Consider the following 56,914-nt stretch of genomic DNA (forward strand, 5'->3'; position numbering starts at 1 on the left):
GCCGACCACGCGAGCGTGCGGGGGAGCGGCTCGGCGATGTCGGCGATCCGTGCGAGCACCGTCTGCAGTGAATCGGGGTCGAGCCGCAGCGAGCAGTACGTGAAGTCGTCGTCGTTGACCAGGATCAGCTTGCCGCGCGACACCCCGCGCAGGCCGGGCACCTCCGTCGCCGCACCCTCGACGTCGAGCTCCTCGCGGTGCACCCGCACCAACTTGCCCGACGCGTCGTCGTCGTAGATGCCGACGGCCAGCCGGTGCACCCGGGTCTCGCCGGCCCCGGGCTTCGCACCGCCCTGCTCGATCGCGAACCGGGTGAAGGTGCCGTCGCCGTCGACGTCGAAGTCGGGACGAAGCGTGTTCAGCCCGGTGGTCTTGAGCCACTGCCGGCCCCAGCCCGACAGGTCGCGACCCGACGACTTCTCCAGCGCGCCAAGCAGATCGCCGAACGTCGCATTGCCGAAGGCGTGGTCGCGGAAGTAGTCGCGCAGACCCGCGAGAAACGCGTCGAGGCCCACATACGCCACCAGCTGCTTGAGCACGCTGGCGCCCTTGGCGTAGGTGATGCCGTCGAAGTTCACCTCCACGGCGTGCAGGTCGGGGATGTCGGCGGCCACCGGGTGGGTCGAGGGCAACTGATCCTGCCGGTAGGCCCACGACTTCTCCACGTTGGCGAACGTCGTCCACGCCTGGGTGTACTCGGTGGCCTCGGCCTGGCACAGCACCGATGCGAAGGTCGCGAAGGACTCGTTGAGCCACAGGTCATCCCACCACTGCATGGTGACCAGGTCGCCGAACCACATGTGGGCCATCTCGTGCAGCACCGTCTCTGCGCGGCGCTCGTAGGAGTACCGGGTGACCTTCGACCGGAACACATAGTCCTCCAGGAACGTCACCGCCCCCGCGTTCTCCATCGCGCCCGCGTTGAACTCCGGAACGAACAGCTGGTCGTACTTGCCGAACGCATACGGCGTGCCGAAGTTGTTGTGGTAGAACGAGAATCCCTGCTTGGTCTCGATGAACAGCCGCTCGGCGTCCATGAAATCGGCCAGGGACTTGCGGCAGAAGATGCCCAGCGGGATGTCGCCGTGGTCGTCGGAGTAGACGTCGTCCCAGCGGGCGTACGGCCCGGCGATCAGCGCCACCAGGTAGGTGCTCATCCGCGGGGTCGCCTTGAAGACGTGCTGCTTGGCCTTGCCGTCCCACGTGACGTCCGCCGTGGCGCCGTTGGAGATCACCTCCCAGTGCCCGGGCGCGGTGACCGTGACGTCGAAGGCCGCCTTCAGGTCGGGCTGGTCGAAGCAGGCGAACATCCGCTTGGCGTCGGCGGTCTCGAACTGGGAGTACAGGTACACCTCGTCGTCGACCGGGTCGACGAAGCGGTGCAGTCCCTCACCGGTGTTGGAGTAGCGGCAGTCCGCGTCGACGACCACCACGTTGTGCTTGGCCAGCCCGGTCAGCGGGATCCCGGTGGACTCGTCGTAGCCCGACACGTCGATGGCCACGCCGTTGAGCGTCGCGCTGCGGATCGCGTCGGCGGCGAGGTCGAGATAGGTGTCAGCGCCGGCCAGCGCGTCGAACTCGACGGTCGTCACCGACCGGAACGTCTTGTCGCTCGGCGCACCGTCGCCGTCGGTCAGATCGAGGGCGACGCGGTAGCTGTCGACGGTGATCAGGGCGGCGCGTTCGGCGGCTTGGTCGCGCGTCAGATTAGGAAGGGCCACGCCCGTCAACATTAGTCTCAACCCGGGAAGACAGAACGGGCCTGGATGGTTGAGCCCAGTTAGTACCGACTCGATGAGGAGATTCCATGACGGAGAAGTCCCGCGCCGATTTCTGGTTCGACCCGCTGTGCCCGTGGTGCTGGATCACCTCGCGCTGGATCCTCGAAGTGGAGAAGGTCCGCGACATCGAGGTCAACTTCCACGTGATGAGCCTCGCGGTGCTCAACGAGGGCAGGGACCTGCCCGAGGAGTACCTGGAGATGATGAAGAAGGCGTGGGGCCCGGTGCGGGTCGCCATCGCCGCCGAGCAGGCCAAGGGCGCCGAGGTGCTCGCCCCGCTGTACACGGCGATGGGTACGCGCATCCACAACAAGGACATCAAGGACTTTGCCGAGGTGATCAAGGAGTCGCTCGCCGAGGCCGGTCTGCCCGCCGAGCTCGCCGACGCGGCCGAATCCGACGCGTACGACGAGGCGCTGCGCAAGAGCCACCACGCCGGCATGGACGCCGTCGGCGACGACGTCGGCACCCCCACCATTCACGTCAACGGTGTGGCCTTCTTCGGGCCCGTGCTGTCGAAGATCCCCCGCGGCGAAGAGGCAGGCAAGCTGTGGGACGCGTCGGTGATCTTCGCGTCCTACCCGCACTTCTGGGAACTGAAGCGCTCCCGCACCGAGCCGCCGACGTTCGACTGACGTCGTTTGTTTCGGCCACGTTGCCTCCGGTTGCGCGTTGACCGCAGCGCCCCCACCGTAGATCGGTGACAGGCACCGAACGCAGCACCGACGGCACCTACCGGGACCGCGTCGTCGCGGTGGAACCAGGCGGCAACGAATACATCGCCGAAGCAGACCGGCACGGCAGACCCAGCCAGCTGTTCTGGACGTGGACGTCGCCCAACCTCGAGTTCGCGACGATCTTCGTCGGCATGCTCGCGGTCCTCGCGTTCGGGATGACGTTCTGGCAGGCGGTCGCCGGCGTGGTTATCGGCACCGGGCTCGGCGCGATCGCCCACTACGTCCTGTCCGCCCGCGGTCCGCTGCACGGCGTGCCGCAGATGGTGCTGGCGCGCTTGGCTTTCGGGTTCAAGGGCAACGCCGTGCCTGCAGTGCTGATGTCGGTCACGGCGGGCGTCGGATGGTTCGCCACCAACAGCGTCAGCGGAGCGTTCGCGCTCTCGACGCTGTTCGGCTTCGGGCCGCTGGCCGGTCTGGTGATCATCGTGGCGGCGCAGACGTTCCTGGCGTTCTTCGGGCACAACCTGGTGCAGGCGTTCGAGAAGTACTCGTTCCCGGTGCTCGCGGTGATCTTCGTCGCGGCGTCGGTGGCGATCTTCGCCCATGCCGACCTCGGTAACGCCGCCCCGGCCGCCGAGGGCGTCGGAGGTCTCGGCGGGTTCCTGCTGACGGTCGGCACGTCGTTCGGCTATGCCGCGGGCTGGACCCCGTACGCCGCCGACTTCACCCGTTATCTGCCGAAGACCGTGTCGCCGGCGCGCACCGGATTCTTCGCCGCCGCAGGGCTGTTCACCGCGTGCGTCGTCCTCGAGGTGGTGGGCGCGGCGTCGGTGACGACGGGCCAGGCCTCACTCGCCGACCCGACGGGGTCGTTCACCGCCGAGTTGGCGTCGCCGCTGGCCAAGGCGACCCTGCTCGCCATCGCGGTCGGCGCGATCGCGGCCAACTCGATCAACGTCTACTCCGGGGCGATGGCGTTCGTCACCATCGGCATCAAGCTGCCCGCGCACGTCGCCCGCGCGCTGGTGACGGTGTTCTTCGGCATCGCCGGATTCCTGGTCGCGTGGTGGGCGCTGCCCGACGCCGCCCACAGTTACGAGGCTTTCCTGCTGATCATCGCCTACTGGGTGGGGCCCTGGCTCGGGGTGATGTTCGCCGATCAGTACCTGCGCCGCGGCAGGCCCGTCGCGCATCTGCTCTACGACCGCTCCTACACGAACTGGGGTGGGTTGGCCGCGTTCGCGATCGGGCTTGTGGTGTCGGTGCTGCTGTTCGCCAACCAGGAGAAGTTCGTCGGCTACGTCGCGGCCGCGGTGCCCGAGCTCGGCGACATCACGTTCTTCGTCGGTTTCGTGTTGGCGGGGGCCGCATACTGGGTGATGTGCCGCCCCGCGATCGCGACGCAGAGTCGATGACCTCACCGCAGTCCATGCTCGACGTCGCTGTCGACGAAGCCCGAAAAGGCCTCGAGGAAGGCGGTATTCCGATCGGCGCGGCGCTGTTCTCCGCCGACGGCACGCTGTTGGGCAGCGGGCACAACCAGCGGGTGCAGCGCGACGACCCGTCGATCCACGCCGAGACCGACGCGTTCCGCAACGCGGGGCGTCAGCGCGGCTACCGGTCGACGGTCATGGTGACCACGCTGTCGCCGTGCTGGTACTGCAGTGGCCTGGTGCGCCAGTTCAACATCGGGGCGGTGGTGATCGGGGAGAGCACGACGTTCACCGGCGGGCACGAGTGGCTGGCCGAGCACGGGGTCGCGGTCACCGTCCTCGACGACGAGCGCTGCGTGGCGATGATGACCGACTTCATCGCCACGCATCCGGATCTGTGGGCGGAGGACATCGGCGAATGAGTGTGATTGCCAGCGTGGATCTTTCGCGGTGGCGCGACGGTGGGGCCGCCGCCGACGCCGTCGCGGCCGACGTGGACGCCGGGCTGCAGCGCGCCGGCTTCATCCTGGTGACAGGACACGGTGTCGACCCCGCGCTCGCGCGCGACGTGCGGGTCGCCGCCCGGGAGTTCTTCGCGCTGCCCGGGTCGGTCAAGGACAGGTATGCGGTGCCGGTCGGCGGCCACGGGTGGATCGGGCCCGGCGCCGAGGCCAACGGATACGCCGAGGGCACCGAGACACCGCCGGATCTGAAGGAGAGCTTCAGCCTGGGCGCCGAAACCGCCACTGGTGACCCCGATGTCGACCGCGTCTGGTTCGCGCCGAACGTGTGGCCGGCCGAGGTGCCCGCGCTGCAGCGGATGGTCGACCGGTACACCGCGCAGATGCGTCGCGTCGCCGACGATCTGCTGGCTCTGTTCGCTCACGCGCTGCACCTGCCGGCGAATCCGTTCGCGGCGCTGGCGAGCCGGCCGACGTGGACGATGAACATCAACCACTATCCGCCCGTCAGCGTCGTCGGCGACCCCGAGCCCGGCCAGTTCCGCATCGGTCCGCACACCGACTTCGGCACGGTGACGATCCTCGACCGCGAACCGGGCGCCGGCGGCCTGCAGGTGTACTCCGACGCCGCGGGCTGGGAGGACGCCCCGTACGACCCGGAGGCGCTGACGGTCAACATCGGCGACCTGCTGGAGTACTGGAGCGGCCGGCGCTGGCCGTCGGGCCGGCACCGGGTGCTGCCGCCGCAACCGCACGCCCCCGAAGAGGATCTGGTCTCCCTCATCTACTTCTACGAAGCCAACCACGACGCGGTGGTGACGCCGCTGCAGCCGCCGGTCGGCAGGGTGGCCGGACTGGCGCCGGTGACGTCCTCGGAGTTCATCAAGGAACGCCTGGACGCGATCGCCGTCGCGTGACCCGCCGTCCGCCCAAACCGACGTTCGGGTGCGCAATGGCGGCGTTTTGACGCCCAAACCGACGGTTGGGCGAAAGGAAGTAAGGTGTCGGCCATGCGCGTCTACCTCGGGGCCGACCACGCCGGATACGAGCTCAAGCAGGCTGTCATCGAGCACCTGACGGCGTCCGGGCACGAGCCCGTCGACTGCGGGGCGTTCGGCTACGACGCCGAGGACGACTACCCGGCGTTCTGCATCGCGGCGGCCGAGCGCACGGTCGCCGACCCGGGCAGCCTGGGGATCGTGCTGGGCGGATCCGGCAACGGCGAGCAGATCGCCGCCAACAAGGTGCCCGGCGCCCGGTGTGCACTCGCGTGGAGCACCGAGACCGCGGCGCTGGCCCGCGAACACAACAACGCCCAGCTGATCGGCATCGGCGGACGGATGCACACCACCGAAGAGGCGCTCGCGATCGTCGACGCGTTCCTGTCCACCGCGTGGTCGCAGGCGCCGCGCCACCAGCGCCGCATCGACATCCTGTCCGACTTCGAGAAGACGCACATCGCCCCACCGGTGCCCGGCGCCTAGGGATGCCCGAGGGCCACACGCTGCACCGGTTGGCGCGGCAGCATCAGCGGATGTTCCGGGGCCAGCGTGTCGCCGTGAGCAGTCCGCAGGGCCGGTTCATCGACGGTGCCGATGCGGTCAACGGCCACGTCTTCGAGAAGGCAAGCGCCTACGGTAAGCACCTGTTCCACCACTACAGCGGTGCCCGCATCGTCCACGTACATCTGGGGCTCTACGGCAAGTTCACCGACTTCACCGTCGACGCGGGCGTGCCCGACCCCGTCGGCCAGGTGCGCATGCGCATCATCGGCACCGAACGCGGCACCGATCTGCGCGGCCCGACCGCGTGCGAGATCGTCACCGAGGCGGAGGTGTCGGAGATCCTCGCCCGGCTGGGCCCCGACCCACTGCGCAAGGACGCCGATCCGAGCACGGCGTGGACGCGGATCAGCAAGTCGCGCCGCGTGATCGGGGCGCTGCTGATGGATCAGAGCGTGATCGCCGGGGTCGGCAACGTCTACCGCAACGAGTTGCTCTACCGGCACCGCATCGACCCGCACCGGCCCGGAACGCAGATGGCCCACGGCGAGTTCGGGGACGCGTGGACCGATCTGGTCGAGCTGATGCACGTCGGCGTGCGCAAGGGCCGCATCGTCACGATCCGGCCCGAAGACGACCACGGCATGCCGTCCTACGGGCGACGGCGCCCGCGCACCTACGTCTACCGCCGCGCCGGCGACCCGTGCCGGGTCTGCGACACCCCCATCAGGACCGAGGTGCTCGAAGGGCGCAACCTGTTCTGGTGTCCCACCTGCCAGAGCTGAGTCCAGCGGGCGATCCGGCGGCGCAGCCGGGAGAATCGCCGGGTGGAACTGATCCTGGTCGTCGTCGGAGCGATCGTCGTCACCGCGGTGGCGCACCGGCGCGGACTCGAGCCTGCCCTGATCATCGTGGTCGTCGGTATCGCGGTGTCCTTCCTGCCGGGCTTCGAGGCGCCTGAGCTCGACTCGCACGTCCTGCTGTCGGTGGTGCTGCCGCCGCTGCTGTACTCCGCAGCGTTGGACTTCTCGTTCCCGACGTTCCTGCGCAACATCAAACCGATCCTCGGGCTGGGCGTCGCTCTGGTGGTGGTCACCGCGTTCACCGTCGCGCTGGTGTCCTCGTGGCTGGCCGTGGTGCCGTTGACCTTCGGCACCGCGCTGGTGCTCGGGGCGATCGTGGCGCCGCCCGATGCGGTGACCGCCGTCGCGGTCGGGCGCAAGCTGGGCCTGCCCAAGCGGGTGATGTCGATCCTGACCGGCGAGAGTCTGATCAACGACGCCGCCGCGCTGGCGCTGTTCTCCGCCGCCGTCGCGCAGGTCGCGGGCACCCACACCTTCATCGAGAACCCGGTGCTGCTGTTCGGCTACAGCGCGGTGCTGGGCCCGTTGATCGGTGCCGCGCTCGGCTATGTGACGCTGTGGATCCGGCGCCGACTGGCCAGTCCGGCGCTGGAGACAGTGCAGGGACTGATGGTGCCGTTCGCGGCGTTCCTCATCGCCGAGGAGGTGCACGCCTCGGGTGTGCTGGCCGTCGTGGTCGCCGGATTCGTCGTCGGCAGCGGCACGGTCGACGCGGGATATCAGACCCGCCTGCAGGAACGGTACGTGTGGAACTCGGTCGACGTGCTGCTCGAGGCGTTCGTGTTCGCCTATATCGGTCTGCACCTGCGCTTCGTGCTCGAGGATCTGCGCGAGGCGCACGAATCGCTGGTCGAGGTGGCGGTGGCGTCGGCCGTCGTGCTGGTGATCGTGCTCGCCATCCGGCCGCTGTCGGTGTTCGCGATGTTCGGCAGGGGAGTGCTGTCCCGTCAGGTCGAGAAACGGCTCAGCGTACCGATTCCCGATCAGGGCGGCCGCGGTGCGCTGGGCACGCGACGGCGCGCCGCCGTTCCGCCGCGGTGGCGTTCCCGCATCGACATCCGCGCGTTGAGTTGGCAGGAGAACGTCGTGGTGTCGTGGACCGGCATGCGCGGGGTGGTGACTTTGGCTGCGGCCGCCGCGATCCCGGCGACGACGTCGGTGGGGGAGCCGTTCCCCGAACGGGCGACGATTCAGGCGATCGCGTTCGTGGTGAGTGTGGGAACGCTTCTGCTGCAAGGGGCGACGCTGCCGCTGCTGATCCGCCGGCTGGATCTGTCCTCGGACGACGAGCAGGCCTATACCGTCGCCGAAACCGAGAAGGCCGAGCGCGTGGTGCATGCCGCCGCAGACGAGGTACTCGCCGCGTTCCGGGCGAATCCTCCTGCGGGACTGGACCCGCGGGTGCTCGCCGAGATCCGCGGCATCGTCGCGCGGCACTCCCAGGACGCCGACGAGATGCCCGACCCGGACGCGCACACGCCGCGCGCCGAGGTCTTCGCCCAGCTGTACCGCGACGTGTTGTCGGCCCAGCGGGCCGCCCTCATCGCCGAGCGCGACGAGGGCAGCATCGACGACGAGGCGGTGCGGGCGATGCTGGAGCGCCTCGATCTGCAGGAGGCCGGGGTATCAGCCCGGCTGGAGAGCCGGTTCTAAAAGTCGAAGCCGCCGCCGAAGTCGCCGCCGCCCCAGTCTCCTCCGCCGCCGTCCCAGCCGCCGCCACCACCGTCCCAGCCGCCGCCTGCGTCTCCGCCGCCGTCGAGCTGGCCCTGGTCGAATCCGTCGGAGAAGCCGTCACCGTAGCCGTTCTCGAAAGCCTGTGCGTCGTAACCGACTCCTGCCATCCCGGTGAACAACGTGCTGAACAAGAGTGCCGAACCGACGCCCCACGCGCCCGCCACCAGTGCCGGTTTCCACCAGGGCTCGGAATACCATCCGGCCGGAACCGGCCGTCCGGCGACGCGGCCGCCCGGGTAGTAGTTCGGGGTGCGCGGCGAGGGCGTGGGCGATGCCTCGATCTGCCGACCGTCGAATTCGACCCTGCGGTCCTCGGTCACAGCGCCGGCCGTGCGCTGCCCGGCCAGCGACTCCAGCTCAGGTCCCGGATCCATGCCCAGCGCGGTGCGGGCGGCGCGCACGTAGTACAGCCCTTCGATCGCACTCTCCTTGGCCAGCGCGGCCTGGCGCACGGTCGTCGCCTGCTCGATCTGTGACGACGCCGCGGTGTAGCGCTCCGAGGCGTCGGCCAGCGCCTGCTTGGACGCGTCGTCGGATCCGCTCAACGCGAACACCTGACCGCCGAGTCGTTCGATGAGCCGGCGCGCGTCGGCCTTCGCGTCGGCCAGCGACGCGGCGTTGCGTTGACCGGACGCCTTCGACGACGCGTACACGGCGATGCCGATGGCCGCTACGACGATCACGATGAGGACGAGAAGTACGCCTTCCATGGCTCACAGCGTACCGACAGCGACCGGCTGCTCCCGGTTGCTTTCGAGGGAGGGGTCGCTGACGCCGCGACGCCTGCCCGCCGCCGTCGCGGCGGGCAGGCGTGCAGTCAGAGCGTGACGGTCTGGCCGCGCTCGATCTCGACGACCCGGTCGCCGAGACCACGCTCGCTCATCGCCTTCGTGAAATCGGCCAGCGGCGACGCGAAGACGCCGTAATCGTCGAAATGCACCGGAACGACTCGCGGCAGACCGAGTCGACGGGCGGCCTCCGCGCCCTGGGCGCCGTCCATGGTGACCGTCACGCCGAACGGTAGCTTGGGTCCCGCAGGCAGCCGGGTGCCACCGAGATGCAGGATGCCCGCGTCGATGGAGTCGAAATGCACCGGGATCTCGGCGAGTTCGTCGATGAGCAGGGTGTCCCCGGAGATGTAGAGCCGGCACTGCTGGGTGCCGTCGGTGCTGCTGAACTCCAGCATAGAGCCCATCACCGGGGGCAGCAGACGGCGCATCGGGGTGGGTGCGTGCCGACCGGGGAGCGCCGTCACCGTCAACCGGTCACCGCCTTGCTGGATCGCCGAGGTGCGCCAGGTGTCCAGCCCGTGTGCAGCGTGAAAACCTTTGCTGTGCAAACGCTTTGCGGCGGCGTGCGTGGTCACGATGGGCAGGTCGTGGTCCAGGCCCTTCTCGGCGACGCGGTCCCAGTGATCACCGTGCATGTGGGACAGGACGACGGCGTGCAGCGGCGGAAGCTCGTCGACGGTCAGCGCCGGGGGGTGCCTCCGCTTGGACCACAGTCCGTACCCCAGATAGGCGCGCTGTCCCTGATGCAGAAAGTTCGGGTCCGTCAGCACCGTGATGTTCCCGCACCGGATGAGGGTCGTGGCGTTGCCTATGAAGGTGACGTGGATGTCCATCGTCGTCACCCCGCCGCCAGATGGGGCCGCTGGGTGATGCGGCCGGGGCGTCGTGCGCCGTGCATGCGTGTGGCGAGCGGTTCGGACTCGCGGATCATGATGGTGTCCCTTCCGACGGCGATCCAGCCCCGAGACGCGAAGTCGCACAGCACCTTGTTCACCGACTCCCGGGAGGAGCCCACCAGGTGGGCGAATTGCTCCTGGGTCAGGTCCATCGGCACCCGCATCGCGCCGTCGTCCTGCACGCCGAAGCGCTGCGCCAACCCGAGCAGGTGCTTGGCCACCCTGGCGGCGACGTCGGCGTAGACGGTGTCGGTGATGTTGCTCGACGTGGAGCGGATCCGGCGCGCCATGATCCGCAGGAAGCGCTGCGCCATCTCCGGCCGGGCGGTCAACAGCGGTATCAAGCCGGCGCGTTGGAGGCAGACCGCGTCGACGTCGGTCATCGCGATCGCGCACGAACTGCGCGGTCCGGGATCGAAGACCGACTCTTCGCCGAACATCTCGCCCGGGCCCAGCACCGTGAACAGGCACTCCCGGTCGGTGCCGTTGTGCCGGCCGACGCGCACTCTGCCCTTCTCGATGACGTACAGGCAGGTGTCGCGGTCGCCCTCGGCGAAGATCGCATCACCCGCCACGCACCGCACTCGATCGACGTGTCCGGACGACAGCAGTTCCGGCATCGCTGCCTCCAGTAACTGCGGCCCGCCTGCGCTGTCCACCATGAACCCTCCTGGTTGCGTGGTCTTCGTTGCAGCGCCTGCTACCCGGTAGGCGGCCGTCTACGCATCCCGCGGGGAACCGATCGTCAGGCTCGCGCCCATCGAACGATGACGGTGCCGTCGTCTCCGGTGAGAATGCCCCGCCGCACCATGGGCACCGGCGTGTGGCTCTCGGAGGCCGCGATGCGGCGCGCCGGGCCCACCACCATCATCGGACTGGTGGTCAGGCACAGTTCGTCGATCTCTCCGTCTGCGACAAGCCGCGAGAACAGCGTCGGACCGCCCTCGACCAGCACTCGCAACAGTCCCATCTCGCCCAGTGCAGCGCGGATCGCGGCAGAACCCACCTGTGGCCCTGTTAGTTCGACGACGCGGGCCGCCGACTGCCGGAGTGCCTCTCGGGCGTCGCGGGCCGCTTCGGCGGCGAGCAGCACGATCGGCGGCACGGTCGCGTGGAGCAGGGCCGGTGGCACCACGGCGCGACTGGACACGACCGCGACGGGTTGCACCGGTTCCAGGCCGTGGGCCAGGCGCCAGGCCTGGGCCTCGATGCTCATGCTCATGTCGACGTATGGCGCCGACGTGGCTGTCGAGGCGCCGACGAGCACCACGTCGGCGACTTCACGCAGGCGGCGGAACACCCGCCGATCCGTCGGCGTACCCAGCTTGCGTCCCGATCCGTCGAACGTCACGGCGCCGTCGATGCTGGCGATGAAGTTGGCCCGCAGCACCGGCCGGCGCAGACCTTCGGGGTAGGCGAGCAGGCTGCGTAGAGCGTCGTCGTCGAGCGACTCCGCTTGGTGCAGCGTGGTTCCAGGAGTGCTGGCAACGGCGGTCATGGTGTGACGCTCACATCCCTTCGGAACCGGTAACCCAGATCGGATCGCGTTCGGCCGGTCAGGAACAGCGCGGTCGCCGCACCCAACGCCGCGGCGGACGCCGGCAACAGCATCGACTCGGCCATCGCGACGGCCAACGACTCGCGCGCGGGCCCCGACAGCGGCGCCGCTCCGTCAGGCTGCCCGGCGATCGTGGCCGTCTCGCTGCCCAGCAGTGCCGTCATCAACGTTGCGACGCCTGCGCTGCTCAGCGCCGCACCGACCTGTCGCGAGGTGTTGCACATCGCCGACCCAGCACCTGCCAGCTCGGGCGGCAGAGTGCGAGAGGCGATGACCGACAACGGTTCCCACGTGAACGCCCCGGCGGCGCCCATCAGGGTCAGCGGAAGGACCAACCGCCAGATCGGGGTGGCCGGGGTCATCTCCCTCGAGAGCCAGAGCAGGCCGACGGCAAGGGCGGTGAACCCTGCGGCGACGATGGGACGCGCCTGCGAGCGGTCGACCAACCTTCCGACCACGGGAGCCAGCAGTCCGGTGGCGATCGCCATCGGCGCGACGAGCAACGCCGCGCGCGTCGGCGCCAGTCCGCAGACCTCCTGCAGGTAGAACATCAGGGGAACCGCGAACGCGACGAACGCCACGCTCACCAGCACGATGCCGGCGTTGGCCAGGACGAAGTCGCGGTGGCGGAAAAGGTGCAGCGGGATGAGTGGCTCGCCGTGCTGCATCGCCTGCCAGGACACGAACGCGGCGATCAGCACCGCCCCGCCGGCGATCACCCCCCAGATCGGCAGGCGCCAGCCCTCGTGCTGGCCCTCCTGGAGCCCGAACACGACCAGGCCGATGCCGACCGCCGACAGCAGCGCGCCCGGCAGGTCCAGGTGGTGCGGCCGGCCGGGAGTCGCAGGGATGAGAACGGCGGCCAGGATCACCCCGGCTGCGCCGATCGGAGCGTTGACGAAGAAGATCCACGGCCACCCCCACGTGTCGACCAGCACGCCGCCGACCAGCGGCCCCGCGAACATGCCCACGCCGGCGGTGGCGCCCCACGCCGCCATCGCCACGCCGCGCCGCTCCGGCGGGAAGGTGCGGGTGATCGTCGTCAGGATCTGCGGCGTGATCAGCGCGGCCCCGGCGCCCTGGATGCCGCGAGCGGTGATGAGCATGTCGATGGATGTGGAGAGGCCACACCAGACCGACGCCGCGGCGAACAGGGCCAGCCCGAGCAGATAGAGGTTCCTCGGTCCGTAACGGTCACCGAGCCGACCGCCGAGCAGCAGCAGCGCCGCGAACGCCAGCAGGTAGGCGCTGCTCACCCAGATGACGGAGTGGTGATCGACGCCGAAGGTCTCCCTGATGACCGGACTTGCGACGGCGATGCCGGTCGCGTCGACGACGACGAGCAGGAAGCCGACCATCATCACCCACAACGACAGGAACAGCTGACGGTCCCCGCCGGCGGTCATCGCGTCACACAGTCCACCGCGCGCCCCCTCCCGCACCGACGCAAGCAGTCGCGGGGGGTCCGTCGCACGCACCGCGACGTCTTTCGCAGGTGAGTTGACTAGTAGCAGAGTTGGCGGCCATGTGAATTGCTTTTCGTGCAGGTCCGGCGGCCTTGAGTGTCGGCCGCCGTGGCTAGTCTCCGGCCATGGCGGCACTTCAGTTCGACGAGCGTTTCACCGAGATCGACGTCAATGTCTGGACGACGTCGTACCTGCCGGCGTGGAGTTCACGTGCCGAGGCGTCGGCGGCCTACGAGGTCGGTCCTGCAGGGATTGGCCTCGCGCGGGGGGACGTGACGGCGGTTTCGGAGCGGGCGACGGGAATCGGACCGCGTAGCCAGTTCGGAAGATCCAGCGCTGGCCTGAGACGACGGGAGCCGCCGTCGCCGATCGACTAGGCCTTGGGCACGAACCGGACGGCCAAGACACAGACGTCGTCATCGCGTGGGGCGGGGGCGAACGATTCGATCAGCCGGCGACACTCCACGTGCACCGACGTATGCCCATGCCAGGTCGAGATCACCTCGCTGATGCGAGCAATGCCCGTGTCCAGGTCGCGGCCGCGACGTTCGATCAACCCGTCGGTGTACATGACGAGGGCGTCGCCGGGCGCGATCGTCAGCACGTCCTCGGTGTACGTAGCGTCGCGGACGGGGCCGAGCACCGGTCCGTGCCCGGCGCGCAACTCGACGACCGTTCCGTCGGACCGGCGCAGCAGGGCGGGCGGATGTCCTGCGGAGGCATAGGCCAGCGAGCCGGTCAACGGGTCGAAGATCGTGACCGTCATGGTCGCGAATCTCCCGTTGGTTGCATATCGAGTGAAGCCGTTGAGTTCGGCGAGCAGCCGCGCCGGGCGCAGCCCCTGCACCGCCATGGCCCGGGCCGCGCTCCGCAATTGTGCCATGTCCTCCACCGCCGGTAGCCCATGCCCGATGACATCGCCCACCCCCAGAAACGTGGCGCCACTCGGCAGCGGCATGACGTCGTACCAGTCGCCGCCCACCCCACGTACAGCGTCGGCGGGCTCGTAGCAGACCGCGATGTCCATTCCTGGGATCTGCGCGCCGATGGTCGGCATCACGGCTGACTGCAGGACCACCGCCTTCGCGTGTTCATCGGCGTACACCCGCGACCGCACCAGCGCCTGCGCGATCATGGTGGCCACCGCAGACACATACGCCAACTGCGCGGAATCCAGCGGTTGGGGCCGAGCCCACATCAGGTGCAGAACACCGAAAGACGTGCCACCGGACATCAGCGGCCAATTCACCACTGCGGTCGCGCCACTGGGTGCCAACCAATTCACGGTATTCGGATAGCTTCGCCGGTATTCGGCAGGACTGCGGAAAACGAGCGGGGCGTTGGTGCGGACCGCCTGACACGCCGCGGAGTGCTCGTCGAGTGCAAGATCGCTCTTGGATTGAGCGATCACCTCAGCGGGATAGCCGGCGATCCGCATCCATTGCAGGTGCTGCCGGTGGTCGTCGACCAGACCCAGAGCCAGGCCTTGCGCGCCGGCGTCGCTGAGAACCTGCCCCGCGATCACATCACCGATGTGCTCGGGGGTCAGCGCCGCACCCAGCAGCTCAGCGATGCGCGCCAGCGTCTCCAACCGCGCCCGCTCCCGCTGTTCGCGCTCGCGCTGCCTGATCGCGGCCAGGCGCCCAGCCGCCTCCTGCGCGATCAGCATGGCCACCAGGACCAGCACCGCAATGAACGCCTGGGTCACCGACAGCCGCGACATCGGCGACATGGATAGCCCGGCGAACGTGCCTCGGCCCGCTGCGGTCATGTAGTTGGCGACGAACGCCAGCACCGCCCCGGAAAGCGCAGCGCCGATCACGTCGAGTCGGAACGCCGCCCACGCCAGAACCGGAAGCAGTAACAGGGCCGGCGGGGTGTCGAACCAGAACGCAACCACCGACAGCGCGGCGGTGAGCGCGAGGACGGACACCGTTTCGCGGCGGCGGCTGCGCAGAACGTCTTTCTGCCGGGGCCACAGCAGGATCGGCGCACCGACGACCAGTGCACCGACAGCATCGCCGGCCCACCAATGCAGCAGAAACCCGGGCCACCACACTTGACCCGCGGCCAACACCCCCGCCGAGGCGCCGATCAGCCCGCCGACGAACGGACCTGCCACGCACGCCCCGCCCACGAACCGAACCAGATCGCCGCGCAGGCGCAGATCCGGCGAGCCTCCACACAGCGCCACGGTGACTGTCGCGCCGACGATCGGTTCGACAGAATTCGCCAGCGCAAACCCTGCAGCCGACCAGCCGGTAGCGCCGTGCGTGAGATCCACGGCAACCTCTGCCACGACGACGGCAGCGACGATCACCGGCCATGAGGAACGACGGGTCAGCAGCATCGCCGCCACCGTCACCCCGGCCGGCGGGAAGAACGCCGGTCCCGGCCCCGCGCCGAACGTCTGCCACGACAGCGCGGCGCCCGCCGCATAGGTCAACGCCACGGCGAGGAAGACGACCGCCGCGCGACGCCAGTCGAAGCGGCCTGCCAATGGCAGCGGATCCTTATCCACCGGCGCGCCTGCGCTCACGGCTCGACTTATCTCTTGCCGGCGAGTCCGGAACTGGCGCGGACACAAACGGTACGCACGAGCGTCACCGTAACGGTTAGGGGCCGCGCCGACATCCGATCACGAGATTGAAGACGCTGAAACGGCGCGATGATCGCGGTCACCAACCCGAAGCGACTTCCGCCCCGCGCCTTGGCCGTACGCGGCGGCAATACGGGAGCAAGTCAGAAGCTCGAAAATGCCCGGTCACGTGGCCAAACGCGTCTGCCTGGCTGTTCTGTGGAGCGGGCGACGGGAATCGAACCCGCGTAGCTAGTTTGGAAGACTAGGGCTCTACCATTGAGCTACGCCCGCATGTGGTGCATGGCTGACAGTACCGGCAGAGGATACCGGCCCCGCCCGTTCCGAATCCAATCGACATCTGGATGTGGCTTCGGTGAGGTCAGGACGTAGGATCGCCGGTGGTCTGGCGCTGCGCGCATCCGTGAGTGCTGCGACGACCGGGGTGTAGCGCAGCTTGGTAGCGCATCCGCTTTGGGAGCGGAAGGCCGCAGGTTCAAATCCTGTCACCCCGACCAGTTCCACCCCATCAGACGAAAGCAATAAGAGGAGCACCAACGTGAAGAGCACCGTCGAGAAGTTGAGCCCGACCCGGGTGCGCATCAACGTGGAGGTGCCCTTCGCCGAGCTCGAACCCGACATCGACCGTGCCTTCAAGCAGTTGGCCAAGCAGATCCGGCTGCCCGGGTTCCGTCCCGGCAAGGCGCCCCGCAAGCTGCTCGAGGCCCGCGTCGGCCGCGGCGCCGTGCTCGAGCAGGTGGTCAACGACGCGCTTCCGGCCCGGTACAGCGAGGCCATCACCTCGGAGTCGCTGCAGCCCATCGGCCAGCCCGAGATCGAGGTAACCAAGCTCGAGGACAACGAGGAGCTGGTCTTCACCGCCGAGGTCGACATCCGCCCCGAGATCGACCTGCCCGACCTGTCCGCGCTGACGATCACCGTCGACCCCATCAGCGTCACCGATGAGGACGTCGACGCCGAGATCGAGGCGCTGCAGAAGCGGTTCGGCACGCTCACCGGTGTGGACCGGCCGGCCGAGGAGGGCGACTTCGTCTCCATCGACCTGTCGGCCACCGTCGACGGCGAGGACGTGCCCGAGGCGAAGACCGAGGGTCTGTCCCACGAGATCGGGTCCGGCCAGCTGATCGAGGGGCTCGACGAGGCGCTCATCGGGCTTTCCGAGGACGAGTCCAAGGCGTTCACGACCACCCTGGTCGCCGGCGAGCATGCCGGCCAGGAAGCCGAGGTGACCGTCACCGTCAAGTCGATCAAGGTGCGCGAACTGCCCGAGCTCGACGATGAATTCGCCCAGCTGGCAAGTGAATTCGACACCATCGACGAGTTGAAGGCCGACCTGCGCGAGAAGGTCGGCCGCGTCAAGCGGGTCCAGCAGGCCGAGGCCATCCGGGACAAAGCCATCGAGGAGCTGTTGACCCAGGTCGAGGTTCCGCTGCCCGAGGCAGTGGTGCAGGCCCAGATCGACGACACACTGCACAACGCCATCCACGGCCTCGACCACGACGAGGACCGCTTCGCCGAGTCGCTCACCGAGCAGGGCAGCAGCCGCGAGGAGTTCGACGCGGACAACCGCAACAATGCCGAGAAGGCCATCAAGACCCAGCTGCTGATGGACGCCATCGCCGACAAGCTCGACATCCAGGTCGGCCAGAACGACCTGACCGAGCGGCTGGTGCTGATGTCCCGCCAGTACGGCCTCGAGCCTCAGCAGCTGCTGCAGATGCTGCAGCAGAACAACCAGTTGCCGGCGATGTTCGCCGACGTCCGCCGCGGCCTGACCGTGGCCGCCGTCGTGCACGGAGCCACCGTCAAGGACGCCGACGGCATCGAGATCGACACCGCCGAGTTCTTCGGTCCCTCCGGGGAGCAGGCGGAGTCGGCGGATGACGACCAGATCGCCGCCGACGACGCTGTCGAGGACGTCACCGAGGACCCCGCCGACGACACCGCGGCCGCCGAGGACGACGACGCCAAGTGATGCTGTGAGCGAACGCGCGCCGTCTGGGGACTCCCCGGCGGCGCGCGTTGGTTAGTGTCGTTCGTAAGACCGGTCACCGCGTCGGAAGTACACAGAAGAAAGCAGGTATCCAGTCGTGACTGACATGCGTGGCGCCTCATCGGGCCTCAACCTTGTCGACTCGGTCTATGAGCGCTTGCTGTCCGAGCGCATCATCTTCCTCGGCTCGCAGGTCGACGACGACATCGCCAACCGGCTGTGCGCGCAGATCCTGCTGCTCTCGGCCGAGGACCCGACCAAGGACATCCACCTCTACATCAACTCGCCCGGCGGCTCGATCAGCGCCGGCATGGCGATCTACGACACCATGGTGCTCGCGCCATGCGATGTGGCGACTTATGCGATGGGCATGGCCGCCTCGATGGGCGAGTTCCTGCTCGCCGCCGGCACCAAGGGCAAGCGCTATGCACTGCCGCACGCCCGCATCCTGATGCATCAGCCGCTCGGCGGCATCACCGGTGGCGCCGCGGACATCGCCATCCAGGCCGAGCAGTTCGCCTCGATCAAGAAGGAGATGTTCCGTCTCAACGCGGAATTCACCGGGCAGACGATCGAACGCATCGAGGCCGACTCGGACCGCGACCGCTGGTTCACCGCAGCCGAAGCCCTCGAGTACGGCTTCGTCGATCACATCATCACCAGCGTGACCATCAACGGCGACGGACCGGGAGCAGGAATCGACAAATGACCGACAACATTCACCCGTCCCTGGACCCCCGCGTGCAGCCCCAGGCGCGCTACATCCTGCCGTCGTTCATCGAGCACTCGAGCTTCGGCGTCAAGGAATCCAACCCGTACAACAAGCTCTTCGAGGAACGCATCATCTTCCTCGGCGTGCAGGTCGACGACGCGTCGGCCAACGACATCATGGCCCAGCTGCTGGTCCTCGAGTCGTTGGATCCCGACCGCGACATCACCATGTACATCAACTCGCCCGGCGGCTCGTTCACCAGCCTGATGGCGATCTACGACACCATGCAGTACGTGCGGGCCGACATCCAGACCGTCTGCCTTGGCCAGGCCGCCTCGGCGGCGGCGGTGCTGCTGGCCGCGGGCACGCCCGGCAAGCGCCTGGCGCTGCCCAACGCCCGTGTGCTGATCCACCAGCCCGCCCTCGGCGGTGTCATCCAGGGTCAGTTCTCCGACCTGGAGATCCAGGCCGCGGAGATCGAGCGCATGCGCACGCTGATGGAGGAGACCCTCTCGCGCCACACCGGCAAGCCGGCCGATGTGATCCGCAAGGACACCGACCGCGACAAGATCCTCACCGCCGAGCAGGCCAAGGACTACGGCATCATCGACACCGTGCTGGAGTACCGGAAGCTGTCCGCGCAGAAGGTCTGATCCTCAGCCGTTGCCGTAGATCCGCGTCGGCGTGACGAGGACGACGACGCGGCGCTGCTCACGCATCGTCGCGTCGTAGGCGTCCCAGTCGTCGTGGGTGCCGCCCGCGGCGGTGAAGACGTCCCGCAGCAGGCCCGCCAGCGCCTGCTCGGAGTCGAGCCAGGGCTGCGGGTCGTCCGGACCTGCCAGTTCGGCTCGTCCCTCCACGGTGGCCCACTGCCATCCCCGCCGGAACGTCGCCGCCGTCTGAGGCCGCTCCCGCAGGTTGGCCAGCTTGACCCTGCCGTAGGTGACGTAGGCCAGGATCGGTTCGCCGGTCGCGGGATGAGCGAGGACGCCGGCGTTGATCAACGATGCCTGGATGGTGCCGTCCGCGCGCAGCGTCGACACCACGGCCAAGCCGTTGTCCTCCCGGGCGAGCCCGACGGCGTCGGTCAGTGTGGTCATGGTCGCAGGGTACGGCGCGTCGCTCCCGGGCAAACAGCGGCAAAAGGCCGCGTGACCCCATCGATGCGTGTCAGGCTGAACAACGACGCCGTTGTCAATACGACGAGCGATCATTCACGGCAAGGGGTGTGACATGACGGGGAAGGTCAGATCAGGCGCGGTCGCGTCGATCGCTGCGGCAGCCGCAGCGCTGATGGCGCCGGCGGTGGCACAGGCGCAGGATCCGGTGTGTCCGGAGGGCACCTACTGGGAAGCCGCGATCCACCAGTGCGCTCCCGTCACCGTGTACGTCAACCCGCCGAATCCCGTTGTGGGACCGGTCGGTCCGGTCGGTGTGGGCGGCGTGGTCGGCCCGGTGGGTCCGGGACCTGTTGGACCGGGACCGGTCGGGCCCGGCCCCCTCGGGCCCGGTCGCTAACCGACGTCCTCGGCGATACGGGCGCGATGTCTGACGGCCGCACCCGGCAGCATCCACCGATGATCGTGTCCGCGCGCCTCGAGTTCCGTGGCCAGGCCACCATCGCTGACCAGCACCGCGTCGCGCTGCGGGGGGAGATTCACGACGTCACCGTGCGTCCCCGGCGCAGCTAGGTACTCTCGTTCGGGTAACGGCGGCGACACGCCAGAGACACGGTGTGTGTTCCACGACCGTCGGCACGAGAACAGGCGATATGTTGACGCCACCACATGTGAATATCAGCGACGCTATTCGGCCTCATCGGTCGCATGGCGCCGGAATATGCGGGTAGCGTCGGGAATGTTGCGGTGCAACCCACCGAATCGATCGATCATCGACAGCAACAGGAAGTAGGACCCCAGCACCATGGCACGCATTGGAGACGGCGGTGACCTGCTGAAGTGCTCGTTCTGCGGAAAGAGCCAGAAGCAGGTGAAGAAGCTCATTGCGGGACCGGGCGTCTACATCTGCGACGAGTGCATCGACCTGTGCAACGAGATCATCGAGGAGGAGCTGGCCGACGCCGACGACGTCAAACTCGACGAGCTGCCCAAGCCGGCCGAGATCCGCGATTTCCTCGAGGGTTACGTCATCGGTCAGGACACCGCCAAGCGCACGCTGGCCGTGGCGGTCTACAACCACTACAAGCGCATCCAGGCGGGGGAGAAGAGCCGCGACTCGCGCTCGGAGCCCGTGGAGCTCGCCAAGTCCAACATCCTGATGCTCGGCCCCACCGGCTGCGGCAAGACCTACCTCGCGCAGACGCTGGCCAAGATGCTCAACGTCCCGTTCGCCATCGCGGACGCGACCGCACTCACCGAAGCCGGTTACGTCGGTGAGGACGTCGAGAACATCCTGCTCAAGCTGATCCAGGCCGCCGACTACGACGTCAAGCGCGCCGAGACCGGCATCATCTACATCGACGAGGTCGACAAGATCGCCCGCAAGAGCGAGAACCCGTCGATCACCCGCGACGTGTCCGGCGAGGGCGTGCAGCAGGCGCTGCTGAAGATCCTCGAGGGCACGCAGGCGTCGGTGCCGCCGCAGGGCGGCCGCAAGCACCCGCATCAGGAGTTCATCCAGATCGACACCACGAACGTGTTGTTCATCGTCGCCGGGGCGTTCGCGGGGCTGGAGAAGATCGTCTCCGACCGCGTCGGCAAGCGTGGCCTGGGATTCGGCGCCGAGGTGCACTCCAAGGCCGAGATCGACACGCAGGACCACTTCGCGGAGGTCATGCCGGAGGACCTGATCAAGTTCGGGCTGATCCCGGAGTTCATCGGCCGCCTGCCGGTTGTGGCCTCGGTGACCAACCTGGACAAGGAATCGCTGGTGCAGATCCTGTCCAAGCCGAAGAACGCATTGGTCAAGCAGTACACGCGGCTGTTCGACATGGACGGCGTGGAGCTCGAGTTCACCGGGGACGCGCTGGAGGCCATCGCCGATCAGGCGATCCATCGCGGCACGGGCGCCCGTGGCCTGCGCGCCATCATGGAGGAAGTGCTGCTGCCGGTGATGTACGACATCCCCAGCCGCGACGACGTCGCCAAGGTGGTCGTCACCAAGGAGACCGTCGAGGACAACGTGCTGCCGACGATCGTGCCGCGCAAGCCGCAGCGACCCGAGCGCCGCGACAAGAGCGCCTAGGTTCTTCGCCGCGTCAGCTCTTGACGCGGTCGGGCCGGGTGTAGACGTTCATCGAGTCGCCGCGCAGGAACGCGACCAGGGTCACGCCCGACTGGGCGGCCAGATCCACGGCCAACGACGACGGCGCCGACACCGCGGCCAGCAGCGGGATGCCGGCCATCACGGCCTTCTGGGTCAGTTCGAACGACGCCCGACCGCTCACCAGTAGCACCGTGCCGCCCAGCGGTATCCGATGCTGCTCCAGCGCCCATCCGATGACCTTGTCGACCGCGTTGTGCCGACCGATGTCCTCGCGCACGACCAGCGGCACACCGTCGGTGTCGAACAGGGCGGCGCCGTGCAGGCCGCCGGTGGCGGCGAAGACCTTCTGCCGGCTGCGCAGCGCGTCCGGCATCGCCGACAGGGTCTCCGCGGCGATGCTCGACGGATCGTCGCCGGGGGCGTGCTTGCTGACGAGCCGGACCGCCTCCAGCGACGCCTTGCCGCACACGCCGCACGACGACGTGGTGTAGAAGTTCCGCGTGGGGTCGACCTCCGGTGCGGCGACGCCGGGCGTCAGCGTCACGTCGAGCACGTTGTAACTGTTGACTCCGGTGTCGTCGGCGCCGCGGCAGTACCGCACCGAGGCGATGTCGTCCCGTCGCGTCACGACGCCCTCGGTGAGCAGGAAGCCCTGCGCCAGCTCGACGTCGGAACCCGGTGTGCGCATAGTGACCGTGATCGCGCGGCCGTCGACGCGGATCTCGAGCGGTTCCTCGACGACCAGGGTCTCGGGGCGTGCGGCCGTGCTGTCGGCCGTCACATGGTGCACACGCCGGCGCGCCGTCACCCGGCCCACGGAAATCGCTTTCGCTCGGACATCTGTCCCATTGTGGTCTGTTCGCCGCGCGACGGCCACGACGCCCCGCCCGTCATCTCCGCCTTCTGACGTTGACGCGCGCGTAACAGGATCGGCATCGAGTGTTCCTACTGTTGGCCGGTCAATCGTCTGTGAAACAGATGCGGACGACGCAGCGGATAAGGAAGTCCATTGAGCGGTAACTCGGTACGCCTTCAGGCGATCAACAACGTCGAAGCCTATGTCCCTCCGGCGATCAGTTTCGACCCGGCCGAGGCCCCCGGCGAGGTGTTCGGGTCGAACGTGTTCACCAAGGCGGAGATGCAGCTGCGGCTCCCCAAGTCGGTGTACAAGTCCGTGGTCGCCACCATCGAGAAGGGCGCCAAGCTCGACCCTGCGGTCGCCGACTCGGTCGCCTCGGCGATGAAGGACTGGGCGCTGTCGAGGGGCGCGACGCACTACGCGCACGTCTTCTACCCGATGACCGGACTGACCGCCGAGAAGCACGACAGCTTCCTCGAGCCGGTGTCCGACGGCCAGACGCTCGCCGAGTTCGCAGGCAAGACGTTGATCCAGGGCGAGCCGGACGCGTCGAGCTTCCCGTCCGGCGGTCTGCGCAGCACCTTCGAGGCGCGTGGCTACACGGGGTGGGACGTCACCAGCCCGGCCTACATCCTGGAGAACCCGAACGGCAACACGCTGTGCATCCCGACGGTCTTCGTGTCGATGACCGGGGAGGCGCTGGACTACAAGACGCCGCTGCTCCGCAGCCAGCAGGCGATGGGCGCGCAGGCGGAGCGCATTCTGAAGCTGTTCGGGCACAAGGACTTCGACAACATCGTGTCGTTCTGCGGTCCGGAACAGGAGTACTTCCTTGTCGACCGCCACTTCTTCCTCGCCCGTCCCGACCTGATCAACGCGGGCCGCACGCTGTTCGGCGCGAAGCCGCCGAAGGGCCAGGAGTTCGACGACCACTACTTCGGGTCGGTGCCCGAGCGGGTGCTGGGTTTCATGATGGACACCGAGCGTGAGCTGTTCAAACTCGGCATCCCGGCCAAGACCCGGCACAACGAGGTCGCGCCAGGCCAGTTCGAGATCGCGCCGATGTTCGAGCGGGCCAACATCGCCGCCGACCACCAGCAGCTGCTGATGACGATCTTCCGCAACGTCGCCAAGAAGCACGGCATGGAGTGCCTGTTCCACGAGAAGCCGTTCGCCGGGGTCAACGGCTCGGGCAAGCACGTCAACTTCTCGATGGGCAACGCGCAGTTCGGCAGCCTGCTGGTGCCCGGCGACACCCCGCACGAGAACGCCCAGTTCCTGGTGTTCTGCGCTGCGGTGATCCGCGCCGTGCACAAGTTCGCGGGCCTGCTGCGGGTGTCGGTGGCCTCGGCGACCAACGATCACCGGCTCGGCGCAAACGAGGCGCCGCCGGCGATCATCTCGATCTTCCTGGGCGCCCAGCTGGCCGACGTGTTCGATCAGATCGCCAAGGGTGCGGCCACGTCGTCGAAGGGCAAGGGGTCGATGATCATCGGCGTCGACACGCTGCCCGAGCTGCCCACCGATCCCGGCGACCGCAACCGCACCAGCCCGTTCGCGTTCACCGGCAACAGGTTCGAGTTCCGCGCGCCGGGTTCGGGCCAGACCATCAACGTACCGATGATAATCCTCAACACGATCATGGCGGATTCCCTCGACTACATGGCCACGGTGCTGGAGAAGGCGGTCGGCGACGGCGAGGACTTCGACAAGGCGGTGCAGGCACTGCTGACCGAGATCATCACCGATCACGGCGCGGTGGTGTTCAACGGCGACGGCTACTCGGAGAACTGGCAGATCGAGGCCGCCGAGCGTGGCCTGCCGAACCTCAAAACGACTCTCGACGCGATCCCCGAGCTGATCAAGCCCGAGGCGATCGGGGTGTTCGAGAAGTACGGGGTGTTCAACGAGCGGGAGCTGCACAGCCGCTACGAGGTTCGTCTCGAGCAGTACGCGCTGACGATCGGTGTCGAGGCGAAGCTTGCTCTGGAGCTCGGCACCACGGTGATCCTGCCCGGGGCGGTGCGGTACCAGACGGAGCTGGCGCAGAACGTCGCGACGCTGAAGGCGGCAGGCATGGCCGCCGACACCACGCTGTTGGAAGCGGTTTCGGCGCCCATTGCGGAGTTGACTGCCGCGCTGGGGTCGCTGAAGGCGGGGCTGGCGGATCACTCCGCCGAGTCCGCACTCGACGAGGCGACGCACGCGCAGAAGGTGCTGCTGCCGGCGATGGACGCCGTCCGTGCCGCCGCCGACACCCTCGAGGGTGTGGTGGCCGACGACCTGTGGCCGCTCCCGACGTATCAGGAGATGCTCTACATCCTGTGAACCCGCGGGTTCAGCCGGGGTCGACGATCTGCACCACACCGGCGGTGACGCCGGCGACGAACAGCCGGCCCGTCGTCGCGTCGACGCCGACCGTGTACGGGTTCTGCACCGTCGCAATGCGTTTCACCTCACGAGGCATCGGCTCGGCCATGTCGTAGCCGACGACCTCGTTGGTGCCCGAGGATGCCACCCACAGCCGGTCCCGTGTCGGGTCGTAGGTGATGCCGTACGGACCGCCGGGCTGGGCGATCTCGGCGATCTGGCGGGGTTGGGTGTCGAAGACGCGCACCGCGTCGCCGCGGGTGTCTGCGGCGATCATCCGGCCGTGCTTGTCGGCGACCAGGTGCGTCGGCCCGTCCCCGGCAGGTGTCGACCCGACGATCCTGAGTTCCTCGGTGCCATAGATCGTCAGATCGTTCTTGCGCACGTCGAGCAGGCCCATCCGGTTCCCGACGGGTGCCAACCCCGCCGGCTGGACGCTGTCGGTGAACACCTTGACGATCTCGTCGCCGCGCAGCGCGGTGACCGTGCCGCCGAGTTCGTTGGCCACGAACACGGTGCCGTCGGGTGCCTCGGAGGCGTCGTGGGGCACGGTGCCGGTGATGATCTGCGGCTCCGCGCGGCCGTCGGGCAACTCGACGCGCACCAGCGCACCGGCGCTCTCCACCGGGACCAGGACAGGGCCACCGGGTTTGGCGAGCTGCAGGTGCCGGGCCACGCCAGGAAGGGGGGTGCGCCCGGTGATCTCACCGCTGTCGGCGTTGATCAGCACGAGCTGGTTCGGCGTGCGGGTGGCGACCGCCACGGTGCGGGTCACCGCATCGACGACGACGCCCTCGGGAGCGGACCCGACCGGGACCAGCCGCCCCGGCGGCGGTTTCTGCGGCGCGGGCGCCGACTGTGGTTCGGCCGCCGGCGGCAGACTGTCGGTGGGCGGACGGGTGCCCTCGGTCGGGGCGCCGGGCGGTATGAGCCCGGTCGTGGTCGGCGTGCTGGCCGGCGCGGACGGGGTGGTGGACGGAGTCGCCTGATCGACGTCCTGGCCGCTGCACCCGCTGACGAGCAGGGCCAGAACGAGCAGCAGCCGATACCTCATGTACCGGGTCTACCCGATCGGGTGAACGCGGGCCCCGCGCGGGGGGTGCCGTAAGAAAGCCGAAATCGGGCTCGACGCTGTTTGGTCGCCGGCCGACGGGGAATCTGCAGCCGTGTCTGTTCCGGCCCGGAGCACCCTCCGGGGGCGATGTCAGGCCAGCGCGAGGAACAGTTTCTCGAGCTCGGCCTCGGTCATCGGCTTCGTGCCGTCGGTTGCTTCGCCGGTGATGCATTCCCGTAGACCGGTGGCCACGATCTTGAAGCCAGCTTTGTCGAGAGCCCGCGACACCGCGGCCAGTTGAGTGACCACGTCCTTGCAGTCCCGCCCCTGTTCGATCATCGAGATGACCCCGGTGAGTTGTCCCTGTGCGCGCCGTAATCGGTTGAGTACCGCTGCGATGCTGTCTTCGTCACCAACCATGTGAGTCGCTCCTTTCAAGCGTTACAGCAATGGTACCCGCGGGGGTATTTCCCCGACGATCATGCCGCTGCGCTCGCGTGGCGATTGCCCACGAGATGGCGTAGCGGACAGAATCCACTTCGGCTGCAGGCCAGGTACATCGTCAGCGCGACGGCGGTCAGCGCCGCTGCGGCGATACCGACAGCGAGGTGGATTTCCTGGGCCAGGATGACCGAGGACATTCCCAGGACGAACCAGCCGAACGCCTTGCGGAGCGCGTCGGGGTCGACCATGGCGGTCAGGCGTGCGCCGATCAGAGCGCCGATCACGGCGGCTGCGGTGACGGCCAGCGCAAGGCCCCAATCGATCTGCACGCTGGACAGGTAGCCGGCCAGGCCGGCGAACGACTTCATCGCGATGACGATCAGCGAGGTTCCCACTGCGACCGGCATCGGTAGCCCGCCCAGCAGGGCCAGCGCGGGCACCACCAGGAATCCGCCACCGGCGCCGACCAGGCCGGTGACCAGGCCGACTACCAGGCCCTCGGCAACGATCTTCGGGATCGGCATCCGATGTCCGCCGTCGGCGGAGTGCACGGTTTTGCGTCCGCGGAGCATCGCGACCGCGGTGGCGATCATCATGACGGCGAAGCCGATGAGCAGCACTGTGCCCGGGATGAAGCGGGCCAGCAGGCCACCGGCGTAGGCGCCGGCCATGCCTGCGACTCCGAAGATCAGGCCGGTGCGACACTGCACCCGGCCGGCGCGAGCGTGCGAGACCGCGCCGACGGCGCTGGTGACGCCGACCACCAGCAGGGACGTGGCGATGGCTTGTTTGGCGTCCATGCCGGCGACATAGGCCAGCAGCGGGACGGTCATGATCGAGCCGCCGCCGCCGAGCAGGCCCAAGGCGATGCCGACGAAGACGGCCAGGCCGACGGTCAACGCGATCATGGCGGTCACCCGACCTTCTGGCCGGCGGAGGACCCGACGAGCTGGGCGACTACGGTTTGGGCGTCACAGCTGGCGCCGCGGTTGTAGGGCAGCTTGGACAGCAGCGTGCCCATAGCGCAGGTGTTGGACAGCGCGGCGAAGGTGAGCCCGCCGCCGACGCCCGCCGCGAGCCACTTGAGCTTGGGGGCGGCGATGCTGCCCAGGATGCTGGTCAGCACGATCGACCCGGCGACCAGGCGGACCTGGCGTTCGAGATCCCAGCGGGGCGTGCCGCGGTTGACCGCGAAGCCCGCTGCCTCCCAGGCCACGATCCCGCCGTCGAGGATGTGCACGTTGGTCAGACCGGCCTTGCGCAGGGACTCCTCGGCCTGCGCCGCACGCTGTCCCGAGCGGCACACCAGCACGACCTCGTCGTCAAGATGCTTGCTGATTTCGTCGCGGTGCTCGCGCAGCAGGTCCAGCGGCACGTTGTAGGCGCCGGAGATGTGAGCGGTCTCGAACTCACCGGGTGTCCGCACATCCAGCACCCGCGGCGGCGCGGCCGAACCCAGGCGATCGTTGAGATTCTGCGAATCGATCGTTGCGGTGGTCGTCATGGCGATGAGGGTCCTTCCGGCTGGCCGGCGGTGACGAAAGGCTCTAGGCCCTGAATACCGCCGGGGGTATGTTCAAGTGAGATGGTAGCCATACCCCCACGAGTATTGTCAAGCCGGAATGCAATACCCCCGGGGGTAGTTGACATACCCGTAGGGGTATATGCCAGGATGGCTCTACCGAACCGAATGAGAGGACTGAGGACATGAAGTTCATCCAGTACTACTTGGATTGTCTGTCGCATGCGTCGTATATGATCGCCGACGAAACCACCGGGCGCGCAGTCGTTGTCGACCCGCAGCGCGATGTGTCCGAGTATCTGGCCGATGCCACGGAGCTGGGTCTGACGATCGAGCTGGTGATCGAAACCCACTTTCACGCCGACTTCCTGTCCGGTCACCTCGAGTTGGCCAAGGCCACCGGGGCGAAGATCGTCTTCTCCTCGGTCGCTGAGACCGAATTCGAGTCGATGGGTGTCGCTGACGGCGAGATCTACTCGCTGGGCGAGGTCACGCTGGAGTTCCGCCATACCCCCGGACACACCCCGGAGTCGCTGAGCATCGTGGTCTACGAGCACCCTGGCGACAAGGTGCCCTACGGCGTGCTGACGGGCGACGCGCTGTTCATCGGCGATGTCGGCCGGCCCGACCTGCTGGCCTCGATCGGGTTCACCCGCGAGGAACTGGCCGACAAACTCTACGACTCACTGCACAACAAGCTGATGACTCTGCCCGACGCCACCCGGGTTTATCCCGCGCACGGCGCAGGCTCGGCCTGCGGCAAGAACCTGTCCACCGACCTCTGGTCCACGATGGGCGATCAGAAAGCCACCAACTACGCGCTGCGCGCCCCGGACAAGGCCACCTTCATGAACCTGGTCACCGAGGGCCAACCGCCGGCGCCCGGGTACTTCGTCTACGACGCGATCCTCAACCGTAAGGACCGGGAACTGCTCGACGAGACCAAGATGCCGGCCGCGATGACCTACCAACAGGTGCGCGAGGCAATCGACGGTGGCGCGGTGCTGGTCGACGGGCGCACGCCCGAGGAGTTCGCGCTGGGCCACCTGCGCGGCGCGGTCAACATCGGGCTGGAAGGCCGCTACGCGGAGTTCGCCGGCTCAGTGCTGCCCTCCGACGTCGACATCGTGCTGTTCACCGAGCCCGGCCAAGAACTGGAAGGCAAGAACCGGCTCGCCCGGATCGGCTTCGACCGGGTCATCGGTTATCTCGACAAGCCCTTCGAGGTGATGTTCGAGAATCGCGACGACGTTCAGGTGGCTTCGCGACTGACGGCCAAGGCATTCGACGAACGCGCGGCGGAGATCGCCGGGCTGCAGATCGTCGACGTTCGCAATCCCGGCGAGGTCGAGGCCGGCGCCATCCCCAGCGCGATCTCGATCCCCGTGGGCCAATTGCCCGCCCGGATGGGCGAACTCGACCCGACCGCGCCGACCGTCGTGTACTGCGCCGGGGGCTACCGGTCCTCGGTCGCGGCCAGCCTGCTGCGCCAACACGGCTTCACCGACGTCAGCGACATCCTGGGCGGCTACGGCGCCTGGGAAGACGCCACCCAGAACGCCTGACCGGCAAGGAGCCACGTAGATGACCACCAAGGCCAAACACCAGATACTGATCGTCGGCGGCGGAACCGCCGGCATCACCGTCGCAGCCCGCCTGTTGCGCAAGGGCTACTCCGATGTCGCGGTCATCGAGCCGTCGAGCGCGCATTACTACCAGCCCCTGTGGACTCTTGTCGGCGCAGGCCAGGCGAAGGCCGCGTCGACCGAACGGCCCGAGTCCTCTGTGATGCCGAAAGGCGCCACGTGGATCAAGAACGCCGTCAATGCCTTTGATCCCGACAACAACACGGTCACGTGCACCGACGGAGTCACCTACGCCTACGACGTGCTGGTCGTGTGTCCCGGAATCCAACTCGACTGGAAGAGCACCGAGGGGCTGGAAGACGCCCTGGGCCACGACGGCGTGTCGTCGAACTACCGGTTCGACCTCGCGCCGCGCACCTGGGACTTCATCCGTAACCTTCGATCCGGTACCGCGGTGTTCACAGTGCCGTCCGGGGCGATCAAATGTGCTGGGGCTCCACAGAAGATCGCGTATCTGGCGTCGGACTACTGGAGAAATCAGGGCGTACTGAAGGATATCGACGTCCACCTCGTCATGCCGGGCGCACGCCCCTTCGGAATTCCCGCCATCGCCGACAGCCTCGACAAGGTCATCGCCGACTATGGCATCACGTTGCACACCAACGCAGAAGTGACCGCCGTCGACGCGGCGTCGCACAAGGTCGGCATCACCAGCGTCGGCAGTGGCGGGACCGACACGATGCTGTCGTACGACGTGCTGCACGCCGTGCCGCGCCAGTCGGCTCCGGACTGGATCAAGTCGAGTCCGCTGTCGGCTTGCGATGCGGCCGGCTACGTGGAGATCGACAAGCACACCCTGCAGCACGTGCGTTACCCCAATGTGTTCAGCCTCGGCGACGCCGGTTCGTCGCCGAACTCCAAGACCGGGGCGGCGATCCGCAAGCAGGCTCCCGTGGTCGTCGCCAACATCGACGCAGTCCTGAAGAACCAACCGCTGCAGGCGTCGTACGACGGGTACTCGTCATGCCCGATCGTCACCTCGTCGCACGCCATGCTGCTCGCGGAGTTCGACTACGACCTCAACCTGGAGCCCTCGTTCCCGGTGCTCGACCCGACCAAGCCGCACCGGGCGTACTGGTATCTCAAGAAGTACGGGCTGCCGTTCATGTACTGGAACCTGATGCTCAAAGGTCTTGCTTAGCAACTTGATCGCGGCACAGAGAAAGGACTGGCAATGTCGACACTCAGTTTGACCACGTCGAACTTCGAATCCACCATCGTCGAGAACCCCATCGTGTTGGTCGACTTCTGGGCCCCGTGGTGTGGTCCCTGTCGCGCCTTCGCTCCCGTCTTCGACCGCTCGGCGAAATCCCACCCCGACGTCGTGCATGCCAAGCTCGACACCGAGGCCGAGCCGGAAATTGCCGGAGCGCTGCAGATCCAGGCGATCCCGACGATCATGGCATTCCGCGACGGCGTGCTCGTCCACCGCCAACCGGGCGCGATGCCGGCGGCCGCGCTGGAGGATCTGATCACGAGGGTCAAGGCGCTCGACATGGCCGACGTACGCGCGAAGATCGCCGCCGAGAGCTGATCCACTTTATCGCGGAAGGCGAATCCAATGTGCTACCCCGAGAAGTGTCCCCGCTGCGGGAAGACCGGCTGGCCCGGTTGCGGCGAACACGTCGACGACGTGATGCGGTCGATACCTCCAGCCCAAAGATGCACGTGTGAATGGGGCTACCCCGGCAAAGATCAACAGACGAGGGAATAGACATGACCACCAGCGAGCTCGCCGCTCCCATCGCCGGCATGCCGCGCATCGGAGACCCAGCGCCATCCTTCACCGCCGAGACGACGCAGGGGGAGATCAACTTCCCGGCGGACTACCTGGGCAAGTGGGTCATCCTGTTCTCCCATCCCGCGGACTTCACGCCGGTCTGCACCAGCGAGTTCATGACGTTCGCATCGATGCAGCAGGAGTTCGCGGCCTACCACACCGCGTTGGTCGGACTGTCCGTCGACGGACTCTACAGCCACATCGCCTGGCTCCGAACCATCAGGGACAAGATCTCCTTCCGGGGCATGAAGGACATCGAGGTCACTTTTCCTCTCATCGACGACGTCTCGATGAGAGTCGCCCGGATGTACGGGATGATCATGCCGGGGGAGGATTCCACGAAGGCCGTGCGCGCGGTGTTCGTCATCGACCCTACGGGCACGATTCGCGCCATCATCTATTACCCGCTGAGCCTGGGCCGCAACTTCGACGAGTTGTTGCGGGTGATCAAGGCGCTGCAGACGGCCGACCACTTCGCGGTCGCCACGCCGGCGGACTGGCGCCCGGGCGATCGTGTCATCGTGCCGCCCGCGGGATCCTGCGGTACCGCCGAGGAGCGGATGGGCGGTCACGTCGACGGAGTCGAGTGCGAGGACTGGTTCTTCTGCACCAAGGAACTGCCTGCGCAGGAGGTCGAATCCGCCATTCGTGGTGCGTGAGGCGGCCGGGCGAGCCGACGGCGAGGTTTACATCGGATACCCCCGTGGGTAACCTACGACGTGTCGGGCCGGGCGATCCGCTCGACAGGACACATGCGTTGCCAACTCCGGAAGGGAAGCCACACATGACACTGGCGATGTCGGCCGGCTTGCGTGCCTCATTCGAAGATGCGGCGGAGATGACCCGAAAGGCGCTCTTCGAAAACGGCTTTGGAGTGCTCACCGAGATCGACGTCATGGCGACACTGAAGGCCGAGCTGGACGCTGCCATCGACGGCCTGTCTCGGGCCTCGTCGGCGCAGTGACGAAGGCCCGCGAAGTGCGGGCGGAAGGCATGCCATGACCATCGGAATCGCCCTCGCGCTAGGTGCCGCGATCGGCGTGTTGCTGGGCCTGCTCGGCGGCGGCGGATCCATTCTCGCTGTGCCGGCACTGGTCTACGTCCTCGGCCTCGGGATCGGCCAGGCGATTCCGATGTCGCTGATCGTGATCGGCATCGCCTCGGCCGTTGGCGCCATCCCGAAGATCTTCGCGCATCAAGTGCAGTGGCGACTGGCTGCGATCTTCGCAGCGACCGGCATCCCGGCGACCTTCCTCGGCACTGCGATCGGCAGACATCTGCCGCAGTCGGTGCTGTTGATCGGCTTCGCGCTGGTGATGGTCGTGGCCGGGATCCGGATGCTGCAGGACAAGGGGGACACCGGCACCGCATGCACCGTCGGAGACAGCGGGATCAACTGGCGCCGTTGCGCACCGCGATCCCTTCCTGCGGGCTTCGTCGTCGGGTTGCTCACCGGCTTGTTCGGTGTCGGCGGCGGTTTCCTGATCATTCCGGCGCTGGTGCTGATGCTCGGCGTGGAGATGCCGATCGCCATCGGTACCTCACTGCTGATCATCGTCGCCAACTCCGCCGCCGGAGTGGTCTCCCATCTGGGAGGGGCAGGCATCGACTGGCCGATCACCACAGCGTTCGTGGGCACTGCGATCGTCGGGTCACTGATCGCGGGCCACTACGGCACCAAGCTCGAAACGGGCCGGCTGCAACGCTGGTTCGCCTACCTCGTCTTCGTCGTGGCGGCCTACGTGCTCGTCGACACGATCTTCCTTCACTAGCACCACTGAAAGGGGCAACATGCACGTCTCCATCATTGAAACGTCTGGCCTCGGGGACCGTAGCTACCTGGTCGACCACGGCGGTATCGCTGTGGTCATCGACCCTCACGCGACATCGACCGGGTTCTGACTCTGGCTGGAGAACGGGGGGGTGACGATCACCCACGTGCTGGAGACCCACATCCACAACGACTACGTCACAGGCGGTTTGGAGTTGGCGCGGACAGTGGACGCGGAGTACGTGGTGCCCGCCGGCACTCGATTCGACGTCTTGCCGACGAGTTGCCCTCCGATACAGACGTTTACCCCACCCATGGGGGAGGTGTGGGTGCACTATGCGTCCGGGTACCGGTCCTCCATCGCGGTGCCCTGCAACTCCGGCTGACGGGGTTGTGTCAGAGAATCGCGAGCGTCGTCTCCGCTGCCCGCGCGAGCGCCTCGTGCACCGGCAATGCCCGGAACGACGTCGACAGAATCTCGACGCCCCACGGGCCGTCGAAGCCCTTGTCACGGAGGACGGCGACGAGGCCCGGGAGGTCGAATGTGCCTTCACCGCAGAGCAGCCGGTGATCAACGGTGTCCTCGAACAGCGTGCCGACCACGGTTGCGGCGGCATCGTCGAGCTCGACGCCGTAGACCATCTCGGCCGTGAGGGACGCCTGCAGCTCGTCGAGTGACGTTCCGGCCCGGAACACATGCCAGGCATCGACGAGCAGACCGACCCCGGGATGCCCTGTCAGGGATACGAGTTCGGCGCCCATCGGGACGGTGGCGAGGCCGGAGAACGGCATCGTCTCGATGGCGAGGCGCGTACCCCGCTGCCGAGCCTGGTCGGCCAGGTCGCACAGTGGCGCGACGAGGTCGCCCAGGTCGGCGAACGCGGGACCGGTCCTCGACCCGATCTTGATGAAGCCGGGCTCTAGTACCTCAGCGGCGTCCAGCAACAGATCCCGGACGGCGTAGGTGTTGCCCGCGTCGCCGCGCGGAACCCACCATCGTTCGATCAACTCGATCTCGACATGAGTCAGTCCCGCGTCGGCGATCATGTCGCGCAGTGTTCCGAGGCCGATCGAATCACGCACGGCGGCAATGTCATCAGCAATGAGGCCCATGCCGATGTAGCCCGCCGCGGCGATCGCGTCGATGCGTTCGCCGATCGACACCGGGCTGGTGGCCGGGCTCCGCATCGGCGAGGTGTCACCTGCGCTGGTCCACGCCGTGGCGACGAGTGTGGGTTCTGCCATGGGAAGCCTTCCAGGCGCCGAGAGTGCAGTTGTCGAACGCGCTACTGGCTGAACGTGTTCAACATCTGCACTCTCGACGGGTCCGGTCAGGCGTTCTGCGGGAAGCCCAGTTCGATGCCGCCGTGGCTGGGGTCGAGCCAGCGGGCGGTGATGGCTTTTTGGCGGGTGAAGAAGTTGACGCCGTCGATGCCGTGGGCGTGGGAGTCGCCGAAGAGGGAGGCTTTCCAGCCGCCGAAGCTGTAGTAGGCCATGGGGACGGGGATGGGGACGTTGATGCCGACCATGCCGACTTCGACTTCGTTTTGGAAGCGGCGGGCCGCGCCGCCGTCGTTGGTGAAGATGGCGGTGCCGTTGCCGTAGGGGTTCGAATTGATCAGCTCGAGGGCTTGGTCGTAGGTGTCCACGCGTAGCACGGACAGGACGGGGCCGAAGATTTCGTCGGTGTAGACGCTCATGTCGGGGGTGACGTTGTCGAGCAGGGTGGGGCCCAGCCAGAACCCGTCTGCTTGACCGTTTGGGGTGACCTGGCGGCCGTCGAGGACGACTTTGGCGCCGGCGGTTTCGCCGGCGTCGATGTAGCCGGCGACTTTGTCGCGGTGCGCGGCGGTGACCAGGGGTCCCATGTCGGCGTCGGTGGTGCCGTCGCCGGTGGTGATGGTGGCGGCGCGTTCGGCGATTTTGGCGACCAGGTCATCGGCGATGGGGCCGACCGCGACGGCCGCGCTGATGGCCATGCAGCGTTCCCGGCGGAGCCGAACCCGCGTTGACCATGGCGTCGGCGGCCAGGTCGAGGTCGGCGTCGGGCAGGATCACGGCGTGGTTCTTGGCCCCGCCCAGGGCTTGGACGCGTTTGCCGGCGGCGGTGCCGGTGGCGTAGACGTACTGGGCGATCGGGGTGGATCCGACAAAGGACACGCTCTTGATTTTGGGGTTGGTGAGCAGTTCGTCGACGGCGGTTTTGTCGCCGTGTAGGACGTTGAACACCCCGGCGGGCAGGCCGGCTTCTTTCCACAGGTTGGCGATCCACAGCGAGGCCGAGGGGTCTTTCTCGCTGGGTTTGAGGACCACGGTGTTGCCGCAGGCGATGGCGATGGGGAAGAACCACATCGGGACCATGGCGGGGAAGTTGAAGGGGGAGATGATGCCGACCGGGCCCAGGGGTTGGCGCAGGGAGTAGACGTCGACTTTGGTGGAGGCGTTCTCGGTGTAGCCGCCCTTGAGCAGGTGCGGGATGCCGCAGGCGAACTCGACGACTTCCTGGCCGCGGCTCACTTCGCCCAGGGCGTCGGAGACGACCTTGCCGTGCTCGCTGGTGATGATCTCGGCGAGCTCACCCTTGCGCTCGTTGAGCAGTTCGCGGAACCGGAACAGGATCTGGGTGCGTTTGGTCAGCGAGGTGTCGCGCCAGGCCGGGAAGGCTGCGGCGGCGGCATCGATCACGTGGCGGGCGTCATCGACCGACGCCAACGCCACCTGCCCGGTCACCACCCCCGTCGCCGGATTCGTCACCGGCGCGAAAGCACCACTACTCCCGGCAAAAACCTCGTCATCGACCCAATGGGAAATCGTGTTCGTCATGTCTTACTTCCTTCTGTGTTTCAGGGCTTGAGGTCTGCGAGCTGCACGTCGACGGGCAGACCGGTTTCGAGGGATTCGACCCCCGCGGCGCACACTGCGGCGGCCGCGTAGCCGTCCCATGCGGTGGGGCCGTCTGTGTACATTCCCGTGGTGCGCCCACTGCGCACCGCGTCGACCCACCGCTGGATCTCGGTGTCATAGGCACGGCCGAAGCGCTCGCGGAATCCCGGGGTGATCCGGCCACCTCGGGTGCCGGGCGCGGCGGTTCGGATCAGCCCCACGTCCAGGCCGATCATCGCGCTGCCGAGTTCGCCGACCACCTCCGTGCGCACCTCGTAGGCCACCCCGGTCGTGACGAACAACTCGACATCGACATGCCGACCGCTCACTGTCCTCATGATCGCGATCTGCGGATCGATGACACCTTCGGGCGCACCGGGATTGGCCGCCGGCCGGACGATCTGCACGCTGGCGATCTCCTCGCCGAACAGGAATCGGGTGACGTCGACCTCGTGCACCAGCGAATCCTTGACGATCAGCGAGCTGTCGAAGTAGCTCGGCACGCTCGGGTTGCGGTGCACTCAGTGCATCACCAGCGGAGCGCCCAGCTCGCCACTGTCGAGAAGCGTCTTGAGCGCCATGTACTCCTCGTCGAACCGCCGCATGAAACCGACCTGGATCAGCGGACGCGCCAGCTCGGCCTCCCGCCTGACGATCTCCAGCGACGTGGAAACATCAGTGGTCAAGGGCTTTTCACACATGACCGGCTTGGCGTGCTCCAGGCACGCCAGCAGCTGCTTCTCGTGGGTGCTGCCCGGGGTGGCCAGCACCACGGCATCCACGTCGGAGTCGGCGATGGCGTCCAAGGGGTCGGACACCGCACGGCAGCCGGGGGTCTCGGACGCGATCTGTTCGGCCTTCTCCGTGACGAAGTCGTTGACGACCGTGACCCGCGCCCCTGAGATCCGCGACGAGATGCGGGCCACGTGGTCGGCACCCATCACTCCGACGCCGAGAACGGCCACTCTGAGATCGGACACGCTCGTCACTCCGACGGCTTGATCAACGGGCGCTGGACCTTCTTCCAGTCCGCGTACCGCTGGTAGGCGTGCTGCGTCGACTCCAGCGAGGACACCTCGCTGACCGGGACGTCCCACCAGGAGTGGCTGTCGGGGGCGTAGATCAGCGGGTCGGTCTCGACGTAGATCACCGTGGTGCGGTCGGCGGCCTTGGCGACCTTGACCGCATCGGCGAACTCTGCGGCCGTAGTCACCTTGATGACGTCGGCGCCGAGGCTCGCCGCGTTGGCCGCCAGATCGACCGGCAGGGTGTCGCCGTCGAGCCGGCCGTCCTCGCTGCGGTAGCGGTAGGCCGTGCCGAACCGCTGGGAGCCCAGCGACTCCGACAGCCCGCCGATCGATGCGAACCCGTGGTTCTGGACGAGTACCGGGATGATCTTGACGCCTTCCTGCACGGCGGTCACGATCTCGGTGGCCATCATCAGATAAGAGCCGTCGCCGACCATGACGAACACGTCGCGGTCCGGCGCGGCCATGCGCACCCCGATACCGCCGGCGATCTCGTAGCCCATGCAGGAGTATCCGTACTCGACGTGATAGCCCTTGCGGTCGCGCATCCGCCACAGCTTGTGCAGATCGCCGGGCATCGATCCGGCCGCGCACACGACGACGTCGCGCGGGTCGGACAGCGTGTTCACCAGCCCGATCACCTGATTCTGATTCAGTGCTGCGCCGTCCTCGGTGCGGTACACCCCCGAGACCGTGTCGTTCCACTCGGTCATAAGTTCGGCTGTGCGCGTGCGGTATTCGTCGCTGACGGTGTAGTCGCCGACCGCGTCCGAGAGCGCCTCGAGGACATCGCGGGCGTCGGCGACGACGCTGACACCGCCCTGCTTGACCGCGTCCAGCGACGCGACGTTGATGTTGACGAACCGCACGTCGGGGTTGTTGAAGGCCGTGCGCGACGCCGACGTGAAATCGCTGTAGCGGGTGCCGATGCCGATGATCACATCGGCCTCGCTCGCCAACGCGTTGGCGGCCGTCGTCCCCGTCGATCCGACCGCGCCGACCGACTGCGGATGCTCGTGCAAGAGCGAGCCTTTGCCGGCCTGGCTCTCGCACACCGGGATTCCGGTCTGCGCCGCGAACTGCGCCAGAGCGTCACTGGCGCCCGAGTAGATCACGCCGCCGCCGGCCACGATCAGCGGCTTGCGTGCCGAGCGCACCACCTCGGCGGCGCGGGCGATCACCGACCGCTCGGCCGGCGGCCGGGCGATGTGCCAGGTCCGTTCCGCGAACAGCGATTCCGGCCAGTCGTGGGCCTCGGCCTGAACGTCCTGTGGCAAGGACACCGTCGCCGCGCCCGTCTCGGCGGGGTCGGCGAGCACCCGCATGGCACCCAGCAGGGCGGCGGGCAGTTGCTCGGGACGCCACACCCGATCGAAGTATCGCGACAGCGGCTTGAACGCGTCGTTGACCGTCACATCGCCACTTGCCGGCAGCTCCAGTTCCTGCAGCACCGGGGAACTGACCCGCGTCGCGAATGTGTCGGACGGTAGGAGCAGCACCGGAAGGCGGTTGATCGTGGCCAGCGCCGCGCCGGTGAGCATGTTGGACGAGCCCGGGCCGATGCTGGCGGTGACCGCCCAGGCCTGCAGGCGGTCCTGCTGGCGGGCGTAGGCCACCGCCGTGTGCACCATCGCCTGCTCGTTGCGGCCGAGCACGTACTTCAGGCCCGGCTCGACACCGGCCTCGTAGGCCTCGACCTCATCCTGCAGCAGGGCCTGGCCGATGCCGGCGACGTTGCCGTGGCCGAAGATGCCGAGGCAGCCGGCGAAGAACTTGTGCCGGTGCCCGTCCCGCTCGACGTACTGGTTGGCCAGGAAGCGCACGGTCGCCTGGGCGACGGTGAGGCGCACGGTCTTCTCGGTGTCGGCGAGCTTCTCGGTCGACTTGGGCGCGGTGGATACCACGGTTCAGTCTCCTATCCAGCCGGCGGAGCCGGCGTGCGAGTCGTGGCGGACGGGGTGAAGGGAAGACGGGGGTCGATCTGCTGGTGCTCCCAGCTGCCGCGCAACCAGGTGTGGGCGGGGTCGTCGCAGATCAGCCAGGCGCGGGTGGGTCCGGAGCCGGCCATCACGTTGAGGTAGTACATGTGATGCCCCGGCGCGGCGATGGACGGGCCGTGATAGCCGTGCGGCACGAGCACCACGTCACCGGTCCGCACCTCCTCGAGCACCTCGATCGGACGCTGCGGCGTGCCGTAGACGCGGTGGTAGCCGAATCCCGTTGTGCCGGCAGGGCTGTCGTCGATCTCGAAGTAGTAGATCTCCTCGAGCTGGGTCTCGACGTCGGTGTTCTCATCGTGCTTGTGCGCGGGATAGCTCGACCAGTTGCCGCCGGGGGTGATCACCTCGCAGGCGATCAGCGAATCGGCCTCGAATGCCGTTGCGGTGCCAAAGTTGTGCACCTGGCGGCTGCAGTTGCCCGCGCCGCGCAGCTCGACCGGCACGTCGGCCGCCGCCACCCGGCGGTTCGGGAACGACGTCGATGCCCGGGCGCCGCAGATCGCGATCCGGCCGCGGCCCGACAGCGTGTACTCCTGACCGATGCCGAGGTAGACCATGTCCGCGGGTCCGTCGAACACCGAGACACGGGGCGACAGCGCGAACGTCTGGCCGGCGCACTCGACGGTGGCGGCGCCGGCGAGCGGCAGGATCATCACCTCGGTGCCGTCGGTGGACAGGGACAGCGAGGTGCCGTCGCCGAGATCGGCGACGTGCAGCGATGATTCGGCCCATCCCGCGTCTTCGGGGGTGATCGTGACCGTGAACGGCGCGTCGGCGCTGTTGGCGGGTATGTAGAGCTTCGAGTTCATCGGATCATCGCCACCGCGGTCGCGACGGCCGAGCTGACGTCGTCGTCGGGCGGGTAAAGCAGGGTGCGACCCACGATCAGCCCGCGCACCGAGGGCAAGGCGAGCGCCTTCTCCCAACTCGCGAACGCCTCGTCGGGGTCTGTCGGGTCCCCGCCCAGCAGCAGGGTGGGCATGGTGGTGGAGTCCATCACCCGGTCCATCTCGTCGACGACGGGCAGCTTCATCCAGGTGTAGGCCGACGTCGCGCCGAGGCCCTGACCGATGTGCACCGACTTGATCACCGCGTCCGGCGACAGGTCGTTGCGGACCTTGCCGTTCACCCGTGAGGACATGAACGGCTCGAGCATCGCGATCAGCCCGTGCGCGGCGAGCTCGTCGATGGCCTGGGCGCACGAGGCCAGAGTCGCGACGGTGCCCGGGTCGTCGAGGTCGATGCGGCACAGCATCTTTCCGCCGTTCATCCTCGCCGCCGCGGTGGACGCCGCGGTGGCGCCGGTCATCCGGTCGTCGAGCTCGAACGACGAGCCCGCGAGTCCGCCGCGGTTGAACGAGCTGAACACGACCTTGTCCTCGAGCGCGCCGAGCAGCAGCAGGTCATCGAGGATGTCGGCGGTGGCCAGCACCCCGTCCACACCCGGATCGGCCAATGCGGCGCGCAGCCGGTCCAGCAGATCGGTGCGGCTGTTCATCGCGGTCGGACGCGAGCCGACGGCCAGGGCGCCACGGGCCGGATGGTCGGCGGCGACGATCATCAGCCGGCCGTTGCCGCGCGTCGTCGGCCGGGTGGTGCGGTTCCGCCAGGCCCGGGCAACGGCGCCGGGATCGTTGGCACGCAGCTCGGTGATCGCCGAATAATCCTGGCAGACAGCGTTTTCAGACATTGACGGCATCCTCTGCGGTCTGTTCGGCCAGCTCGGCGACCTCGGTGGCTGTCGGCATGGCGGTCGAGCATTCGAGCCGGCCGGCGACGATGGCGCCCGCGGCGTTGGCGTAGCGCAGGGTCTTCTCCAGCGACCAGCCGTGCAGCAGACCGTGGCACAGGCTGCCGCCGAACGCATCCCCGGCGCCGAGGCCGTTGACGACGTCGACTTCGTTGGGGGCCACCGTGACGGACGACCGGCGGCTCTTGCCGAGCACGCCGCGCGGTCCCTGCTTGACGATGGCCAGCTCGACGCCGAGGTCGAGCAGTGCGTCGGCCGCCTTGTGCGGGTTCGACTCCCCGACGGCGATCTCGCACTCTTCACGGTTGCCGACGGCGACGGTGACATGGGCCAGGGCCGCGCGTACCTGCTCGGTGGCGGCGGCGGGGGAGTCCCAGAACATCGGCCGGTAGTCGAGATCCAGCACGGTCAGGGGTCGACGCTCGCGAGCCTCCCAGGCCGCGAAATGCGCACTGCGGCTCGGCTCTTCGGACAGTCCGGTGACCGTGGCCCAGAACAGTCGCGCCGAGCGGACCGCGTCGGCGTCGATCGCGTCGGGGCGGATCTGCAGGTCGGGTGCGCTGGGCTTGCGGTAGAAGTACAGCGGGAAGTCGTCGGGCGGGAAGATCTCGCAGAACGTCACCGGCGTCGGGAACTCACCATGGGTGGTTACGAACCGGTTGTCCACCCCGAGACGGGCGAGCTCGGCACGCACGAACCGACCGAACGGGTCGTCGCCTGCTCCGGAGATCAGAGCCGTGCGGTTACCGAGCCGGGCAGCCGCGACGGCGACGTTGGCGGCACTGCCCCCGAGGAACTTGCCGAAGGACTCGACGTCTTCGAGGCCGACGCCGACCTGCAGGGGGTACACGTCGACGCCGCTGCGCCCGATGGCGAGAACGTCATATGGCTGATTTGTCATTACAGGGGTCATGTGCAAGTCACTCCGACGGATTGGTGGGTGGCTGTTATGACTGTGCCTCCCGCCACACCGTCATGTCAATAGTTTGTCCTGACATTCTGTCTTGTTGCCAATCCGGTGCTACGCTTCCTCTACCGTTTCCAGGGCAAACTCGAGATCGGAGCCGATGTGCCTCTGACCGTGGAGCTCGACAGGTCCAGTCCTGTCCCCCTCTACTATCAGCTCGCCCAGGCCATCGAGGCCTCCATCAGGGACGGCGAGCTCGCGCCGGGCGACCGGTTCGAAAACGAACTGGCACTGGCCAAGCGACTCTCGTTGTCGCGCCCGACCACCCGGCGGGCCATCCAGGAACTCGTCGACAAGGGCCTGCTGGTGCGCAAACGCGGGGTCGGCACGCAGGTCGTGCAGAACCCGGTGCACCGCCGGGTCGAACTGACCAGTCTGTTCGACGACCTCGCCCGCGCGGGGCAGGAACCGACCACCACGCTGCTCGAGTACCAGGTCGGCCCGCCCGAGGAGGAGGTCGCCCGCGAGCTCAATCTGGCGCTGGACCGTGAGGTGGTGTCGATTCGACGGCTGCGCTGCGCCAACGGGGAACCGCTCGCGGTGATGACCAACTACCTTCCCGTCGAGATCGCGCCCGATGCCGAGGAACTCGAGAGCAACGGGCTCTACCAGTCGCTGCGCGCCCGGGGTGTGCACATCCGGTTGGCGCGTCAGCGCATCGGGGCTCGCGGCGCCTCCCGGGCGGAGGCGCAGCTGCTCGACGAGAAACCGAATGCGCCGTTGCTCACGATGGCTCGCACCGCGTTCGACGATTCGGGCGCGGCGGTCGAGTTCGGCAACCACTGCTATCGCGCGTCGCGGTACTACTTCGACACCACGCTCGTCGACCGCTGACCCCTCACCCGCCGATCAGGAGAATGCGGTGCGGAAGGCGTCGAGCGCGGCCTCGCTGCCGGCCGTGCCTTCGTGGGCGGCCCAGGCTTCCATGCCGATCGTCCCGCGGTAGCCCAACTCTCGGAGTGCGTCCGCGATCGCAGGGTAGTTGATCTCGCCGGTGCCCGGTTCCCGTCGGCCGGGCACATCGGCCACCTGGATCTCGCCGATCGACTCCCCGCAGCGACGCAGCAGCTCGATCAGATTGCCCTCGCCGATTTGAGCGTGGTATAGGTCCAGCATCATCTTCACGTTCGGGTGTCCGACGCCTTCGACGAGTGCGAGCGTGTCTTTGGCGCGGGCCAGCGGCACGCCCGGGTGGTCGACGATCGTGTTGAGGTTCTCCACGACGAACGTCACGCCTGCCGCGGCGCCCAGCTCGCCGAGGCGCTCGAGCGTGCGCGCGGCCGTCAGCCACATCTGACCGGTCGTTCGCTGTCGCGGCCGGGCCGCCTGCCCGTCCACCAGTTCGGCGGTGTGCAGATTGAGGCGTGAAACACCAAGGGTGGCAGCGGCTTTGATGCTCAGCTCGGCCGTGCGAACCACCTCGTCGCAGCTGTCCGGGTCGACGAGGTCGCCGTTCAGATATCCGGTCATCGACGTGAACACCGCCCCCGTCGCGGCGAGCGCGGCGAGGTCCTTGTCCTGCCAACTCCAGATCTCGGCGGCGAACCCGAGGTCGTGGATCCGCTTCACGCGTTCGACGATCGGTAGGTCGCGAAACACCATCTCCGAGCACACGGCCAGCTGGAAACTCATTGCAGTACCTCATCCCGATCGGAGGGCGGAGTGCTACGTCGACGCGATCTCGACGCACTCGCGTGATCTGCGGCGATCGTAACCGGATATGACTTGCAGTCCTAATGTCAGGACAAAGTCTTGACTTTCTGTTGTGAGCCGTATTACATCACTGCTGAGGCGTGTCGCCCGGCACAACCCCTCAAGGCTCGGTGAGGGCGGCGCGGGATCTCGAGGACAAGGAGATGTGATGACGTTCAAGCGGCTTGCGGCACTCGCCGGGGCGGGCGTTCTGGCGGTGGGAATCGTGTCGTGCTCGTCGACCGGCGGCAAGCCCGCGGGCTCGGGTGACGGCGGCGGCGGTGGCACCGTCGACACCCCGCGGATGACGATCGCGATGATCACCCACGAGGTCCCGGGTGACTCGTTCTGGGACCTGATCCGAAAGGGCGCCGAGACGGCGGCCAAGAAGGACAACATCGAGCTGCGCTACTCCAACGACCCCGAGGCCCCCAACCAGGCCAACCTGGTGCAGAGCGCGCTCGACAGCGGCGTCGACGGCATCGCGGTGACGCTGGCCAAGCCCGACGCGATGGCGCCCGCGCTGAAAGCCGCTGCCGACAAGGGTATTCCGGTCGTCGCCTTCAACTCCGGGTTCGACAACTGGAAGTCGATGGGTGTGCAGGAGTACTTCGGTCAGGACGAGAAGCTGGCCGGCGTCTCGGCGGGGGAGAAGCTCAACGCCGACGGCGCCAAAAAGGTCGTCTGCGTCATCCAGGAGCAGGGCCAGGTCGCGCTCGAGTCCCGGTGCGCCGGTGTGACGCAGGGCTTCAAGGGCCAGACCGAACTGCTGAACGTCAACAGCAAGGACATGCCGTCGGTCGAATCGACGATCACCGCCAAGCTGCAGCAGGATCCGTCGGTCGACACGATCGTCGCACTCGGCGCGCCGATCGCACTGACAGCCGTCCAGTCGAAGAAGAACGCGGGCAGCAACGCCAAGATCGTCACCTTCGACACCAATGCCGCACTCGTCGACGCCATCCAGGGCGGTGACGTGCAGTGGGCCGTCGACCAGCAGCCCTACCTGCAGGGCTATCTCGCCGTCGACGCGCTGTGGCTGTACCTGAACAACAAGAATCTGATCGGCGGAGGCCAGGCCACGCTGACCGGACCGTCGTTCATCGACAAGTCCAACATCGACGCCGTGGCCGAACTGGCCAAGGGCGGCACCCGATAGCACTGGGGGAGACTGACATGACTACCCAAGAGACTCTTGACGTCGCCGATCACAAGGTGGTTCGCGACGAACGCGTCAAGGAACGGAACCGACTGCAGCGACTGCTGATTCGCCCGGAGATGGGTGCAGCGATCGGTGCGATCGGAATCTTCGTCTTCTTCCTGATCGTCGCGGCCCCGTTCCGTGAGGCAGGGTCACTGGCCACGGTGCTCTACGCCAGCTCGACCATCGGCATCATGGCGTGCGGCGTGGCCGTGTTGATGATCGGCGGCGAGTTCGACCTGTCGGCCGGTGTGGCGGTGACGTTCAGCTCGCTGGCGGCGTCGATGCTGGCCTACAATCTGCACCTCAACCTGTGGGTGGGTTCACTTCTGGCCCTGATCCTGGCGTTGGCCGTGGGCTTCTTCAACGGTTTCCTGGTGATGAAGACCAAGATCCCCAGCTTCCTGATCACGCTGAGCACGTTCTTCATGCTCGCCGGCATCAATCTCGCGGTCACCAAACTGGTGGCCGGCCAGGTCGCCACCCAGAGCGTGAGCGACATGCAGGGCTGGGATTCCGCGCAGAAGGTCTTCGCCTCGTCGTTCACGCTGTTCGGCGTGAGCATCCGCATCACGGTGGTGTGGTGGCTGGTGTTCACCGCGATCGCGACCTGGGTGCTGTTCAAGACCAAGATCGGGAACTGGATCTTCGCCGTCGGCGGTGACGCCGACAGCGCTCGTGCCGTGGGTGTCCCGGTGACCAAGGTCAAGATCGGGCTGTTCATGTTCGTCGCCTTCTGCGCCTGGTTCGTCGGCATGCACCTGCTGTTCGCCTTCAACACGGTGCAGTCCGGGCAGGGCATCGGGAACGAGTTCTTCTACATCATCGCCGCCGTCATCGGTGGGTGCCTGCTCACCGGTGGGTACGGCACCGCGATCGGCGCCGCCATCGGTGCATTCATCTTCGGCATGACCAACCAGGGCATCGTCTACGCCGGCTGGGATCCCGACTGGTTCAAGTTCTTCCTGGGCGCGATGCTGCTGTTCGCGGTGATCGCCAACAACGCCTTCCGCAACTACGCCGCAAAGAAGTGATCTGATGACCGCAACAGTCGAAAAGCCAAGCAGCGACGCACCGTCGGGCGGCAACGTGCCGCTGGTCGAGCTCAAGGACGTCGGAAAGTCCTACGGCAACATCACCGCGCTCAAGGGCATCTGCCTGCGGGTGCACGCCGGTGAGGTGACCGGCATCCTCGGCGACAACGGCGCGGGCAAGTCCACGCTGATCAAGATCATCTCCGGACTGCATCAGCAGACGGAAGGGGAGCTGCTCGTCGACGGTGAACCGATGAGGTTCGGCTCGCCAGCCGACGCATTGGCCAAAGGCATCGCCACGGTGTACCAGAATTTGGCGGTCGTGCCACTGATGCCGGTGTGGCGCAACTTCTTCCTCGGCCAGGAGCTGCGCAAGAAGTCGTTCCCGTTCTCCCTGGACGCCAACGCGATGCGCGCCACCACCCTGACGGAGTTGTCGAAGATGGGCATCGAACTGCCCGACGTCGACGCGCCGATCGGCTCGCTGTCGGGCGGACAGCGCCAGTGCGTGGCCATCGCACGGGCGGTGTTCTTCGGCGCTCGGGTATTGATCCTGGACGAGCCGACCGCGGCGCTGGGCGTCAAGCAGTCGGGCGTGGTCCTCAAATACATCACCGCGGCCAAAGAAGCCGGCTTCGGCGTGGTGTTCATCACGCACAACCCGCACCACGCGCACCTGGTCGGCGACCACTTCGTCCTGCTCAACCGCGGCAGGCAGAAACTGGACTGCGCCTATGACGACATCACGCTCGAACACCTGACGCAGCAGATGGCCGGCGGCGACGAACTCGAGGCGTTGTCCCACGAACTGCGCAGCGCCAAGGGTTGAGTCGTCGCGGGGCCTCATCCGCTCATCGAACGTTCACGGTCTCGACATGGTGACGCTCCTCGCGTCGGCAGGCCAGGCGTCAGATCCGGCGGCACAATGGGCTCATGGACAGTGCTTTCTACACTCGCGCAGACGTCCCCGTCTGGCGTGACCCGCTGTCGGCCGGCTGGCGCGCCCACCGGAACCTGCTGCTGCTGCGCCTGCGCTGGCACGAGCGGCGTGCGGCGACCGCGGATCAGGCAGACCGCGGCTGAGGGGATGAATCTGGGCGCAACCGTCCGTTCTGTCGATCAGTGAGCCGACAACCCGGACGCGCTGCGCGACAACCGCCTTCGTGAGCCTGTCGGTATGTGCCGACAAGAGAGCGACGGTCATGGATGTCTACGAGGCGGTCTCCAGCAGGCGCGCGGTGCGGGCCTTCTCCGAGCGACCGGTTGCAGAGGAACTTCTGGAGCGGGTGCTCGCGGCAGCGGCGTGGGCACCGTCGGGGTCGAACCTGCAACCATGGCACACCTACGTGGTGACCGGTGCGCCGCTGACACGGATGACAGCACAAGCGGTCTCGCGAGTGGCAGCCGGGGAACCCTGGGACGACAGGGAATTCGAGATGTATCCGGCCGAGCTGCGATCGCCGTACCGTGAGCGGCGCCACGCATTCGCACAGCAGCGGTACGGGGCGCTCGGCATCGCCCGCGATGATTTCGAGGCCCGGCAGCGCGCCGCGATCGGGAACTGGAACTGCTTCGGCGCACCAGCCGCGCTGTTCGTCTACGTGAGCCGCGATCTCGGCCTTCCCCAGTGGGCCGACGTCGGGATGTACCTGCAGACCGTCATGCTGTTGCTCCGCGCCGAAGGGCTGCACAGTTGCCCGCAGATGGCGTGGTCGATGACGCGTACCACCGTCGCCGACGTGGTGAAACCTGCCGATGACCTGATCTTGTTCTGTGGCGTGTCCGTCGGCTATGACGCCGAGCCGGCACCGCAGGCTCGGGTCGGACGCGCGGCGCTGGCGGAGACGGTCACGTTCGTCGGCGGCCGGCGCGGGGCGAAAAGTGACGGGCGGCGGCACCTGGTTGCCAGAACTTCGCTATCCGGATAGTCGATCCTCTTGGGCCCGCGTTTCCCTGCGTTGCCGCCTTCAGGTTCTCTTCCTTCGTCCGTGTCCAGCAACCCTCGCAATTCCGCAACCCTCGGTAGCGGTGGGGTCGCTTTCACCAGCGGAATCATGGATTTTCCCCGACCGAGACCTACCCGCGTGCGGTCAGACGTGCGTACCACTCTTGGCCGGCGGCGCGAGTTCGGAAAGTTTTGCCAGGCAGCGGCGCAGACGTTTGACCAGGCATGGAGCGGAGTCGATGGTCGGTACCGCGGACTTTTGCTGGGCTGGACAACCAGTCCGGAGACGTGAAGTTTCTTGACGCAAAACGCGGACATGTCAACTTACTGCTGAGTAAATTACCGCTGTTCATGTTTGCACTTTCAACGAAGGAGAGTTCATGCACGTCGCAGTCAGGCCGCCTCTGGCAACCGCTGTCGCACTGGTGGGAGCGGGCGCCATCGCGCTCAGCCCGATTCAGCCGTCGCTGCCGGATGTCGGGATGGCGCGGGTGTCGGACGCGGCCGTTCACCTCGTCGCGCAGCCGAATCCGCTCGCTCTGTGGTCGCAGGTGATCGCTGGAGCGATCGAGAATGCCGGCGGTCTGGGGCAGGAGGTGCTGTCGGATCCGGTGCCCGTGCTGCGCCAGCTCCTGAAGAACCAGTTCGGTTATCTGGGCACCGTCGGGGACGCGGGCAAGGGCATCATCGAGGGACTGGCCGACTACTTCTCGCCGGACAATCCGTACGGCCTGCAAGCCGGAATCCGGGACGCGATCACCCAGATCAAGGCCGGCCAGATCGCGGCGGGCTTCGCGACGTTGACCTCGACCATCATCGCCGGTCCTCTGGTGGTCGGCGTCGGACTTCCGCTTCTGACCTCGGGGCTGCTGCAGGTTCCGGTCAAGATGGCACAGAATGTGGCGGCCGCGGTCAGTGCACTGTTCGACAACGCGAACATCGTGCCGCTGCTGACGGCGGCGATCGCCCCGATCATCGCTCCGATCAACGCTTTCGGCGAGTCGGTGCAGGACGTCGTCGAGGCCATCGGCGCAGGGCACCTCCTCGACGCCCTCACCGCGGTGATCAACGTGCCCGCCCGACTGGTCGGCGCCGTGCTGAACGGCTACATCGACGTCAACGGCACCTTCGCCCCCGGGCTGCTGACCGTCAGTGACGATCCCTTCAGCGCTGGCCTGCTCCAGAGCGTCTTCGTCAACCTGCCCCGGGCGATCGCGGCGGCCCTGGGGGCGGAGACGACGACGGCGACGGCGACGGCAAAGCTCGCCTCCGTCGATGCGGTCGCCACTCCGGTGACCGATGCGGCGGCGACGGTGACGCTGACGGTGCCGGCGAGCCACAATGCCTCGGAGACAACCGAACCGGACCCGGCACCGGCGTCCCCGTCCGACACGCCGGAGACGGCGGTCGATGAGGACACCGAACAGCAGCCCGCCGAGGATTCAGCGGAGGCGCCCGTCGACGACGACACCTCAGGCGACGAAGACGCTGCCGACGAAGACGCTGCCGACGACGCGACCGTCGACGACGACGCCGGGACGGATGCCGACGACCCGACACCCTCCGGAAGCAGTGATTCCGATACGTCCGGCGGCACCGATGACGCCGGTGACGCAGCGGGATCCGGAGATTCGGGCGGTGCCTCGTCCGACAGTGACGGCTCGGCCGGCGAGTAGCCCTATGTCCCAGGCCCCCGCGTCCAGCGGGGGCCTGGGCCTTCGGGTATCAGCGTGGCTGCATGCCGGCGGCCCGGTAGGCCTCGTCGATCAGCGCCATGTTCGCCACCGCGTCCGCGGAGTCCAGTGGTAGCGCGGCGCCGCGCTCGACGTGCGCGGCGAAGGCCTCGAGTTGATAGCTGTAGGACGGCCGCTTCCCGACGTGCTCCACAGTCGCGGTGTCCCCGGTGGTGATGGTCAGGCCGTCGTCGGCGGGCGGGTTGATGAAGTTGGGTACGAAAACCTCTGCGCGCGTGCCGATGACCCGCAGTGTGAACGAGTACTCCTGCTCCACCATCGAGTTCGTCGTCAATCCCGTTGCGCCGGAGGGGTAGACGAGTTCGGCGTCGAAGCGCTCGTCGACACCGGGTGTCCGCTGCACTGCGGTGGCCGACACCACTCGGGGTGACCCGAACCGGCGCATGATGTGCAGGGCGTAGCAGCCCAGGTCCATCAACGCGCCGCCGGCCATGTCCAGCGACCATCGCGGATCGTCGGGCTGCGGCTCGGGCATCCCCATCTCGACCTCGACGCGGCGTAGCTCGCCGAGCGTGCCGTCGCCGGCCAGGTCGAGCACGCGCCGCATCGCCGGATGGAACAGATAGTGGAATCCCTCCATCACCGTGACGCCCGCAGCCTCGGCGGCCGCCGCGACGCGAGTTGCCTCGGCGCGGTCGCGGGCGTAGGGCTTCTCGGTCAGTACGGGCTTGCCCGCGGCCACCGCGGCCAGGTTCCACGGAGCGTGCAACGAGTTCGCCAGCGGGTTGTAGACCAAATCGACCTCCGGGTCGCTGATCACGTCCTGATAGGACGCCAGCACCCGCTCCACGCCATACTTGTCGGCGAACACTCTGGCGCGCAGGGGATCCCGAGCCGCCACCGCGACCAGGCGACATCCCAGCTCCTGAGCGGGCCCGACGATCGCGTTCTCGGCGATACGTGACGCCCCGAGGATGCCGATCCGCAGGGTCACGCGGACACGCCCGACGCAGCTCCTGTCAGGAAGGCCACGCTGGCGAGCACATCGGCCAGTGGTCCTTCGCCGTCAGGTTCACCGTCGAGAATGGTGTCCTGCTCCATCACGTACCAGCCGTCGAATCCGCTGTCCTCCAGCGACTTGACGATGCCGGCGATGTCGACGTCACCGGCGCCCAGCGGCACGTACATGCCGGCGGCGACCGCTTCGGTGTAGGTGAGAGCGCCCGACTGCACCTGGGCGGCCAGTGCGGCGTCCACATCCTTGAGGTGCGCGTGCCTGATCCGTTCGGGCACCTCGCGGGCGAGCCGCAGCGGATCGGCGCCCCCGATCAGAAGGTGACCGGTGTCCAGGCACAGCGGGATGCGCGAACCCGTGAGCACCCGATCGACTTCGGCGCGGTTCTCCACCATCGTCCCGACATGCGGGTGCAGCACGGCGACCAGGCCGCGCTGGGCGGCGACCTCGGCGAGCCGGTCGAGGTTCGACAGCAGCGTCTGCCACTGCTGCTCGGAGAGTTCCGGCCGCGTGTCGTACCCCTCGGCGCCGGTGGCGGCGGCCAGCACCACCACACCGGCGCCGGCCGCGACCAAAGACTCGAGCGGCCCGGCGAGGTCATCGACGGGGTCGTGGTGCTCGTCGAACAGCACGACCGGCACGAACCCTCCGACGCAACTCAACCCGTGGCCGTCGAGCGTCGCCACCAACTCGGAGGTGTCCGACGGCAGGAACCCCTCGGGACCGAGTTCGGTGGCGGTGAGGCCGGCCCGGCGCATCTCGGACAGCACACGCTCCGGCGCGAGCTGATGACCCCAGCCCGGCACCTCGCACACTCCCCACGAGATCGGTGCTCCCGCAATCTTCACTGCCGTACCTCCTTGATGCGCACCGGCGCACCCCGGCGCAGGGACTCGGTGGCGGCTTCGGCGATCCATGCGACCTCGACCGCATCGGCGACCGTCGCACCCCGAACCGGGCCGCCCTGAACGACCTTCACGAACTCGCCGAGCTCGGTGCGGAACGCTTCGGTGAACCGGTCCATGAAGAAGTGGTGCGGCGACCCGGTGGGGAAGTCATTGACAGGGTCGGCATTTCGCACCGGTGATCCCTGATCCCAGCCCGCGACGACGGTGTCGTCGAAGCCGTGCACCTCCAGCCGACAGTCGTAACCGCGGCCGTTGTAGCGTGCTGCGGACACCACACCGAGCGCGCCGCCGTCGAAGCGCACCACGATCGCGGCGGTGTCGACGTCGCCGTACTCGGTGAACAGCGGGTCACCCTGGACGCTGCCGGTGGCGTACACCTCGACGACCTCCTGCCCGGTGACCCAGCGGATCGCGTCGAAATCGTGCACCGCGCAGTCGCGGAAGATGCCGCCGGAACCCTTGATGTAATCCATCGGCGGGGGAGCAGGGTCCATCGTGGTGCTCCGCACTGTGTGCAGCGCACCCAGTGCCCCGCTGTCGACGGCCTGCTTGACGGCCGCGAACGCCGCGTCGAAGCGGCGCTGATAACCCACCTGAACCGGGACGCCGGACCGCGCGATGATTTCGGCGACGCGGGCACTCTCGGCGGCCGTGGACGCGATCGGCTTCTCGCAGAAGGTCGGCAGGCCCCGCTCCACGGCGGCCAGCGCCAGTTCGGCGTGCGCCGGCGTGGCCGCCGCGACGACGATGCCGTCGACGCCCGACGACAGGAGTTCGTCGACCGAATTTGCAGGCGTGGCACCGTATTTCGAGGCGACCGCGGTGACGACGTCGGGCCGTTCATCCGTGACGACCAAGCCGGAGACCTCCGGCAGGTTCGTCAGCGTATCGGCATGGAACGCGCCGATGCGGCCGAGTCCGATCAGGCCGAGCGTGGTCATGGGTTTCTCCGTTCGTTCCGGTCGCGCAGTGCGACGTCGAGTTCTTCGTCGGTCAGGTCGTCGGCCAGCGCGCCCAGCACGATGTCGACCTGACTGGCCGGTGCCAGGCTGCCGATCGGCTGATCGCTGTCGAGGTTGGTGGGGAACGCGTAGCCCTCCGCGGTGGCCACCACGATGTTCTCCAGCTCGCGATTCGCCAGTCCGGCATCGCGCATAGCCCGCAGGGCGGGGTAGACCGCCCGCACCATCGCGGTGCGGTCCATCGCCTCCATGGCCCGCCCGAACGGCGAACTGATCTGCATCAGGTTCGCGATCCTCTTGATCGCCGACTCTCCCGTCGAGATGTTCGATCCCGCACCGTGGTACAGCGCCGGGCTGAAGAACACGGCGTCACCCTTGAGCAGTGGCAGCTGAACGTGGTGCTGTGCGAAGTAGTCGATGAACTCGGGCCGGTTGAAGGCGATGTAGCCGCCGGCGAAGCGCTGCGAATGCGGCAGCAGCATCGTGGGGCCGCTCTCGACCGGCATATCGCAGTGTGCGACCGCGCCCTGCAGCGTCAGCGCAGGCGAGGTGCGGTGAATGTGGGCCGGATAGGCGATCAGGTGGTCCTCCGGCACGAAGCCGAGGTGGTAGTCGCGGTGCGGCACCTGCGCCGTGCCGCCGGGGTTGACGACGTTGACCTGCGACGTGACCTGGTATCGCGGGCCCAGCCAGGCCTGGCACACCACAGCGAGCGCGTCGTTGGCGTAGTACTCGGCGAACACCTCGGGATCATGCAGCGCCAGTTTTTGCGCCGCGTTCCAGATGCGGTCGTTGGCGCCGGGCTTGCCGAAGTGATCACCGGCAGCCTGGCCTGCGGCCCGCTGAGCCTCGATGATCGCGAAGAACGCCTCGCTGGCCCGGTCGGTGATGTCGGCGCCGAACGCCTCGGTGAACACCACCACGCCCGGCCCGTCCGCGAGCGCACGGATCAGTTCTGCCTGCAGAGCGCGCCGGTCGCTCACCCGGGCCATGGCGGGTGCCGAGTACACCAGCACATTGCTGCGCACCTCGGCGGCATGCGGATAGTCGGCGAGATCGGTGTCGCGCTCGACCTGGGCGCGAAAATCCTGCAGGTCGAAGTCGGACTCGCCGAGCCACGGCGCCGACGCGGTGTGCAGTGGTGTTGCCATGGCCGTTAGTCTTGCTGTGATCGGAGTCGCAATCAACGGCAGAAATCCATCAAAAAGACCTCAGGCTCGGCGGGGAGGGGGCGGCAGGTGGCGCACCGCTACAAGGTCCGCGAGATCGCCCAGCAGAGCGGGCTGAGCGAGGCCACGGTCGACCGGGTGCTCAACAACCGCCCCGGCGTGCGGGAGACCACGATCGCCGAGGTCAATCAGGCGATCGCCGACCTCGACAAGCAGCGCACGCAATTGCGGCTCAACGGCCGCCGGTTCCTCGTCGACGTGGTGATGCAGACGCCGCAACGCTTCTCCGACGCGTTCCGTGCGGCCGTCGAGGCCGAGCTCCCGGCGTTCGCGCCCGCCATGGTGCGGGCGCGCTTCCATCTGTGGGAGTCGGGCTCGGCGACCGAGATGGTCGACACGCTGAGCAGGATCCGCGGCAGCCACGGCGTCGTCCTCAAGGCCCAGGACGAACCCCAGGTCGCCGAGGCGGTGGACCACCTGGTCGCGGGGGGAGTTCCGGTGGTGACCTACGCGACCGACATTCCGTCGAGCGCGCGCTGCGCCTACGTCGGGATCGACAACCACGGAGCCGGGGTGACCGCCGCCTACCTGGTGAACCAGTGGCTGGGGGCGGCTTCCTCGGACGTGCTGATCACGGTCAGCCGCACGGTATTTCGCGGCGAGGGGGAGCGCGAGGTCGGATTCAGGAGCGGCCTGCGCGGATCGGGCCGGGCGATCGTCGAGGTGAGCGACAGCGACGGTATCGACGCGACCAACGAGCGGCTCGTGCTGGATGCGCTCGAGCGCAATCCGGGCGTCGGGGCGGTCTACTCACCGGGCGGCGGCAACACCGCCACCGTGGCGGCTTTCGAACGGTTGGGCCGGAAATGCCACGTCTTCGTCGCCCACGACCTCGATGCGGACAACCGGCGGCTGCTCCGCGACGGCCGCATCTCGGTCGTGCTGCACAACGACCTGCGCGCCGACGCAAGATCGGCGATCAGATCCGTCCTGCAGTGGCACGGCGCACTGCCCGCCGAGCCTGTCCGGCCGGCGCCCATCCAGGTCGTGACGCCCTACAACCTCCCGTCTGACCCGTAGGAATCGTTGAATGCGGGTAATCACCGATAGCATTTCGCCCCACGGTGTCGAGAACGCGCCGATGTAGACCCGGGAGATCGATCGGTGCCGCGAGAACTCGTCAACGGTGTGACCGTGCTGGGCAATCTGGCGATCGATGTCATCAACGGTGCCGCCAAGAGCCCGGGTGGCTGCGCGTCTTTCGCGGGCGTGGCGCTGCAAGCCTCCGGCTGCCCCGGCCGGATCGTGGCCCTCGGTGCCGAGCAGGACCACGAGCTCTTCGACTCGCTGCTCGCCCGTTTCGGTGATCTCGTCCGGGTGCTGCCCGCGGACCGCACGAGCGCGTTTTGTCTCGACTATGACGATGTCGACCATCGCCACATGTCGGTCGACGCCATCGGCCCCGTGTGGGGTGAGGCCGAGATCGCGGCCGCGGACCCCGACACCACGTGGGTGCACCTCGCGCCGCTGCTGCGCACCGACTTCCCGGCCGAGACGCTGGCGCTGCTGTCCGCCCGCGGTCATCGCGTCGTCTACGACGGGCAGGGTCTGGTGCGCGCCGACCGACTGGGACCGCTGGTCGAGGATCGCCACTTCCCGGCGGACCTGCTGACCCACCTCGATGTCCTGAAGCTTGCAGAGGACGAGGCCGTCGTCGTGGCGGACGGCCCGTTCGACGCCGCAGCGGCCGAGCGGCTCGGGGTGCCGGAGATCGTGGTGACGTACGGCTCCGAGGGTTGCGACATCTACACCGACGGTGAGGTCCTGCGCGTTCCCGCGGCGTGGCGTGTGCTCGACGTGCAGACCACGGGCGCCGGCGACATGTTCACCGCGTGTTATGCAGCCCACCGTGCCATGGGCGCCGCTCCTCGGCGGGCCGCGCAGCAGGCGAGCGAACTCGTCGCCAAGGAGCTCGAGGAGCGTCGCCGGGTCCAGTCGGCGTCGCTCGGCTGAGCTGCCCCCGCACCACCGGCCGAAGCGAACCCAGTGCTAGCTGTCAGCTACTGACGGGTAACCCCGGTCTTAGAAAACTGCGCCCTCGAAAACGTGACGAAAACCACAAAAATGTCTCATGCCCCGCGGCAGCACCCGCTTGAACTGGGCACTTCGCGGTTCTTTACTTGTCGGTAGCCCGCGCTCCGTGTGCAGGCCAGCCTAAGAGAAGTGCAATAATCGGTACTGGCAGTGACAGCAAAATCGGGTTGGCAGACAACTCGATCAGCGCACCGTGACCTCGCAGCCTCGTCTCGCGACGCACCGGAGCCGCTCAACCAGACGTGAAAGGCAGGGTCGTGGGTCAAAACGGCAGTGTCGATGGCGAGGGCGCCGTGACGGATGCCGCCCCTCGGCAGAAGCTCGAAAAGGTCGTCATCCGTTTCGCAGGCGACTCCGGCGACGGCATGCAGCTGACCGGCGACCGCTTCACCTCCGAGGCCGCACTGTTCGGCAACGACCTTGCGACGCAACCGAATTACCCCGCCGAGATCCGGGCGCCCCAGGGCACCCTGCCCGGCGTCTCGTCGTTCCAGATCCAGATCGCCGACTACGACATCCTCACCGCGGGCGACCGCCCCGACGTCCTCGTCGCGATGAACCCCGCCGCGCTGAAGGCCAACGTCTCAGACCTGCCCCGCGGCGGCCTGATCATCGCCAACTCCGACGAGTTCACCAAGCGCAACCTCGCCAAGGTGGGCTACGACGCCAATCCGCTGGAGTCCGACGAACTCTCCGACTATGTCGTGCAGGCCGTCGCGATGACCACGCTGACGCTCGGCGCGGTCGAGTCGATCGGGGCCAGCAAGAAGGACGGCCAGCGCGCGAAGAACATGTTCGCCCTCGGCCTGCTGTCGTGGATGTACGGCCGCGAACTCGAACACAGCGAGGCGTTCATCCGCGAGAAGTTCGCGCGCAAGCCCGATGTCGCCGAAGCAAACGTGCTGGCACTCAAGGCCGGCTGGAACTACGGCGAGACCACCGAGGCGTTCGGCACCACGTACGAAGTGGCGCCGGCGAAGCTCAAGAGCGGCGAGTACCGCCAGATCTCGGGTAACACCGCGCTCGCCTATGGCATCGTGGCCGCCGGTCAACTGTCCGACCTGCAGGTCGTGCTCGGCACCTACCCGATCACCCCGGCGTCGGACATCCTCCACGAACTGTCCAAGCACAAGAACTTCAACGTGCTGACGTTCCAGGCGGAGGACGAGATCGCGGGAATCGGCGCCGCGATCGGCGCCTCCTACGGCGGCGCCATCGGCGTCACAAGCACATCGGGCCCGGGCATCTCGCTGAAGTCGGAAGCCATCGGCCTTGCCGTGATGACGGAGTTGCCGCTGATCGTCATCGACGTTCAGCGCGGCGGCCCGTCGACCGGTCTGCCCACCAAGACCGAGCAGGCCGACCTGCTGCAGGCGATGTTCGGTCGCAATGGTGAGTCGCCGGTGGCCGTGCTGGCTCCGCGCTCTCCGTCGGA

Annotated in this window: 53 protein-coding genes, 2 tRNA genes and 4 pseudogenes (2 of these 59 only partly in view); 32 read left to right on the plus strand and 27 right to left on the minus strand. The window is 67.6% G+C overall.

All coding sequences use genetic code 11. The annotated features are described in order from the left end of the window. Positions 1–1,721: the 5' portion of an aminopeptidase N gene (gene pepN / locus G6N45_RS13770; protein ID WP_163722822.1), read on the minus strand. 865 nt of this gene lie to the left of the window's left edge; 1,721 of the gene's 2,586 nt are visible here — the first part of the coding sequence; the start codon lies at positions 1,719–1,721; the stop codon falls past the left edge of the window. Positions 1,722–1,807: 86 nt separating this feature from the next. Between pepN and G6N45_RS13775 the strand changes: the two genes are divergently transcribed. From G6N45_RS13775 to G6N45_RS13805, 7 genes are all read left to right on the plus strand, one after another. Then, the gene (locus G6N45_RS13775) at positions 1,808–2,416 is read left to right on the plus strand and encodes a mycothiol-dependent nitroreductase Rv2466c family protein (protein WP_057146065.1); all 609 of its coding nucleotides are present in this window, start codon (positions 1,808–1,810) and stop codon (positions 2,414–2,416) included. A 65-nt stretch (positions 2,417–2,481) separates the two neighbouring features. Beyond that, on the plus strand, positions 2,482–3,873 hold the full coding sequence (locus G6N45_RS13780) for a purine-cytosine permease family protein (protein WP_163722823.1): 1,392 nt from the start codon (positions 2,482–2,484) through the stop codon (positions 3,871–3,873). Continuing rightward, the gene (locus G6N45_RS13785) at positions 3,870–4,313 is read left to right on the plus strand and encodes a nucleoside deaminase (RefSeq protein ID WP_163722824.1); all 444 of its coding nucleotides are present in this window, start codon (positions 3,870–3,872) and stop codon (positions 4,311–4,313) included. Before G6N45_RS13780 ends, G6N45_RS13785 begins: the two co-directional genes overlap by 4 nt. Next, positions 4,310–5,269 (plus strand): isopenicillin N synthase family dioxygenase, encoded by a 960-nt coding sequence (locus G6N45_RS13790; protein WP_163722825.1) that lies wholly within the window; start codon positions 4,310–4,312, stop codon positions 5,267–5,269. The genes G6N45_RS13785 and G6N45_RS13790 overlap by 4 nt, the downstream gene beginning before the upstream one ends. A 93-nt stretch (positions 5,270–5,362) precedes the next feature. Continuing rightward, on the plus strand, positions 5,363–5,836 hold the full coding sequence (locus G6N45_RS13795; protein ID WP_163722826.1) for a ribose-5-phosphate isomerase: 474 nt from the start codon (positions 5,363–5,365) through the stop codon (positions 5,834–5,836). A 2-nt stretch (positions 5,837–5,838) separates the two neighbouring features. Beyond that, positions 5,839–6,639, plus strand: coding sequence for an Fpg/Nei family DNA glycosylase (locus G6N45_RS13800; protein ID WP_163722827.1), 801 nt, complete (start codon positions 5,839–5,841; stop codon positions 6,637–6,639). 42 nt (positions 6,640–6,681) lie between these two features. Next, on the plus strand, positions 6,682–8,370 hold the full coding sequence (locus tag G6N45_RS13805) for a cation:proton antiporter (protein ID WP_163722828.1): 1,689 nt from the start codon (positions 6,682–6,684) through the stop codon (positions 8,368–8,370). On the opposite strand, the gene G6N45_RS13810 is transcribed toward G6N45_RS13805, so the two are convergent. From G6N45_RS13810 to G6N45_RS13830, 5 genes are all read right to left on the minus strand, one after another. Next, the gene (locus G6N45_RS13810) at positions 8,367–9,161 is read right to left on the minus strand and encodes a DUF1542 domain-containing protein (RefSeq protein ID WP_163722829.1); all 795 of its coding nucleotides are present in this window, start codon (positions 9,159–9,161) and stop codon (positions 8,367–8,369) included. The two genes, G6N45_RS13805 and G6N45_RS13810, sit on opposite strands and share 4 nt — an antisense overlap. Positions 9,162–9,268: 107 nt before the next feature. Next, positions 9,269–10,075 (minus strand): MBL fold metallo-hydrolase, encoded by an 807-nt coding sequence (locus tag G6N45_RS13815; protein ID WP_163722830.1) that lies wholly within the window; start codon positions 10,073–10,075, stop codon positions 9,269–9,271. Between the two features lie 5 nt (positions 10,076–10,080). Beyond that, on the minus strand, positions 10,081–10,800 hold the full coding sequence (locus tag G6N45_RS13820; protein WP_163722831.1) for a Crp/Fnr family transcriptional regulator: 720 nt from the start codon (positions 10,798–10,800) through the stop codon (positions 10,081–10,083). Between the two features lie 83 nt (positions 10,801–10,883). After that, complete coding sequence (locus G6N45_RS13825) at positions 10,884–11,636, minus strand: dihydrofolate reductase family protein (RefSeq protein ID WP_163722832.1); 753 nt, start codon at positions 11,634–11,636, stop codon at positions 10,884–10,886. Beyond that, complete coding sequence (locus G6N45_RS13830; protein WP_246228997.1) at positions 11,633–13,174, minus strand: DHA2 family efflux MFS transporter permease subunit; 1,542 nt, start codon at positions 13,172–13,174, stop codon at positions 11,633–11,635. Before G6N45_RS13830 ends, G6N45_RS13825 begins: the two co-directional genes overlap by 4 nt. Positions 13,175–13,287: 113 nt before the next feature. Between G6N45_RS13830 and G6N45_RS13835 the strand changes: the two genes are divergently transcribed. Further along, positions 13,288–13,539 carry a hypothetical protein gene (locus G6N45_RS13835; RefSeq protein ID WP_163722833.1) on the plus strand — a complete coding sequence of 84 codons (252 nt, stop codon included), beginning with the start codon at positions 13,288–13,290 and terminating at the stop codon, positions 13,537–13,539. On the opposite strand, the gene G6N45_RS13840 is transcribed toward G6N45_RS13835, so the two are convergent. Next, entirely contained in the window at positions 13,536–15,701 is a 2,166-nt protein-coding gene (locus G6N45_RS13840) for a SpoIIE family protein phosphatase (protein WP_246228999.1), read from the minus strand. The two genes, G6N45_RS13835 and G6N45_RS13840, sit on opposite strands and share 4 nt — an antisense overlap. 259 nt (positions 15,702–15,960) lie before the next feature. Next, positions 15,961–16,034 (minus strand) — tRNA-Gly (locus G6N45_RS13845). Between the two features lie 147 nt (positions 16,035–16,181). On the opposite strand from G6N45_RS13845, the gene G6N45_RS13850 reads away from it, so the two are divergent. The 4 genes from G6N45_RS13850 to G6N45_RS13865 all read left to right on the plus strand — a co-directional run bounded on the left by G6N45_RS13850 (position 16,182) and on the right by G6N45_RS13865 (position 19,119). Next, positions 16,182–16,258: transfer RNA gene (locus G6N45_RS13850), tRNA-Pro, on the plus strand. Positions 16,259–16,299: 41 nt separating this feature from the next. Further along, positions 16,300–17,736 carry a trigger factor gene (tig, locus tag G6N45_RS13855; RefSeq protein WP_163722834.1) on the plus strand — a complete coding sequence of 479 codons (1,437 nt, stop codon included), beginning with the start codon at positions 16,300–16,302 and terminating at the stop codon, positions 17,734–17,736. Positions 17,737–17,851: 115 nt separating this feature from the next. Continuing rightward, entirely contained in the window at positions 17,852–18,463 is a 612-nt protein-coding gene (locus tag G6N45_RS13860; protein ID WP_082597478.1) for an ATP-dependent Clp protease proteolytic subunit, read from the plus strand. Next, positions 18,460–19,119, plus strand: coding sequence for an ATP-dependent Clp protease proteolytic subunit (locus G6N45_RS13865; protein WP_163722835.1), 660 nt, complete (start codon positions 18,460–18,462; stop codon positions 19,117–19,119). Before G6N45_RS13860 ends, G6N45_RS13865 begins: the two co-directional genes overlap by 4 nt. Positions 19,120–19,122: 3 nt before the next feature. On the opposite strand, the gene G6N45_RS13870 is transcribed toward G6N45_RS13865, so the two are convergent. Next, complete coding sequence (locus tag G6N45_RS13870; protein ID WP_163722836.1) at positions 19,123–19,566, minus strand: TIGR03618 family F420-dependent PPOX class oxidoreductase; 444 nt, start codon at positions 19,564–19,566, stop codon at positions 19,123–19,125. A gap of 133 nt (positions 19,567–19,699) precedes the next feature. Between G6N45_RS13870 and G6N45_RS27815 the strand changes: the two genes are divergently transcribed. After that, positions 19,700–19,984, plus strand: a complete 285-nt coding sequence (locus tag G6N45_RS27815; RefSeq protein WP_179965325.1) for a hypothetical protein — start codon at positions 19,700–19,702, stop codon at positions 19,982–19,984. Here the strand turns inward: G6N45_RS27815 and G6N45_RS13880 are convergent. Continuing rightward, positions 19,981–20,127 (minus strand): hypothetical protein, encoded by a 147-nt coding sequence (locus G6N45_RS13880; RefSeq protein WP_163722837.1) that lies wholly within the window; start codon positions 20,125–20,127, stop codon positions 19,981–19,983. The genes G6N45_RS27815 and G6N45_RS13880 overlap by 4 nt on opposite strands. 262 nt (positions 20,128–20,389) lie before the next feature. Between G6N45_RS13880 and clpX the strand changes: the two genes are divergently transcribed. Further along, entirely contained in the window at positions 20,390–21,670 is a 1,281-nt protein-coding gene (gene clpX, locus G6N45_RS13885; protein WP_057146046.1) for an ATP-dependent Clp protease ATP-binding subunit ClpX, read from the plus strand. A gap of 13 nt (positions 21,671–21,683) precedes the next feature. Here clpX and fdhD read toward each other — a convergent pair whose 3' ends face one another. Continuing rightward, positions 21,684–22,508, minus strand: a complete 825-nt coding sequence (gene fdhD / locus G6N45_RS13890; protein WP_163722838.1) for a formate dehydrogenase accessory sulfurtransferase FdhD — start codon at positions 22,506–22,508, stop codon at positions 21,684–21,686. Between the two features lie 192 nt (positions 22,509–22,700). Between fdhD and G6N45_RS13895 the strand changes: the two genes are divergently transcribed. After that, on the plus strand, positions 22,701–24,878 hold the full coding sequence (locus tag G6N45_RS13895; RefSeq protein ID WP_163722839.1) for a glutamine synthetase III family protein: 2,178 nt from the start codon (positions 22,701–22,703) through the stop codon (positions 24,876–24,878). 10 nt (positions 24,879–24,888) lie between these two features. On the opposite strand, the gene G6N45_RS13900 is transcribed toward G6N45_RS13895, so the two are convergent. The 4 genes from G6N45_RS13900 to G6N45_RS13915 form a co-directional block, all read right to left on the minus strand. Further along, a complete protein-coding gene (locus G6N45_RS13900; protein ID WP_179965326.1) occupies positions 24,889–25,974 on the minus strand; it encodes a YncE family protein in 1,086 nt (361 codons plus the stop codon). Between the two features lie 150 nt (positions 25,975–26,124). Next, the gene (locus G6N45_RS13905) at positions 26,125–26,394 is read right to left on the minus strand and encodes a metal-sensitive transcriptional regulator (RefSeq protein ID WP_163722840.1); all 270 of its coding nucleotides are present in this window, start codon (positions 26,392–26,394) and stop codon (positions 26,125–26,127) included. Positions 26,395–26,453: 59 nt separating this feature from the next. Then, positions 26,454–27,326 carry a sulfite exporter TauE/SafE family protein gene (locus tag G6N45_RS13910; RefSeq protein ID WP_163728414.1) on the minus strand — a complete coding sequence of 291 codons (873 nt, stop codon included), beginning with the start codon at positions 27,324–27,326 and terminating at the stop codon, positions 26,454–26,456. Positions 27,327–27,331: 5 nt separating this feature from the next. Beyond that, the gene (locus G6N45_RS13915; RefSeq protein WP_163722841.1) at positions 27,332–27,922 is read right to left on the minus strand and encodes a rhodanese-like domain-containing protein; all 591 of its coding nucleotides are present in this window, start codon (positions 27,920–27,922) and stop codon (positions 27,332–27,334) included. A gap of 203 nt (positions 27,923–28,125) precedes the next feature. On the opposite strand from G6N45_RS13915, the gene G6N45_RS13920 reads away from it, so the two are divergent. The 7 genes and pseudogenes from G6N45_RS13920 to G6N45_RS13950 all read left to right on the plus strand — a co-directional run. Next, complete coding sequence (locus tag G6N45_RS13920; protein WP_163722842.1) at positions 28,126–29,505, plus strand: MBL fold metallo-hydrolase; 1,380 nt, start codon at positions 28,126–28,128, stop codon at positions 29,503–29,505. A gap of 19 nt (positions 29,506–29,524) precedes the next feature. Then, positions 29,525–30,727: an NAD(P)/FAD-dependent oxidoreductase gene (locus G6N45_RS13925; RefSeq protein ID WP_163722843.1), complete on the plus strand. Its 1,203-nt coding sequence runs from the start codon at positions 29,525–29,527 to the stop codon at positions 30,725–30,727. 33 nt (positions 30,728–30,760) lie between these two features. Next, positions 30,761–31,120, plus strand: a complete 360-nt coding sequence (gene trxA, locus G6N45_RS13930; RefSeq protein ID WP_163722844.1) for a thioredoxin — start codon at positions 30,761–30,763, stop codon at positions 31,118–31,120. A gap of 182 nt (positions 31,121–31,302) precedes the next feature. Further along, a complete protein-coding gene (locus tag G6N45_RS13935) occupies positions 31,303–32,025 on the plus strand; it encodes a peroxiredoxin (RefSeq protein WP_407664329.1) in 723 nt (240 codons plus the stop codon). Between the two features lie 125 nt (positions 32,026–32,150). Then, positions 32,151–32,285 (plus strand): annotated as a pseudogene (locus G6N45_RS13940) (DUF302 domain-containing protein); the annotation flags it as partial. Between the two features lie 79 nt (positions 32,286–32,364). Further along, on the plus strand, positions 32,365–33,138 hold the full coding sequence (locus tag G6N45_RS13945) for a sulfite exporter TauE/SafE family protein (protein ID WP_163722845.1): 774 nt from the start codon (positions 32,365–32,367) through the stop codon (positions 33,136–33,138). A gap of 19 nt (positions 33,139–33,157) precedes the next feature. Next, positions 33,158–33,394: pseudogene (locus G6N45_RS13950) on the plus strand (MBL fold metallo-hydrolase); the annotation flags it as partial. 139 nt (positions 33,395–33,533) lie between these two features. On the opposite strand, the gene G6N45_RS13955 reads toward G6N45_RS13950, so the two are convergent. From G6N45_RS13955 to iolC, 7 genes and pseudogenes are all read right to left on the minus strand, one after another. Beyond that, a complete protein-coding gene (locus tag G6N45_RS13955) occupies positions 33,534–34,382 on the minus strand; it encodes a sugar phosphate isomerase/epimerase family protein (RefSeq protein ID WP_163722846.1) in 849 nt (282 codons plus the stop codon). An 86-nt stretch (positions 34,383–34,468) separates the two neighbouring features. Further along, positions 34,469–35,960 (minus strand): annotated as a pseudogene (locus tag G6N45_RS13960) (CoA-acylating methylmalonate-semialdehyde dehydrogenase). Between the two features lie 20 nt (positions 35,961–35,980). Beyond that, positions 35,981–37,000, minus strand: a pseudogene (locus tag G6N45_RS13965) (Gfo/Idh/MocA family protein). Between the two features lie 5 nt (positions 37,001–37,005). Continuing rightward, complete coding sequence (gene iolD, locus G6N45_RS13970) at positions 37,006–38,952, minus strand: 3D-(3,5/4)-trihydroxycyclohexane-1,2-dione acylhydrolase (decyclizing) (protein ID WP_163722847.1); 1,947 nt, start codon at positions 38,950–38,952, stop codon at positions 37,006–37,008. 11 nt (positions 38,953–38,963) lie between these two features. Continuing rightward, positions 38,964–39,857 carry a 5-deoxy-glucuronate isomerase gene (gene iolB, locus G6N45_RS13975; protein WP_163722848.1) on the minus strand — a complete coding sequence of 298 codons (894 nt, stop codon included), beginning with the start codon at positions 39,855–39,857 and terminating at the stop codon, positions 38,964–38,966. Then, the gene (locus G6N45_RS13980; protein WP_163722849.1) at positions 39,854–40,738 is read right to left on the minus strand and encodes a Cgl0159 family (beta/alpha)8-fold protein; all 885 of its coding nucleotides are present in this window, start codon (positions 40,736–40,738) and stop codon (positions 39,854–39,856) included. The genes iolB and G6N45_RS13980 overlap by 4 nt, the downstream gene beginning before the upstream one ends. Continuing rightward, a complete protein-coding gene (gene iolC, locus G6N45_RS13985) occupies positions 40,731–41,699 on the minus strand; it encodes a 5-dehydro-2-deoxygluconokinase (protein ID WP_163722850.1) in 969 nt (322 codons plus the stop codon). The genes G6N45_RS13980 and iolC overlap by 8 nt, the downstream gene beginning before the upstream one ends. Before the next feature lie 168 nt (positions 41,700–41,867). Between iolC and G6N45_RS13990 the strand changes: the two genes are divergently transcribed. Next, positions 41,868–42,599 (plus strand): GntR family transcriptional regulator, encoded by a 732-nt coding sequence (locus G6N45_RS13990; protein ID WP_163722851.1) that lies wholly within the window; start codon positions 41,868–41,870, stop codon positions 42,597–42,599. A 15-nt stretch (positions 42,600–42,614) separates the two neighbouring features. Here G6N45_RS13990 and G6N45_RS13995 read toward each other — a convergent pair whose 3' ends face one another. Then, entirely contained in the window at positions 42,615–43,397 is a 783-nt protein-coding gene (locus G6N45_RS13995; RefSeq protein WP_163722852.1) for a TIM barrel protein, read from the minus strand. A 229-nt stretch (positions 43,398–43,626) separates the two neighbouring features. Here G6N45_RS13995 and G6N45_RS14000 point away from each other — a divergent pair, with 229 nt between their 5' ends. From G6N45_RS14000 to G6N45_RS14025, 6 genes are all read left to right on the plus strand, one after another. Further along, complete coding sequence (locus G6N45_RS14000) at positions 43,627–44,616, plus strand: substrate-binding domain-containing protein (RefSeq protein WP_163722853.1); 990 nt, start codon at positions 43,627–43,629, stop codon at positions 44,614–44,616. Between the two features lie 17 nt (positions 44,617–44,633). After that, complete coding sequence (locus G6N45_RS14005) at positions 44,634–45,692, plus strand: ABC transporter permease (RefSeq protein WP_163722854.1); 1,059 nt, start codon at positions 44,634–44,636, stop codon at positions 45,690–45,692. A gap of 4 nt (positions 45,693–45,696) precedes the next feature. Then, on the plus strand, positions 45,697–46,521 hold the full coding sequence (locus G6N45_RS14010; protein WP_163722855.1) for an ATP-binding cassette domain-containing protein: 825 nt from the start codon (positions 45,697–45,699) through the stop codon (positions 46,519–46,521). Positions 46,522–46,625: 104 nt separating this feature from the next. Next, positions 46,626–46,775, plus strand: coding sequence for a hypothetical protein (locus G6N45_RS14015; protein ID WP_163722856.1), 150 nt, complete (start codon positions 46,626–46,628; stop codon positions 46,773–46,775). Positions 46,776–46,894: 119 nt separating this feature from the next. After that, positions 46,895–47,620, plus strand: a complete 726-nt coding sequence (locus tag G6N45_RS14020; protein ID WP_163722857.1) for a nitroreductase — start codon at positions 46,895–46,897, stop codon at positions 47,618–47,620. Positions 47,621–48,017: 397 nt separating this feature from the next. Beyond that, positions 48,018–49,313: a hypothetical protein gene (locus G6N45_RS14025; RefSeq protein ID WP_163722858.1), complete on the plus strand. Its 1,296-nt coding sequence runs from the start codon at positions 48,018–48,020 to the stop codon at positions 49,311–49,313. Between the two features lie 49 nt (positions 49,314–49,362). Here G6N45_RS14025 and G6N45_RS14030 read toward each other — a convergent pair whose 3' ends face one another. The 4 genes from G6N45_RS14030 to G6N45_RS14045 are packed head-to-tail and all read right to left on the minus strand — an operon-like array spanning position 49,363 to position 53,367. Continuing rightward, on the minus strand, positions 49,363–50,325 hold the full coding sequence (locus G6N45_RS14030) for a Gfo/Idh/MocA family protein (protein ID WP_163722859.1): 963 nt from the start codon (positions 50,323–50,325) through the stop codon (positions 49,363–49,365). Next, positions 50,322–51,194, minus strand: coding sequence for a sugar phosphate isomerase/epimerase family protein (locus G6N45_RS14035; protein ID WP_163722860.1), 873 nt, complete (start codon positions 51,192–51,194; stop codon positions 50,322–50,324). The genes G6N45_RS14030 and G6N45_RS14035 overlap by 4 nt, the downstream gene beginning before the upstream one ends. Then, on the minus strand, positions 51,191–52,195 hold the full coding sequence (locus G6N45_RS14040) for a Gfo/Idh/MocA family protein (protein WP_163722861.1): 1,005 nt from the start codon (positions 52,193–52,195) through the stop codon (positions 51,191–51,193). Before G6N45_RS14040 ends, G6N45_RS14035 begins: the two co-directional genes overlap by 4 nt. Further along, positions 52,192–53,367: a phytanoyl-CoA dioxygenase family protein gene (locus tag G6N45_RS14045; protein ID WP_163722862.1), complete on the minus strand. Its 1,176-nt coding sequence runs from the start codon at positions 53,365–53,367 to the stop codon at positions 52,192–52,194. Before G6N45_RS14045 ends, G6N45_RS14040 begins: the two co-directional genes overlap by 4 nt. An 87-nt stretch (positions 53,368–53,454) precedes the next feature. On the opposite strand from G6N45_RS14045, the gene G6N45_RS14050 reads away from it, so the two are divergent. The 3 genes from G6N45_RS14050 to G6N45_RS14060 all read left to right on the plus strand — a co-directional run. After that, positions 53,455–54,465: a LacI family DNA-binding transcriptional regulator gene (locus G6N45_RS14050; protein ID WP_163722863.1), complete on the plus strand. Its 1,011-nt coding sequence runs from the start codon at positions 53,455–53,457 to the stop codon at positions 54,463–54,465. 108 nt (positions 54,466–54,573) lie between these two features. Beyond that, positions 54,574–55,398 (plus strand): PfkB family carbohydrate kinase, encoded by an 825-nt coding sequence (locus G6N45_RS14055; protein ID WP_163728420.1) that lies wholly within the window; start codon positions 54,574–54,576, stop codon positions 55,396–55,398. A gap of 338 nt (positions 55,399–55,736) precedes the next feature. Then, positions 55,737–56,914, plus strand: partial view of a 2-oxoacid:acceptor oxidoreductase subunit alpha gene (locus G6N45_RS14060; RefSeq protein WP_179965179.1) — the 5' portion only. Its footprint extends 781 nt past the window's final position; the window shows 1,178 of its 1,959 coding nt (coding positions 1–1,178); its start codon is at positions 55,737–55,739; its stop codon lies off the right edge, out of view.

The sequence above is a fragment of the Mycolicibacterium psychrotolerans genome, from assembly GCF_010729305.1.
Classification (GTDB): Bacteria; Actinomycetota; Actinomycetes; order Mycobacteriales; family Mycobacteriaceae; genus Mycobacterium; species Mycobacterium psychrotolerans.

Excerpts from the sequence above, each read along its gene's own strand:
- G6N45_RS13775 (WP_057146065.1), top strand. The coding sequence starts at position 1,808 with ATGACGGAGAAGTCCCGCGCCGATTTCTGGTTCGACCCGCTGTGCCCG.
- G6N45_RS14010 (WP_163722855.1), top strand. The coding sequence starts at position 45,697 with ATGACCGCAACAGTCGAAAAGCCAAGCAGCGACGCACCGTCGGGCGGC.
- G6N45_RS14020 (WP_163722857.1), top strand. The coding sequence starts at position 46,895 with ATGGATGTCTACGAGGCGGTCTCCAGCAGGCGCGCGGTGCGGGCCTTC.
- G6N45_RS13800 (WP_163722827.1), top strand. The coding sequence starts at position 5,839 with ATGCCCGAGGGCCACACGCTGCACCGGTTGGCGCGGCAGCATCAGCGG.
- G6N45_RS14040 (WP_163722861.1), bottom strand. The coding sequence starts at position 52,195 with ATGACCACGCTCGGCCTGATCGGACTCGGCCGCATCGGCGCGTTCCAT.
- clpX (WP_057146046.1), top strand. The coding sequence starts at position 20,390 with ATGGCACGCATTGGAGACGGCGGTGACCTGCTGAAGTGCTCGTTCTGC.
- G6N45_RS13915 (WP_163722841.1), bottom strand. The coding sequence starts at position 27,922 with ATGACGACCACCGCAACGATCGATTCGCAGAATCTCAACGATCGCCTG.
- G6N45_RS13825 (WP_163722832.1), bottom strand. The coding sequence starts at position 11,636 with ATGACCGCCGTTGCCAGCACTCCTGGAACCACGCTGCACCAAGCGGAG.
- G6N45_RS13925 (WP_163722843.1), top strand. The coding sequence starts at position 29,525 with ATGACCACCAAGGCCAAACACCAGATACTGATCGTCGGCGGCGGAACC.
- G6N45_RS13795 (WP_163722826.1), top strand. The coding sequence starts at position 5,363 with ATGCGCGTCTACCTCGGGGCCGACCACGCCGGATACGAGCTCAAGCAG.
- G6N45_RS13945 (WP_163722845.1), top strand. The coding sequence starts at position 32,365 with ATGACCATCGGAATCGCCCTCGCGCTAGGTGCCGCGATCGGCGTGTTG.
- G6N45_RS13935 (WP_407664329.1), top strand. The coding sequence starts at position 31,303 with ATGACCACCAGCGAGCTCGCCGCTCCCATCGCCGGCATGCCGCGCATC.
- G6N45_RS13980 (WP_163722849.1), bottom strand. The coding sequence starts at position 40,738 with ATGTCTGAAAACGCTGTCTGCCAGGATTATTCGGCGATCACCGAGCTG.
- G6N45_RS13920 (WP_163722842.1), top strand. The coding sequence starts at position 28,126 with ATGAAGTTCATCCAGTACTACTTGGATTGTCTGTCGCATGCGTCGTAT.
- G6N45_RS14015 (WP_163722856.1), top strand. The coding sequence starts at position 46,626 with ATGGACAGTGCTTTCTACACTCGCGCAGACGTCCCCGTCTGGCGTGAC.
- G6N45_RS27815 (WP_179965325.1), top strand. The coding sequence starts at position 19,700 with ATGACGGGGAAGGTCAGATCAGGCGCGGTCGCGTCGATCGCTGCGGCA.
- G6N45_RS13995 (WP_163722852.1), bottom strand. The coding sequence starts at position 43,397 with ATGAGTTTCCAGCTGGCCGTGTGCTCGGAGATGGTGTTTCGCGACCTA.
- G6N45_RS14025 (WP_163722858.1), top strand. The coding sequence starts at position 48,018 with ATGCACGTCGCAGTCAGGCCGCCTCTGGCAACCGCTGTCGCACTGGTG.
- G6N45_RS13900 (WP_179965326.1), bottom strand. The coding sequence starts at position 25,974 with ATGAGGTATCGGCTGCTGCTCGTTCTGGCCCTGCTCGTCAGCGGGTGC.
- G6N45_RS14045 (WP_163722862.1), bottom strand. The coding sequence starts at position 53,367 with ATGGCAACACCACTGCACACCGCGTCGGCGCCGTGGCTCGGCGAGTCC.
- G6N45_RS13810 (WP_163722829.1), bottom strand. The coding sequence starts at position 9,161 with ATGGAAGGCGTACTTCTCGTCCTCATCGTGATCGTCGTAGCGGCCATC.
- G6N45_RS13785 (WP_163722824.1), top strand. The coding sequence starts at position 3,870 with ATGACCTCACCGCAGTCCATGCTCGACGTCGCTGTCGACGAAGCCCGA.
- G6N45_RS13905 (WP_163722840.1), bottom strand. The coding sequence starts at position 26,394 with ATGGTTGGTGACGAAGACAGCATCGCAGCGGTACTCAACCGATTACGG.
- G6N45_RS13865 (WP_163722835.1), top strand. The coding sequence starts at position 18,460 with ATGACCGACAACATTCACCCGTCCCTGGACCCCCGCGTGCAGCCCCAG.
- trxA (WP_163722844.1), top strand. The coding sequence starts at position 30,761 with ATGTCGACACTCAGTTTGACCACGTCGAACTTCGAATCCACCATCGTC.
- G6N45_RS14000 (WP_163722853.1), top strand. The coding sequence starts at position 43,627 with ATGACGTTCAAGCGGCTTGCGGCACTCGCCGGGGCGGGCGTTCTGGCG.
- iolB (WP_163722848.1), bottom strand. The coding sequence starts at position 39,857 with ATGAACTCGAAGCTCTACATACCCGCCAACAGCGCCGACGCGCCGTTC.
- G6N45_RS13820 (WP_163722831.1), bottom strand. The coding sequence starts at position 10,800 with ATGGTGGACAGCGCAGGCGGGCCGCAGTTACTGGAGGCAGCGATGCCG.
- iolC (WP_163722850.1), bottom strand. The coding sequence starts at position 41,699 with ATGACAAATCAGCCATATGACGTTCTCGCCATCGGGCGCAGCGGCGTC.
- G6N45_RS14005 (WP_163722854.1), top strand. The coding sequence starts at position 44,634 with ATGACTACCCAAGAGACTCTTGACGTCGCCGATCACAAGGTGGTTCGC.
- G6N45_RS13790 (WP_163722825.1), top strand. The coding sequence starts at position 4,310 with ATGAGTGTGATTGCCAGCGTGGATCTTTCGCGGTGGCGCGACGGTGGG.
- G6N45_RS13910 (WP_163728414.1), bottom strand. The coding sequence starts at position 27,326 with ATGATCGCGTTGACCGTCGGCCTGGCCGTCTTCGTCGGCATCGCCTTG.
- G6N45_RS13955 (WP_163722846.1), bottom strand. The coding sequence starts at position 34,382 with ATGGCAGAACCCACACTCGTCGCCACGGCGTGGACCAGCGCAGGTGAC.
- G6N45_RS13815 (WP_163722830.1), bottom strand. The coding sequence starts at position 10,075 with ATGGACATCCACGTCACCTTCATAGGCAACGCCACGACCCTCATCCGG.
- G6N45_RS13835 (WP_163722833.1), top strand. The coding sequence starts at position 13,288 with ATGGCGGCACTTCAGTTCGACGAGCGTTTCACCGAGATCGACGTCAAT.
- G6N45_RS13870 (WP_163722836.1), bottom strand. The coding sequence starts at position 19,566 with ATGACCACACTGACCGACGCCGTCGGGCTCGCCCGGGAGGACAACGGC.